Annotated in this window: 56 protein-coding genes and 1 tRNA gene (2 of these 57 cut by a window edge); 32 read left to right on the forward strand and 25 right to left on the reverse strand. The window is 61.4% G+C overall.

Annotated features, from left to right (window positions below):
* Positions 1-137 carry the end of a heavy metal translocating P-type ATPase gene (locus tag ABIE28_RS20305; RefSeq protein WP_354066160.1) on the forward strand. Its footprint begins 2,074 nt before the window's first position, so only the last 137 of its 2,211 coding nucleotides appear in the window; the start codon falls outside the window, past its left edge; its stop codon occupies positions 135-137.
* On the opposite strand, the gene ABIE28_RS20310 is transcribed toward ABIE28_RS20305, so the two are convergent.
* The 3 genes from ABIE28_RS20310 to ABIE28_RS20320 all read right to left on the reverse strand — a co-directional run bounded on the left by ABIE28_RS20310 (position 126) and on the right by ABIE28_RS20320 (position 2,335).
* Positions 126-201, reverse strand: a tRNA-Ala gene (locus ABIE28_RS20310). The two genes, ABIE28_RS20305 and ABIE28_RS20310, sit on opposite strands and share 12 nt — an antisense overlap.
* Positions 202-254: 53 nt before the next feature.
* Positions 255-1,268 carry an SDR family oxidoreductase gene (locus ABIE28_RS20315; RefSeq protein WP_354066162.1) on the reverse strand — a complete coding sequence of 338 codons (1,014 nt, stop codon included), beginning with the start codon at positions 1,266-1,268 and terminating at the stop codon, positions 255-257.
* A gap of 62 nt (positions 1,269-1,330) precedes the next feature.
* A complete protein-coding gene (locus ABIE28_RS20320) occupies positions 1,331-2,335 on the reverse strand; it encodes a Gfo/Idh/MocA family protein (RefSeq protein ID WP_354066164.1) in 1,005 nt (334 codons plus the stop codon).
* Positions 2,336-2,439: 104 nt separating this feature from the next.
* Here ABIE28_RS20320 and ABIE28_RS20325 point away from each other — a divergent pair, with 104 nt between their 5' ends.
* Positions 2,440-3,408: a zinc-binding dehydrogenase gene (locus ABIE28_RS20325; protein ID WP_354066165.1), complete on the forward strand. Its 969-nt coding sequence runs from the start codon at positions 2,440-2,442 to the stop codon at positions 3,406-3,408.
* Between the two features lie 136 nt (positions 3,409-3,544).
* Here ABIE28_RS20325 and ABIE28_RS20330 read toward each other — a convergent pair whose 3' ends face one another.
* From ABIE28_RS20330 to ABIE28_RS20340, 3 genes are all read right to left on the reverse strand, one after another.
* Positions 3,545-4,351: a siderophore-interacting protein gene (locus ABIE28_RS20330; RefSeq protein WP_354066167.1), complete on the reverse strand. Its 807-nt coding sequence runs from the start codon at positions 4,349-4,351 to the stop codon at positions 3,545-3,547.
* Between the two features lie 53 nt (positions 4,352-4,404).
* The gene (locus ABIE28_RS20335; protein ID WP_354066169.1) at positions 4,405-5,310 is read right to left on the reverse strand and encodes a hypothetical protein; all 906 of its coding nucleotides are present in this window, start codon (positions 5,308-5,310) and stop codon (positions 4,405-4,407) included.
* Positions 5,311-5,383: 73 nt separating this feature from the next.
* Complete coding sequence (locus ABIE28_RS20340) at positions 5,384-6,703, reverse strand: NAD(P)H-dependent oxidoreductase (RefSeq protein ID WP_354066171.1); 1,320 nt, start codon at positions 6,701-6,703, stop codon at positions 5,384-5,386.
* Positions 6,704-6,927: 224 nt separating this feature from the next.
* Between ABIE28_RS20340 and ABIE28_RS20345 the strand changes: the two genes are divergently transcribed.
* The 4 genes from ABIE28_RS20345 to ABIE28_RS20360 all read left to right on the forward strand — a co-directional run bounded on the left by ABIE28_RS20345 (position 6,928) and on the right by ABIE28_RS20360 (position 10,522).
* Complete coding sequence (locus tag ABIE28_RS20345) at positions 6,928-7,215, forward strand: STAS domain-containing protein (RefSeq protein ID WP_354066173.1); 288 nt, start codon at positions 6,928-6,930, stop codon at positions 7,213-7,215.
* Positions 7,212-7,580, forward strand: a complete 369-nt coding sequence (locus tag ABIE28_RS20350) for a response regulator (protein WP_354066176.1) — start codon at positions 7,212-7,214, stop codon at positions 7,578-7,580. The genes ABIE28_RS20345 and ABIE28_RS20350 overlap by 4 nt, the downstream gene beginning before the upstream one ends.
* Before the next feature lie 33 nt (positions 7,581-7,613).
* Positions 7,614-9,956: a chemotaxis protein CheA gene (locus ABIE28_RS20355; RefSeq protein WP_354066178.1), complete on the forward strand. Its 2,343-nt coding sequence runs from the start codon at positions 7,614-7,616 to the stop codon at positions 9,954-9,956.
* 71 nt (positions 9,957-10,027) lie between these two features.
* The gene (locus ABIE28_RS20360; RefSeq protein ID WP_354066180.1) at positions 10,028-10,522 is read left to right on the forward strand and encodes a chemotaxis protein CheW; all 495 of its coding nucleotides are present in this window, start codon (positions 10,028-10,030) and stop codon (positions 10,520-10,522) included.
* Between the two features lie 116 nt (positions 10,523-10,638).
* On the opposite strand, the gene ABIE28_RS20365 is transcribed toward ABIE28_RS20360, so the two are convergent.
* On the reverse strand, positions 10,639-10,992 hold the full coding sequence (locus ABIE28_RS20365; protein ID WP_354066182.1) for a hypothetical protein: 354 nt from the start codon (positions 10,990-10,992) through the stop codon (positions 10,639-10,641).
* Positions 10,993-11,155: 163 nt separating this feature from the next.
* Here ABIE28_RS20365 and ABIE28_RS20370 point away from each other — a divergent pair, with 163 nt between their 5' ends.
* The 14 genes from ABIE28_RS20370 to ABIE28_RS20435 all read left to right on the forward strand — a co-directional run bounded on the left by ABIE28_RS20370 (position 11,156) and on the right by ABIE28_RS20435 (position 27,738).
* Positions 11,156-11,746 (forward strand): hypothetical protein, encoded by a 591-nt coding sequence (locus ABIE28_RS20370; protein WP_354066184.1) that lies wholly within the window; start codon positions 11,156-11,158, stop codon positions 11,744-11,746.
* A gap of 154 nt (positions 11,747-11,900) precedes the next feature.
* Positions 11,901-13,421, forward strand: coding sequence for a methyl-accepting chemotaxis protein (locus tag ABIE28_RS20375; RefSeq protein WP_354066186.1), 1,521 nt, complete (start codon positions 11,901-11,903; stop codon positions 13,419-13,421).
* A gap of 36 nt (positions 13,422-13,457) precedes the next feature.
* Positions 13,458-14,303 carry a CheR family methyltransferase gene (locus ABIE28_RS20380; protein WP_354066188.1) on the forward strand — a complete coding sequence of 282 codons (846 nt, stop codon included), beginning with the start codon at positions 13,458-13,460 and terminating at the stop codon, positions 14,301-14,303.
* The gene (locus ABIE28_RS20385) at positions 14,300-15,349 is read left to right on the forward strand and encodes a protein-glutamate methylesterase/protein-glutamine glutaminase (protein WP_354066190.1); all 1,050 of its coding nucleotides are present in this window, start codon (positions 14,300-14,302) and stop codon (positions 15,347-15,349) included. Before ABIE28_RS20380 ends, ABIE28_RS20385 begins: the two co-directional genes overlap by 4 nt.
* 112 nt (positions 15,350-15,461) lie before the next feature.
* Positions 15,462-15,851, forward strand: a complete 390-nt coding sequence (locus ABIE28_RS20390) for a response regulator (protein ID WP_354066192.1) — start codon at positions 15,462-15,464, stop codon at positions 15,849-15,851.
* A gap of 226 nt (positions 15,852-16,077) precedes the next feature.
* Entirely contained in the window at positions 16,078-18,147 is a 2,070-nt protein-coding gene (locus ABIE28_RS20395; RefSeq protein ID WP_354066194.1) for a methyl-accepting chemotaxis protein, read from the forward strand.
* A 264-nt stretch (positions 18,148-18,411) separates the two neighbouring features.
* Positions 18,412-20,865 (forward strand): methyl-accepting chemotaxis protein, encoded by a 2,454-nt coding sequence (locus tag ABIE28_RS20400; protein WP_354066196.1) that lies wholly within the window; start codon positions 18,412-18,414, stop codon positions 20,863-20,865.
* A gap of 342 nt (positions 20,866-21,207) precedes the next feature.
* The gene (locus ABIE28_RS20405; protein WP_354066198.1) at positions 21,208-22,971 is read left to right on the forward strand and encodes a methyl-accepting chemotaxis protein; all 1,764 of its coding nucleotides are present in this window, start codon (positions 21,208-21,210) and stop codon (positions 22,969-22,971) included.
* Between the two features lie 71 nt (positions 22,972-23,042).
* Positions 23,043-23,423 carry a hypothetical protein gene (locus tag ABIE28_RS20410; RefSeq protein WP_354066200.1) on the forward strand — a complete coding sequence of 127 codons (381 nt, stop codon included), beginning with the start codon at positions 23,043-23,045 and terminating at the stop codon, positions 23,421-23,423.
* Positions 23,424-23,461: 38 nt separating this feature from the next.
* On the forward strand, positions 23,462-23,824 hold the full coding sequence (locus ABIE28_RS20415; RefSeq protein ID WP_354066202.1) for a methylglyoxal synthase: 363 nt from the start codon (positions 23,462-23,464) through the stop codon (positions 23,822-23,824).
* Between the two features lie 100 nt (positions 23,825-23,924).
* Entirely contained in the window at positions 23,925-24,707 is a 783-nt protein-coding gene (locus ABIE28_RS20420) for an ABC transporter ATP-binding protein (protein ID WP_354066204.1), read from the forward strand.
* Positions 24,708-25,412 carry an ABC transporter ATP-binding protein gene (locus tag ABIE28_RS20425; protein ID WP_354066206.1) on the forward strand — a complete coding sequence of 235 codons (705 nt, stop codon included), beginning with the start codon at positions 24,708-24,710 and terminating at the stop codon, positions 25,410-25,412. It begins immediately after the preceding gene.
* 5 nt (positions 25,413-25,417) lie between these two features.
* A complete protein-coding gene (locus tag ABIE28_RS20430) occupies positions 25,418-26,416 on the forward strand; it encodes a branched-chain amino acid ABC transporter permease (protein WP_354066208.1) in 999 nt (332 codons plus the stop codon).
* Positions 26,413-27,738: a branched-chain amino acid ABC transporter permease gene (locus ABIE28_RS20435; RefSeq protein ID WP_354066210.1), complete on the forward strand. Its 1,326-nt coding sequence runs from the start codon at positions 26,413-26,415 to the stop codon at positions 27,736-27,738. The genes ABIE28_RS20430 and ABIE28_RS20435 overlap by 4 nt, the downstream gene beginning before the upstream one ends.
* Positions 27,739-28,093: 355 nt before the next feature.
* On the opposite strand, the gene ABIE28_RS20440 is transcribed toward ABIE28_RS20435, so the two are convergent.
* Positions 28,094-29,302: an ABC transporter substrate-binding protein gene (locus ABIE28_RS20440; protein WP_354066212.1), complete on the reverse strand. Its 1,209-nt coding sequence runs from the start codon at positions 29,300-29,302 to the stop codon at positions 28,094-28,096.
* A 227-nt stretch (positions 29,303-29,529) separates the two neighbouring features.
* Here ABIE28_RS20440 and ABIE28_RS20445 point away from each other — a divergent pair, with 227 nt between their 5' ends.
* The gene (locus ABIE28_RS20445) at positions 29,530-30,564 is read left to right on the forward strand and encodes a glycine betaine ABC transporter substrate-binding protein (protein ID WP_354066214.1); all 1,035 of its coding nucleotides are present in this window, start codon (positions 29,530-29,532) and stop codon (positions 30,562-30,564) included.
* A 40-nt stretch (positions 30,565-30,604) separates the two neighbouring features.
* Here ABIE28_RS20445 and proX read toward each other — a convergent pair whose 3' ends face one another.
* The 4 genes from proX to ABIE28_RS20465 all read right to left on the reverse strand — a co-directional run bounded on the left by proX (position 30,605) and on the right by ABIE28_RS20465 (position 34,311).
* Entirely contained in the window at positions 30,605-31,621 is a 1,017-nt protein-coding gene (gene proX, locus ABIE28_RS20450) for a glycine betaine/L-proline ABC transporter substrate-binding protein ProX (protein WP_354066216.1), read from the reverse strand.
* Between the two features lie 89 nt (positions 31,622-31,710).
* Complete coding sequence (locus ABIE28_RS20455; RefSeq protein WP_354066218.1) at positions 31,711-32,640, reverse strand: ABC transporter permease; 930 nt, start codon at positions 32,638-32,640, stop codon at positions 31,711-31,713.
* Positions 32,641-32,679: 39 nt separating this feature from the next.
* Complete coding sequence (locus ABIE28_RS20460) at positions 32,680-33,912, reverse strand: quaternary amine ABC transporter ATP-binding protein (RefSeq protein ID WP_354066220.1); 1,233 nt, start codon at positions 33,910-33,912, stop codon at positions 32,680-32,682.
* Between the two features lie 183 nt (positions 33,913-34,095).
* On the reverse strand, positions 34,096-34,311 hold the full coding sequence (locus tag ABIE28_RS20465) for a hypothetical protein (protein WP_354066222.1): 216 nt from the start codon (positions 34,309-34,311) through the stop codon (positions 34,096-34,098).
* Positions 34,312-34,399: 88 nt separating this feature from the next.
* Between ABIE28_RS20465 and ABIE28_RS20470 the strand changes: the two genes are divergently transcribed.
* On the forward strand, positions 34,400-34,816 hold the full coding sequence (locus tag ABIE28_RS20470; RefSeq protein ID WP_354066224.1) for a protein tyrosine phosphatase family protein: 417 nt from the start codon (positions 34,400-34,402) through the stop codon (positions 34,814-34,816).
* 108 nt (positions 34,817-34,924) lie between these two features.
* Positions 34,925-38,365 (forward strand): pyruvate carboxylase, encoded by a 3,441-nt coding sequence (gene pyc, locus ABIE28_RS20475; RefSeq protein ID WP_354066226.1) that lies wholly within the window; start codon positions 34,925-34,927, stop codon positions 38,363-38,365.
* Positions 38,366-38,620: 255 nt separating this feature from the next.
* On the opposite strand, the gene ABIE28_RS20480 is transcribed toward pyc, so the two are convergent.
* Together ABIE28_RS20480 and ABIE28_RS20485 are read right to left on the reverse strand one after the other, a co-directional pair.
* The gene (locus ABIE28_RS20480; RefSeq protein WP_354066228.1) at positions 38,621-38,923 is read right to left on the reverse strand and encodes a YkvA family protein; all 303 of its coding nucleotides are present in this window, start codon (positions 38,921-38,923) and stop codon (positions 38,621-38,623) included.
* A gap of 330 nt (positions 38,924-39,253) precedes the next feature.
* Entirely contained in the window at positions 39,254-39,466 is a 213-nt protein-coding gene (locus tag ABIE28_RS20485) for a DUF4287 domain-containing protein (protein WP_354066230.1), read from the reverse strand.
* Between the two features lie 141 nt (positions 39,467-39,607).
* Here ABIE28_RS20485 and ispG point away from each other — a divergent pair, with 141 nt between their 5' ends.
* Positions 39,608-40,849 carry a flavodoxin-dependent (E)-4-hydroxy-3-methylbut-2-enyl-diphosphate synthase gene (ispG, locus tag ABIE28_RS20490; RefSeq protein WP_354066232.1) on the forward strand — a complete coding sequence of 414 codons (1,242 nt, stop codon included), beginning with the start codon at positions 39,608-39,610 and terminating at the stop codon, positions 40,847-40,849.
* 24 nt (positions 40,850-40,873) lie between these two features.
* On the opposite strand, the gene ABIE28_RS20495 is transcribed toward ispG, so the two are convergent.
* The 4 genes from ABIE28_RS20495 to ABIE28_RS20510 are packed head-to-tail and all read right to left on the reverse strand — an operon-like array spanning position 40,874 to position 43,332.
* Positions 40,874-41,233 (reverse strand): hypothetical protein, encoded by a 360-nt coding sequence (locus tag ABIE28_RS20495; RefSeq protein WP_354066234.1) that lies wholly within the window; start codon positions 41,231-41,233, stop codon positions 40,874-40,876.
* Positions 41,234-41,290: 57 nt separating this feature from the next.
* The gene (locus ABIE28_RS20500) at positions 41,291-41,785 is read right to left on the reverse strand and encodes a YbaK/EbsC family protein (RefSeq protein WP_354066236.1); all 495 of its coding nucleotides are present in this window, start codon (positions 41,783-41,785) and stop codon (positions 41,291-41,293) included.
* 9 nt (positions 41,786-41,794) lie between these two features.
* Positions 41,795-42,427 carry an MOSC domain-containing protein gene (locus ABIE28_RS20505; protein ID WP_354066238.1) on the reverse strand — a complete coding sequence of 211 codons (633 nt, stop codon included), beginning with the start codon at positions 42,425-42,427 and terminating at the stop codon, positions 41,795-41,797.
* Between the two features lie 2 nt (positions 42,428-42,429).
* Entirely contained in the window at positions 42,430-43,332 is a 903-nt protein-coding gene (locus ABIE28_RS20510) for a polyprenyl synthetase family protein (protein ID WP_354066240.1), read from the reverse strand.
* A gap of 240 nt (positions 43,333-43,572) precedes the next feature.
* On the opposite strand from ABIE28_RS20510, the gene ABIE28_RS20515 reads away from it, so the two are divergent.
* The 4 genes from ABIE28_RS20515 to ABIE28_RS20530 all read left to right on the forward strand — a co-directional run bounded on the left by ABIE28_RS20515 (position 43,573) and on the right by ABIE28_RS20530 (position 46,986).
* The gene (locus ABIE28_RS20515; protein WP_354066242.1) at positions 43,573-44,289 is read left to right on the forward strand and encodes a biosynthetic peptidoglycan transglycosylase; all 717 of its coding nucleotides are present in this window, start codon (positions 43,573-43,575) and stop codon (positions 44,287-44,289) included.
* A 162-nt stretch (positions 44,290-44,451) separates the two neighbouring features.
* On the forward strand, positions 44,452-44,631 hold the full coding sequence (gene rpmF / locus ABIE28_RS20520) for a 50S ribosomal protein L32 (RefSeq protein ID WP_354066244.1): 180 nt from the start codon (positions 44,452-44,454) through the stop codon (positions 44,629-44,631).
* A 121-nt stretch (positions 44,632-44,752) separates the two neighbouring features.
* Entirely contained in the window at positions 44,753-46,153 is a 1,401-nt protein-coding gene (gene fumC, locus ABIE28_RS20525; RefSeq protein WP_354066246.1) for a class II fumarate hydratase, read from the forward strand.
* 377 nt (positions 46,154-46,530) lie between these two features.
* Positions 46,531-46,986, forward strand: a complete 456-nt coding sequence (locus ABIE28_RS20530) for a hypothetical protein (protein ID WP_354066248.1) — start codon at positions 46,531-46,533, stop codon at positions 46,984-46,986.
* Positions 46,987-46,989: 3 nt separating this feature from the next.
* On the opposite strand, the gene ABIE28_RS20535 is transcribed toward ABIE28_RS20530, so the two are convergent.
* Complete coding sequence (locus ABIE28_RS20535) at positions 46,990-47,241, reverse strand: hypothetical protein (protein ID WP_354066250.1); 252 nt, start codon at positions 47,239-47,241, stop codon at positions 46,990-46,992.
* 208 nt (positions 47,242-47,449) lie between these two features.
* The gene (gene gloB / locus ABIE28_RS20540) at positions 47,450-48,217 is read right to left on the reverse strand and encodes a hydroxyacylglutathione hydrolase (protein WP_354066252.1); all 768 of its coding nucleotides are present in this window, start codon (positions 48,215-48,217) and stop codon (positions 47,450-47,452) included.
* A 106-nt stretch (positions 48,218-48,323) separates the two neighbouring features.
* Between gloB and ABIE28_RS20545 the strand changes: the two genes are divergently transcribed.
* Genes ABIE28_RS20545 through ABIE28_RS20555 form a run of 3 tightly spaced genes read left to right on the forward strand, consistent with a single transcriptional unit; the run spans position 48,324 to position 51,212 of the window.
* Positions 48,324-49,109, forward strand: coding sequence for a class I SAM-dependent methyltransferase (locus tag ABIE28_RS20545; RefSeq protein WP_354066254.1), 786 nt, complete (start codon positions 48,324-48,326; stop codon positions 49,107-49,109).
* A 37-nt stretch (positions 49,110-49,146) separates the two neighbouring features.
* Positions 49,147-50,244, forward strand: coding sequence for a histidinol-phosphate transaminase (gene hisC, locus ABIE28_RS20550; RefSeq protein WP_354066256.1), 1,098 nt, complete (start codon positions 49,147-49,149; stop codon positions 50,242-50,244).
* Positions 50,241-51,212, forward strand: coding sequence for a prephenate/arogenate dehydrogenase family protein (locus ABIE28_RS20555; RefSeq protein ID WP_354066258.1), 972 nt, complete (start codon positions 50,241-50,243; stop codon positions 51,210-51,212). The genes hisC and ABIE28_RS20555 overlap by 4 nt, the downstream gene beginning before the upstream one ends.
* Positions 51,213-51,362: 150 nt before the next feature.
* Here the strand turns inward: ABIE28_RS20555 and ABIE28_RS20560 are convergent, their stop codons facing one another.
* Positions 51,363-52,334, reverse strand: a complete 972-nt coding sequence (locus ABIE28_RS20560) for a DUF2125 domain-containing protein (RefSeq protein ID WP_354066260.1) — start codon at positions 52,332-52,334, stop codon at positions 51,363-51,365.
* Positions 52,335-52,478: 144 nt separating this feature from the next.
* Here ABIE28_RS20560 and ABIE28_RS20565 point away from each other — a divergent pair, with 144 nt between their 5' ends.
* On the forward strand, positions 52,479-53,036 hold the full coding sequence (locus ABIE28_RS20565) for a gamma-glutamylcyclotransferase (protein ID WP_354066262.1): 558 nt from the start codon (positions 52,479-52,481) through the stop codon (positions 53,034-53,036).
* Positions 53,037-53,093: 57 nt separating this feature from the next.
* Here the strand turns inward: ABIE28_RS20565 and ABIE28_RS20570 are convergent, their stop codons facing one another.
* The 4 genes from ABIE28_RS20570 to ABIE28_RS20585 all read right to left on the reverse strand — a co-directional run.
* Complete coding sequence (locus ABIE28_RS20570; protein WP_354066264.1) at positions 53,094-53,438, reverse strand: hypothetical protein; 345 nt, start codon at positions 53,436-53,438, stop codon at positions 53,094-53,096.
* Between the two features lie 131 nt (positions 53,439-53,569).
* Positions 53,570-54,376: a lysophospholipid acyltransferase family protein gene (locus ABIE28_RS20575; protein WP_354066266.1), complete on the reverse strand. Its 807-nt coding sequence runs from the start codon at positions 54,374-54,376 to the stop codon at positions 53,570-53,572.
* A 35-nt stretch (positions 54,377-54,411) separates the two neighbouring features.
* Positions 54,412-54,921 (reverse strand): YcxB family protein, encoded by a 510-nt coding sequence (locus ABIE28_RS20580; protein WP_354066268.1) that lies wholly within the window; start codon positions 54,919-54,921, stop codon positions 54,412-54,414.
* 1 nt (position 54,922) lies between these two features.
* Positions 54,923-55,749 carry the 3' portion of a cell division protein FtsX gene (locus tag ABIE28_RS20585; protein ID WP_354066270.1) on the reverse strand. Its footprint extends 91 nt past the window's final position, so only the last 827 of its 918 coding nucleotides appear in the window; its start codon lies off the right edge, out of view — the gene reads right to left on this strand; its stop codon occupies positions 54,923-54,925.

Here is a 55,749-nt window from a genome sequence, read left to right on the forward strand (position 1 = left end):
TCTGGCCCGCCATCCTCGCCGACACCGGCGCGACCGTCATCGTAACGCTCAACGCCCTGCGACTGCTAAACGTAAAGTTCCCGTCGGAGGGGCGAAGCAGGCGTGAAATCGGGGAAGCATCGGAATGGTGGAGCTGAGCGGGATCGAACCGCTGACCTCGTCATTGCGAACGACGCGCTCTCCCAACTGAGCTACAGCCCCATTCCGATGGGGCTGATATGGGCACTCAATCGGGGTTTCCGCAAGGGGCGGATTTAGAGCAGGTTGTGGTCGATCAGACTGTGGCCGGTTGCGATGATGGCGTCGGCGGCGGGGATGAGTGGGCGGCCGAGGCGCTGGGCGGCGCGGAGGGTGTCGAGGCGCTTGGGCGTGCCCAGTTCCTGGAGGTTATCGCGGATGTCGCTGTCGAACAGAGCGACAAGGCGCACCAGGAAATCGGGGATTTGCGCGGTCGGTATGCGGCGGTCCGGGAAGGCCGGTTTGAGCATGCGGCCAAAGTCGGCCATGGAATAGGCGCCGACCGAAGCAATGCAGCGATGGCCGCCGGCCATGGAGTTGGTCATGGCATCGAGATGGAGCGCCGCGACGTCGCGCACATCGACTGCCGAGAGGGTGAGCCGCGGCACGGCGGGCAGTTTGCCATCGAGCAGGCGTCCGGCCACCGTTGCCGAGGTGCCGGGGTCGTCGTCGAGCAGCGGCCCAAAGATGCCGGCTGGGTTGATGACGGCGAGATCCTTGTGCCGGTTGGCGCCGTCCATCAGGCGCCACGCTTCGCGTTCTGCCATGGTCTTGGAGCGGGGATAGGCAGTGGTCGCGGGATTGTCGAGATTGGTCCAGTCGGCTTCGGTCAGTTCCCGGTCATAGTTGGTGTGGCCATATTGGATGGCGGCAATCGATGAGGTGAGGACCACGCGTTCGACATCGGCGGCGAGAGCGGCGCTGATGGCGCGGTGGGTGCCATCGACGGCAGGGCGGATGAGTTCTTCGGGGTCTTTTGGGATGCGCAGCACGAAGGGCGAGGCGGTATGCTGCAGGTAACGCACGCCGTCCATCGCCTCTGCCCAGCCCCCGTCCTTCATCAGGTCGAGCGCGACAAATTCGAGGTGGCTGGTATCGGCGCCGGCCTTGGCCAACGTGGCGCGGACCTTGTCCGCCTTGGCAAGATCACGGACGCTGCCGCGTACCGTGTAGCCGGCATTGAGCAGTTGCAGCGCGATGTGGCCGCCGAGGAAACCGGAAATGCCGGTGAGCAGAACGCGATCGGTCATTGGGTTTCCTTGAGTGGGGCTCATGGGCTGATATCAAACCGCACCATGAGCCCCGATAGCGTCTAGACGGTGGCCCAGCCGCCCGATTTCTCGCTGGCAAATACGGCATCAATCACGCGCATCGATGCAATGGCGTCGTCGATGCCCCAAGGGAGCGGCTTCTCGCCGAGTACGGCCAGCGCAAAGGCTTCTGCCTGCTCGGTATATTGATCGGACGCGGGCAGCACTTCGCGGCGGGCGAGCGAGCCATCGAAGGGCGCGCCGGTATCCACGGTGATGGCGGTGCGTTCATTCTGCGGAGCATTGAACGGAATGATGATTTCGAGCTTGGCCTTGCTGCCGAGCACCTGCACCCGCTGGTGACCCGCGGCCTGGGTCGAGCAGACGAAGTTAAGCTGGCGGCCAGCGCCAAAATCGGCGAGCACGCTGGCGAGGCGATCGGTACCGAAGGTTTCGTCGCGTTCGACCAGAGAGACGACACGCTTGGGTTCGGCTTCAAACAGGAAGCGCGCTGCGGTGATCGGATAGCAGCCGATATCCATAATGCCGCCGCCGCCGATATCGGCCTGGTTTCGCACATTGGCCGGGTCATCGTTGAAATAGGTGAAGACCGCATTGATTGCGCGCACCTCGCCCAGTTCGCCCGAGCGGATGATTTCGCGGGCGCGCAGCCATTGCGGGTGGAAGCGCACCATGAAGGCTTCCAGCACGATGCGATCAGGCGGGCATTCGCGCAGCAGTTCGGCTTCGGCGGCATTGAGCGCGATGGGCTTTTCGCACAGCACATGCTTGCCGGCCTTGGCGGCGGCCACGGTCATCGGCACATGCAAATGGTTGGGCAGGGGATTGTAGATGGCGTCGATATCGGGATCGGCGAAGAGTTCTTCGTAGGAGCCGTACGCTTTGGGAATGCCGAGCTGATCTGCGGCGGCGCGGGCCTTGCCGAGGTCGCGCGAAGCGATTGCGACCACCTCGGAGTGGGGCGAGGCCATAATGCCGGGCGTCACCTTCTGCATGCCGATATTGGCGGTGGACAGAATGCCCCAGCGGATTTTCTTGGTGCTCATTTGCATCTCCCTTTGTTGCAGGAAGGTGTAGCGAGGCCGGTGGCGGTTGCAAAGGGCGCCGTGGCGACCCACATGCAAAACCTCAACACCAGAAAGCTATTAACATGCGCAGTGTCAGCTATGCCGAGTTCGGCGATCCCACCAAGGTCCTCCAGCTTGTGGAGCGCGCGGTGCCGCAGCCGGGCAAGGGGCAGGTGCGGATCAAGCTGCTGCTGTCGCCGATCCACAATCATGACCTCGCAACCATTCAGGGCACCTATGGCATCAAGCCGGCGCTGCCAGCCGTGCCGGGCACGGAAGCGGTCGGCGTGGTCGATGCGCTGGGCGAGGGTGTTACTAATCTCAGCGTTGGCCAGCGCGTGATGGGTGGGGCCACCGAGGCCTGGGCTGAGTACTATCTGGGTGACGCGGCGCGGCTCATTCCGGTGCCCGATAGCGTCGATGATGCGACGGCGTCGCAGCTGATTTCGATGCCGCTCAGCGCAAAAATGCTGCTGGCCGATCTCGATGTCAAAGCTGGCGACTGGATCATCCAGAACGCGGCCAATGGCGCGGTGGGCAAGCTGCTCAACCAGTTTGCCGCCGAGGCCGGCGTGCATGTGGTCAATCTGGTGCGGCGCGATGCCGGCATTGCTGAAATGGCGGCGCTGGGCATTGGCAATACGGTTTCGACCGAAGCCGCCGACTGGCGCGACAAGGTCAAGGCGATCACTGGCGGTGCGCCGATTGTGCGCGGGCTGGATTCGGTGGGTGGCGAAGGCCCCGAAGCCCTGCTGAGCGTTGCGGCCGACCGCGCCGAGATCATTTCGTTCGGCAATCTGTCCGGGCAAAAGATCACATTGTCGTCGGACAATCTGCTGTTCAAGCAGGCCAGCGTGCGCGGCTTCTGGGGCGCGCGGCCACGCGCCACTCCCGAGGCCATCGGCAAGATGATTGGCGAGCTGGTGTCGGCGGCGGCAAAGGGCACCCTGAAATTGCCGGTCGAGGCGATCTACGGGCTCGATGAAGCGCGTGATGCCGCCAGGGCCAGTGGCGAGCCGGGCCGCAAGGGCAAGGTCGCTATTCGCGGGTAATTGTTAGCGGATACCCCCACCTCGCCTCCCCCTGATAGGGGGAGGAAACTGGCCAATGGTGGGCGTAGATTTTGTCTCAGCCTCGATCTGTTCCTCCCCCTTTTCAGGGGGAGGTTAGGTGGGGGTACTCTTCCCGTCAGTGCGGTTCGTGCGCGTCTGCGGTGCCCAGCAGCCAGTAGCCGGCGGCTTTGACATATTCTGGGTTGAACCCGCGCTCGTCAGTCAGATGCGCGCGGACCGCTTTGCTCATCGCGCTTTCGCCGGCGACATAGGCGTAAGCGACGCCGTCCGGGAAGCTGGCGGCTTTGATGGCGTCGAGGATCAGGCTGGTGCTGCCGGCGGGCTGGCCGTCGCGATAGACGTAGGTCAGCGAAACGTCGGCACTGGTTTCAAAAGTCTGCTCTTCGGCGGCGTCGGCGACCTCGATCACGGCGACAATCTTGCTTCCGGCAGGCAGTTCCTCGATACGGCGGCCAAGGGCGGGCAGGGCGGTTTCGTCGCCGGCCAGCAGATACCAGTCGAACGCGGCCGGGATGACGAGCGAGCCGCGCGGCCCGCCGATGACGAGCTTTTGGCCGACAGCGGCTTGCGCGGCCCAGCTTGATGCAGGGCCATCGCCATGCAGCACGAAATCGAGTTCGATCCAGCCTTCGGCGACATTCCAGTAGCGCGGTGTGTAGTCGCGCATTTCGGGGCGTTCGCCGGGGGCAAATTCGGCGCCGCGCTCACCGATGGGGGCCAGTTTTGGCTCGATGCCGTCGGGGAAAAAGAATGCCTTGATGTGATCGGCGTGGCCGGCTGAGGCAAAGCCGGTCAGATCGCCGGTGGCGCGAATGCGGCGCATCAGGGGCGTAATGTGCGTGACCGAGGTAACGTCGAGCAGGCGCATGCGCGCTTCCTGGCGAACGCGAATGGGGGCGCGTGGATCGGTGATCTCGGACATGACTTTAATTCCTGAATTGTTTAGTCAGCATTTAGGCTGCCGACCGACAATGTTCAAGGCAGTTTGGGCGGCGTGTGGTCGGCGGCAATCTGTAGACGCGACAGCAGCGCCGGGATGTCGGCAGGTCCGTCTATGGCGAGGGCGCTGAATTCCAGCGGCGGGTCGGCCCGTACGGTCAATGTGTAGTCGCCCACCATTTTGGGGAACGCCTCGACAAAACTGGTGAGTGCAGCCTTGGCGTCGCCGGGAACATTGTCGTCTGGCAATGCAGCGATGAAAGCCACGGCGGACTTTTTGTAGCCGTCAATCAGGGGGCGTGGATCTTCATCATAAGGCAAGGAGTTGAGGATGAACGGCACGGTCATGGATGACAGGAAACGGGCATCGATCACTTCTACGATCAGTTCCTCCATGGCGCCGGGCAATCGCGTCAGGTCGAAAAACTGGTCTGGATCCATCTCGGCGTCCGAAAAACGCCCCGACACCCGGAACGACGCGTCATAGTCAGAGGCCGCAACGCTGAAATCGGCTAGGTCGACCGTCCGCTTCTGCTTGTCCCAGCGATAGGCCAGGTGGACGTCCAGTTGCTGTGCCTGAACCTCGATCATGTAGTCGGTCATCAAGCTCCCGGTGTCGGGAGCAAGGCGGAGACCCTTCACGGAGAGGTCGATCTCCGTTGGCAGGGAGTCATTGTTGTAACTGGTGAATAGTTCCGGGGCGATCAGTGTCGCCTCGCCGATGCGATAGCGGGTCATGCTGCCGGCGCCAATGAACACATTGGTGAGCTTGCAGCCAGTTTCGAGGTCTTCAACAGTGCTGTCTGCCTCGACTGCGAACAGGCCAATGCTTTTGACCAGCGCAGCGCAGGTGGTCGGCGCCACCGCTTTCTTGTCGGCCTGCGCATGGGCTGTGGCGGGCGTGAGAACGGCGACAGCGGCCAGGACAGCGAGAAAACGCATGTGAGCTCCGGGGTTTAGGTCTGAGCAGTCCGCCGGACAAGCACGGCAGGAATGTGGCGATCAACCGTACCTGTTAGGGGATGAGTCCAAGCATTTTGTCCTGCTCGCGGCGCAGCGCATAGAGGCGTGTGGAAGTGTCGGGCTGGCTATTGGCGGTGGTCAGCAACTCGCCTTTTTTGATCGCAGCCGTGACCTTGCCGCCTTCGAGCAGCCCCACGGGAACGGCGCCGGCGGCGCGGCTGTCGGTGACGGTCATGGTATAGCTGCGATAGCAGGTTTCCCCGATGGCATCGAAGGTCTCGCCGGGTTTGAGGTCGCGCTTGGCGACGGCGCAGACTTCGGCGACCGGCTGGGCCAGTGGCACCATGTCTGGCTTGCCGTGCAGCATGATGCGGGCACAGGTCAGCGGCACTTCAAGGCTGGTCAGGTGATAGGGGCGGAAGAAGCTGTAATAGGGGCCGTGGCCGATATGGAGGTCGTCCATGCGCTCGATAATGCGCGGATGCTCGGCCTTGACGATGACGAAAACGCCGGGCGCGACGCCCTTGCCGACCGTGTAATCGACGACGCCCATCTTGTTGAGCAGGCCGCCATCTTCCTTGGGGATCAGCACCTTGGCCATGACGTCGCGGTCAGCCTTGGGGCCGTGCATGCCGGGCACATCGGGCACCAGGCCAGTCGCATTGGCGATGGCGCACATCTCGACCATGGTTTTGCTGCCATCGACGAACTCGACCAGCATGCGCGGGTTCATGTTGCGGCGGATCGCTTCGGCTCGATAGTCGTCTGGCACGGCGTCATAGTTGAGCGGGTTGTTCTTGCCCTTGCCGGCGGCGACGATGGGTAGGCCCAGCGCCGAGACGAACTCGATCAGCTCCATACAGGAGCTTGGTTCATCGCCCGCGCCAACCGAATAGACCACGCCCAGCCTGTCGGCCTGGGCCTTGAGATAGGGGCCGATGGTGACGTCGGCTTCGACATTCATCATCACCAGATGCTTGCCGTGTTCCATGGCCGAGAGACAATAGTCGGCGGCAACGCCGGGCTTGCCGGTAGCGTCGATGACGACATCGATATTGGGTGTGGCAACCAGGGTTTCGGCCGAGGTTATGGCGATCTTGCCGGCCTCGATGGCGGCGGTCGCCTTGGCGACGGTGTCGGCTTCGCGGCCGTGGCTGTCATCGCCATAGGCGATGGTCATGGCGTCGAGCGCGGTATGGGGGCGGCGCGTCGCAATGGCGGCCATTTCGATGCCGGTCATCAGCGACATCTGCGTCACCAGATCGGTGCCCATTTCGCCCGACCCGATAACGCCGACCCGGATCGGCTTGCCGCTTTCGGCGCGGGCTGCGAGGTCGCGGGCGAGGCCGGTCAGGGCAATTTTGGAGGTCATGACGTATCCGATCGAGGTTATGGGATTGGGTTAACCCCCTCCCAAGCTGCACCGCAAGAGGGCAGATGATCCCAGATGGATGCGCGCGCGCCGGTGTTTGGCCGCAGATGGCCAGCACAGCAAGAGTTTTGACCCGCTTCGGCCTGCGTTAGGGTTAGCACTTCTTAAACCGTTCGAGTGGAAAATGGGGGTTGGAGAAACCTCCGAGGGGCACGCATCCGCATATGGTCAGCCAGGCCAAGAAAACCATCGCATTGCCAGCGGTCATGGACCTCGATTCACTCGATGGGATTCGTGATGGGCTGATCGATGCGATCGAGGAAAGTTCGATCTGCGTCACCGCCGCTGGCGTCGAGCGCGTGTCGACCAATGCCTTGTTCATGCTGATCAGTGCTGCGCAGACCGCCCGAAGCAATCAGTTTGAATTCACTATCGAGCAGCCGAGCGCGGCGATGATGACCGCGATCGAACGACTGGGCCTGGGTGCCCAGTTTTCAGGGATGATTAAATGACGACTTTGCGGGTTCTCACGGTAGACGATTCGAGAACGATCCTGGCCATGCTGCACCATACGCTGAGCAATGCCGGATTTGAGGTGCTGCAGGCCGAAGACGGCAAGCAGGGGCTCGATCTGCTCAAGACTGAGACGGTTGATGTGGTAATCACCGACATCAACATGCCCGTCATGGATGGCATCGAGTTCATCAAGCATGTGCGGGCCAGCGGCCAGCATCAGAGCTTGCCGATCCTGATCCTGACTACCGAAACCAGCCAGGACAAGCGCGATCAGGGCAAGGCCGCGGGCGGCACCGGCTGGATCGTCAAGCCGTTCGACCCCGAAAAACTGATCTCGGTTATTCACCGGGTCGTCCACTAAGGCTTGATACCCAGAAGGGTTGGACGTGTTTGCATGAGCGATCTCGACGAGTTCAAAGCAACCTATTTCGATGAATGCTCTGAGCTTCTGACCGAGCTTGAAGAGCAGTTTGCGGCCATCGAAGCCGGCGAACGCGATGCGGATCGTCTCAATGCCGTGTTCCGGGCCATCCACTCGATCAAGGGTGGCGCCGGGGCGTTCGGCTTTTCGGCGCTGGTGGGCTTTGCCCATGCCTATGAAACGCTGCTCGATTATGTGCGTGATGGCCGTATCGAGATGAGCGATGACGTGGTGACGCTATGCATCCGCGCCAACGACATTGTCGCCGATCATGTGAGCGCCGCCCGGACTGGTGAAGTGCTGCCGGCTGAATATGGGCTCGATGAAAAAGCGCGGTTCGATGCGCTGGCCCGTGGCGAGAGCATCGAAGACGAGGACGAGAACGGCGAACCGCTCGAAGAGTTCGATTTCGAATTCACGCCGGTGATGGTCAATCTCGACGCGGTCGGTCCATCCGATGCCTTCGAGATGGGCGACGCATTCGATCTCGACGACGCGTTCGACAGCGCGCCGCTGCAGGCCGAAGTCGGCCATTGGGAAATCAATTTCACGCCGCATCGCGCGCTCTATGCGCGGGCCAATGATCCGCTGCTGCTGTTCCGCGAGCTGGCTGCGCTCGGCGATATGCATGTGCGCGCTGTACTTCGCGATATTCCGCCACTGGCTGAGTTCGAGCCGTTCGACGTTTATTGCTCGTGGGAAATCAGTCTGGTTTCCGCCAGCGTCACCGAGGCGCTGATCCGGGAGGTCTTTGAGTTTGTCGAAGGCGATTGCGACATCGTCATCGCACAAGTTGGCGATGTGCCGATGGCGCAGCCAAAGCCGGTCTTTGTCGAACCAGAGGTCGAGGCCGTCGTCGAGATTGAGGAGCCGCCAGCCGATCTGCTGGCGCTGGCCGATGACGAAGTGGCCGACCTGCTGAGCCTTGTGTCAGAACTCACCACGACGCCAACCGCTGAGCCGCTGCCGGACGTTCTGGCTGATCCCGTGCAGGACATTTTCGACGAAGCGCCGGTGATGAGCTTTGCCGAGCTTGCCGCCAGCATTCCGCCGCCACCACCCAAACCCGCCCCGGTTGCTCCGGTACGCGCCATGGCGCCCGCGAGCGACAGTGAAGAGTCCACTGGCCGCAGCGTTGGCGTTCAGTCGATCCGGGTCGATCTCGATAAGGTCGACCGCGTCGTCAACATGGTCAGCGAGCTGGTTATCACCCAGTCGATGCTGACCCAGCAGATGGATGAGGCTCTGCGCGCCAAATATACCGAGCTGGTGCGTGGGCTCGAAGTTCTGGCTCAGACCACGCGCGGCCTGCAGGATTCCGTGATGGCGATCCGCGCGCAGCCGGTCAAATCGGTGTTCAGCCGCATGCCGCGCCTTGTGCGCGAGCTGTCGTCGCAGACCGGCAAGAAAATTCGGCTGGAAACGGTCGGCGAAAATACCGAAATCGACAAGACGGTGATCGAACAGCTGTCCGATCCGTTGACGCACATGATCCGCAATTCGGCTGATCACGGCATCGAGTCGCCGGAAAAACGCGTGGCCATGGGCAAGTCCGAAACCGGCACCGTGCGGCTGTCGGCCGAGCAGTCGGGTGGCAATATCCTGATTGCGGTCGAGGACGATGGCGCCGGCATCAACCGCGAGCGCGTGCTGCAACTGGCGCGCGACAAGGGCATCGTGGCGCCAGATGTGCAGCCCACCGACGAGCAGATCGACCAGCTGATTTTCGCACCCGGGTTTTCGACGGCCGAGGCGCTGAGCGATATTTCGGGCCGCGGCGTCGGCATGGATGTCGTTTTGTCCAATATCAAGAAAATCGGCGGCTCGGTGCATGTCCGCTCCTGGACCGGCAAGGGCACGCGCATGACCCTTCGGCTGCCACTGACGCTGGCGGTGCTCGATGTCATGCTGGTCAAGGTTGGCCCGTCGCCCTACGTGGTACCCCTGTCCTCGATTGTTGAAACCATTCAATGTTCGCGCGCTAGCTTTGAGCGAGTGCCGAGCGGTGGCCAGGTGCTGCAGGTGCGCGGCGAATATGTGCAGGTCATCGATCTGGCGACGCGCTTTGGCATGGCCAGCGAGCACGCCTCGGAAAGCCGGTTCGTGGTGCTGTGCGAGGCCGAAGGCAACAGCAAGGTCGCGCTGATCGTCGATGACATCATCGGCCAGCAGCAGGTGGTGATCAAATCGCTGGAAGAGAATTTTGAACGGGTCGATGGTATTGCTGGTGGCACGATCCTGGGCGACGGCAATGTCGCGCTGATCGTGGACGTGCAGGGCCTCAAGACCAATGTCGTGCATAAAAGTGCGGCTTAGGCCGCGATTGACCGAACAGCCTGCCGGCTGAGTAACAAGCGTAGCCGCCCAGAACAGGCGGCAGAAAGGCAATGATGATGGAAGCGCTGAGTTTGCGTGACGATATGGCCGACAATTCCGCCGCCTCGGCCCAGAATTCCCTGCAGCTGATTGCCTTCTCGATCGGCGAGCAGACTTATGGCGTCGAAATCACCACAGTGCGCGAAATCCGCGCCTGGAACGGCGCAACGCCACTGCCGAATACACGCGAGTTCGTGCGCGGCGTAATTAACCTGCGCGGCACTATTGTGCCGATTTTTGATTTGCGCGCACGCTTTGGTGATGGTCAGACCTCGCCGACCAAAAACCACGTTGTTGTGGTGATGAGTGTGGGTGACAAGTGGGTCGGGCTTCTGGTTGATGCGGTGAGCGATATTCTCACCGTCTCCAAGGACGACATCCACAATGTGCCAGAAGGCAATTCGATCGATACCGAACTGCTCAACGGCATCGTCACTCATGACAACCGGATGGTCGGGTTGATCGACCTACATGCCGTGATCAGCGGTGTGCGGGCCGAGAGCTAGATCTTGCTCAATTAAGGCTATCGCGAGGGGCGCTACAGCGCCCTTTTTGCTTTCCCGATCTAAGAAATGAAAAAGGCGCCGCATGGCGCCTGCTCAATTCTACATTTGCACAAGTGCTAAAACAGTTCGGCGTCGCCCGTGCTCCGTTGCGCGGCAATACCGGACAGAGAAGGAACCCTTAATTCATCAAGGGTCAAACTAGCCCAGATTTCATCGTAGACGCTGTCAGGTGCGGTCGGAGGCAGGAGTGCAAACTGGCGAACCGCCAGCGCCATGTTGTGGCAACGCTGTTCGATACGATCCTGGCCCTGGAGGGCGGTCACAATCATCTGTATCGCCTGGCGAACAGATGGCTCAACGCTCAGTGGGCGTTCGGAAAGCAGTTCGATAGCCTCGGTGATGCCTTCGAGCATTGATGCCGTCTGGCGCGCCGTCTCATCGAGTTCCCTCGCGAGTTTCTGCAGTGACATTAGACGTATCCCATCCCATTGCTGGCACCTTAGCCTGCTATTTCTAAACCGCTTCTTGCCACAGGTCTTGGTTTGCTCTGGCTTTAACGACATGGTTATCAATTGGCTAACGACTTGGCGCCTACCCTAAGCCCGATTGGGCGCAGGACCTACCAGAGCACACATGAGTCGGCTGACATCGCTACCTATGGAATTTGATCGGGGTGTCGCCACCACCGTGCATCAGGGTGACTGTCTTGTTACTCGAGATCAGGATGTCACCTATTCGACAGTGCTGGGATCATGTATTTCTGCCTGCGTGCGCGACCGGGTCGCCAATGTGGGCGGCATGAACCACTTCCTTCTGGCCGAGCAAAGCGGCCCGGCGCGGGATCGCTCGGCGGCATCGGCCCGCTATGGTGCCTTTGCCATGGAGCAGTTGATCAACAAGGTGCTGAGCGAAGGCACCGGCCGCAAGTCCAATCTTGAGATCAAGGTGTTTGGCGGCGGCAAGATCAACGCCATTCTCAACGATGTCGGCGCCAAGAATATCGACTTCGTACGTCAGTTTCTGGCCGATGAAGGCTATGTCGCCCTCAGCGAAGACCTTGGCGGCACCTATGCCCGCCGGGTCTTGTTCCGGCCCTATTCCGGGCGCGCCTTCGTCAAGCGCCTCGACAGCAATGCGGCCGAGACGGTGGCCCGCGAAGAAGTTGCCATCGCCCGCAGCAAGATCCTTGCCCCGTCCCGCACAGACGATGTCGAACTGTTCTAGCGCTTCCCAGAACGGGACACTGGTTCACATTCAGGCAAGCTGGCTTAGCAAAGTCTTACGCGCTAGGCGCCCTTTATAGACTTGGTTAACCATTCCGCGGCTATTATCGCCCGATGTTGGACCCTTCACCGCCGATTTGCCAATCAGGCCCGCCATGCCCAATCTGCGCCTAGCGCTGATCGTTACTGGTTTATGGCTCAGCGCCATTGCGCTGAGTGGCGGCTTGCTGACTTTTTTCGGACCTGGTTTGCCAACAATGGCGGGTATTGCCGGGGTTCTGATCGTGGCGCTGGGCGCTGCACTTATCGTCTCGATCCGGCAGGATTGGCACAATAGCCGGATGCTGGCCTCGGTCGCGCTGGCGGCTGGTCTGGCCGACCGCGCCGGCGAACCCCTCGATATTGCCAGCATTGTCGCGCGCATGGGCAAGCGGCTTGAACGCGCCCATCACTTCAAGGCAGCCATTGCGGCGATGCATCAGCCTGCGCTCGTCGTCGACGACAAGGGTCTGATCCTGGCGGCTAGCGCCGGTGTTGGCGCGCTGGCCAAGGAAGCCGCCGAAGGCGCATCGCTCGATACGCTGTTTGGCGAAGGCTATCTGCAGGCTGGCGGCGGCGCGCCTGAAGAAGCGATGGTGATGTTCGGCAATGGCCGCTTCACCGTCAAGCGCCACACCCTGGCCGTCGGGCGCTACATGCTCGAACTGGTGCCGGCCGGCAGCTATATCGAGGACGATGATCTCGACGCTTTCGCCAGCGCTTTGGCTGGCGGCCAGACCGGTTTCCGCTTTGAAGCCAATGTGGCTGCAACCAATCCCGCTCTGGCGGCGCTGAATGCAGGCCTCACCGCGCTCGATACCGAACTGCATCAGCTTGAAGGCGTCGTTGCCGGCACCTGTGAATTGCCCGACGCGCTGCATGGCCCGCTGGGCTCGCTTGCTATCCGCCTCGATGATTTTACCCGCGCCATCACCGACCAGCTTGATGAAGAACGCAATCTGCGCACCGCGCTCGAGGATCGTCTCGCCAGCGTAGCGCGGTTGATTGACGGGTTTGAGCAACGCGCGGCCCATTACGGCTCGCTGACGTCTGACTCGCGCGATGATGCGGGCGCAACGAGCAAGGCTTTGGCCGATGGCGGGGGACGTCTGAAGCAGGCCCGCGTGATCGGTCGTCAGGCGCAGGATCTGGTCGGCGAGGTCGATATGGCCGTGCGCCGCGCGCAGGTGCTGGTGGGCGAACTCGACAAGATGACCACCGAGGTCGACAAGATGGTGCAGGCCATCGAAGACGTTTCCTTCCGCACCAACCTTCTGGCGCTCAACGCTGCGGTGGAAGCCGCTCGGGCTGGGGATCGTGGCGCCGGCTTTGCCGTGGTGGCAGATGAAGTGCGCCAATTGGCCCAGATCACCAACCGTTCGGCCAAGGACATTCGCGCGGTGGTGCAGCGCGGTCGCGCTCACTCGGAAACCGGCGTCATCGAGACCAATTCGCTGCATGGCATGATTGCCGGGCTGGAAGAGCATTTACGCAATCTCAGCACTGAGAACGATACGATTGCCTCGACGCTTGACGAGGGCGAAGTGGCGCTGCGGCGTCTGACCGGACGCATGGCCTCGTTTGGCGAAGCGACAACGACAACCGCCGATACAACACCGCGGCGAGCAAGCGCCTAAACGCGCAATACGGCTGGGGCATTTGGGGAAAGCCGCATGGAATACGGGGAAATTTCTCTTAGCGACCGCGAGTTCACCCGCATCAAGGATCGGGTCTATTCGGTGGCCGGCATTGCGCTCAGCGATGCCAAGCGCACGTTGGTCGTGTCGCGCCTGTCCAAGATCGTGCGGGCGCTGGGGCTGCCAAGCTTTAACGACTATCTCGATTTCCTCGAGCGCGGTGGCAGCGTTGGCGACGGCCAGGATTTCATCAACGCACTGACCACCAATCTCACCCGGTTTTACCGGGAAGATCACCATTTCGAACATCTGCGGACCTATGTCGGCACGCTGGTCGCGCAAAAGCCGCGCGGCAGCCGCCTGCGCATCTGGTCGGCCGGCTGCTCGACAGGGCAGGAGCCCTATACGATCGGCATGCACCTGCTGGCCGCCTATCCCGAGCTCAAGCGCTGGGATTTCAAAATCCTGGCCACCGACATCGACACCAATGTCATCGCCAAGGCAGCGCGCGGCATCTATCCAGAGAACGAGCTGAACGGGCTCAATCCCGAGCGCGCCCGGCAGCTGGAAAATGTCGGTGACGGCACCATCCGTGTCCCTGCGGAGGTTCAGGCTCTGATATCGTTCAAGCCGCTGAACCTGATTGGCCCCTGGCCGATGAAGGGGCCGTTTGACGCCATCTTTTGCCGCAACGTCGCGATCTATTTTGACAAGCAGACGCAGGGCGAGATGTTCGGCCGCTTCGGCAAGTTGCTGCCGTCCGACGCCTTCTTGTATATCGGTCATTCGGAAAATCTGGGGACAGGGGGCGATGGCTTTACCCTTGTCGGCAAGACCATCTACCAAGCCCGCGCCAAAGTGCAAAAACGAGACGCAGCATGAGCATCAAGGTCCTGGTTGTTGATGACTCGGCACTGATCCGAGAAGTGCTGACCCGCATGCTGATGCGCGACAACGATATCGACGTTGTCGGCACGGCGACCGACCCCATTGAGGCGCGCGAAAAGATCAAAGCGCTCAATCCCGATGTGGTAACGCTCGATATCGAAATGCCCAATATGAACGGGCTGCAGTTTCTCGATCGGCTGATGCGCCTGCGGCCGACACCAGTGGTGATGGTCTCGACGCTGACCACGCGCGGCGCCAGCGAAACCCTTCTGGCGCTCGAACTGGGCGCGGTCGATTTCGTCGCCAAGCCAAGCGCCGATTTCTCCGGTGGCATCGAGGCGTTCGGGGCCAATCTGCGCGACAAGATCCGCGCTGCGGCCAAGTCCGACGTCCGCGGGCGTTCGGCCAGTCGTGCCGACGCACCCAAGGTTGCGGTCAAAACCGCCGCTGCCCCTGTCGGGTCGGTCATTGCCATCGGCGCATCGACGGGTGGCGTTGAAGCCATCCGCATGGTGCTCAGCACCATGCCGGTCGATTGCCCGCCAATCGTTATTGCACAGCACATGCCGGCCGGCTTCACCAGCCGGTTTGCCGCACGGCTCAATGAACTCTCGATCATCACCGTGGTCGAGGCCGAAGATCGGATGCCGCTGCTGCCGGGCCACGCCTATGTTGCCCCCGGTGACTATCACCTGCGGGTCGAGCGTAGTCTTGGTCAGCTCAAGACCCGGCTTGGACAGGAAGACCCGATGAGCGGGCACCGCCCGAGCGTTGACGTGCTGTTCGGCTCCGTCGCCAAAACAGTCGGGCCGCTGGCGGTGGGGGCGATCCTCACCGGCATGGGGCGTGACGGCGCGCGCGGGCTCAAGCTGATGCGCGATGCTGGCGCTTATACGGTAGGCCAGAGCCAGGCGTCGTCGTTGGTTTATGGCATGCCCCGGGTGGCCTTCGAGGAGGGCGCAGTGGTCGAGCAGGCGCCCATCGAAGCCGTCGCTTCACGACTGGCCATGGCACTGGGACGGCTCAAATCGGCAGCGTAAACCGCTCCGGCACAATGCCAAGGTCTGGATTGATAGATTTGTAACGCTTGTTGCCTAGTGTTTTGCTCGTGCAGGGCACACGTCCCCTGGCGCATAGAAGGTGCAATACAACATGCCGAAAGCCAGCGCTGTCAGCGTCCTGATCGTCGATGACCAGCAGTCCATGCGCGGCATTTGTAAGTATATCCTGACCCAGTTGGGATTCAAGGATATCATCGAAGCCAAAAGCGGTCGCGATGCTTTGGGTAAGCTTGAAAAATCCAATGTCGACCTGATCATTTCCGACTGGAACATGGAAGACATCGACGGTCTTACTTTGCTCAAGGTCGTCCGCAAGCATCCGCGCACGCAGGCCATGCCATTCATCATGGCGACCGGCCGTTCCGACAAGGAACAGGTCAAGGAAGCAATTTCTTTCGGTGTGAACAACTATATCATTAAGCCGTTCGATGCTTCGACCATGAAAAAGCGCATCGAAGCCGTTATCGGCGCGCTGAGCTGAGGCGACCGCCCCCGCGCGGTTTCTCCTGAATTTTCCTGCGTGACAATCTCTTAGATAATACTTGTACTCGATTAGATTTATTGTTCAAAAATACTGTTGTTCGAGTTGGGGTTTATTTTCCTAGGCTGGATGATGAACCGCAGTTTAACCAATCTATACCATAGTTGTACGTAGCAGATCTGCAGGCGTCACGCCGTGCATGGACTGCCGTTGGAGTAGTGCATCTATGCGCAGGTTTTTTGCGGTCTTCGGCAATATCAAAATGACGACCGCGATTTCGGCGCTGGTCCTTGTCTGCATTATCAGCTCGATCGCCGCCATGTCCGGCGCGATCTATTTCACGCTCTACCCCCAATCGATTGCCGATAGCCGCGCGCAGCAGGAATCAAACCTTGCTGCCGCATCGACCATCCTGGAGCGCAATATATCTGGCTCGGTGTTGGGTTGGACCGATGGCACGATCCGGGCCTATCTCAGCTGGTCGCCGCCGCAGTTTTACGACAACAAGATCATCGACTCGGTGACCCGCGTCACCAAGCAGGATGCTTCGGTCTATGTGCTGGATGCCGAAACCAAGGTTCTCGCAGTCAAGACGACCAGCCTGCTCAACGAAGACGGTGAGCGCGCCATGGACTTAACGCTCCAGGCGGCCAACCCAGCCTATGTGTCGATCATGGCGGGCGAGCCGTTCTACGACCAGTTGCCGATGAATGGCACCAAATACTTCGGCGCCTTCCTGCCGATGAAGGACATGGATGGCGCGGTTACCGGCGCGATCTTTGTCGGCACACCCATGGCCAATGTGGAGGCGACGGCGCATGGCGTGCTCGGGCTGATCCTGCTCGTTGGCGGCGTCGTGACTGTGGTGCTGGGCCTGATCGGCTTCCTGTTATCGCGGGTTATCACCGCGCCCATTCCGCGCCTCGCCAAATCGATGCAGGCGATTGCCAGCAATGACTACGAGACCGTGGTGCCCTATATTGGCCTCGGCAATGAAGTGGGTGGCATGGCGCGTGCCGTGGAAGTGTTCCGCGAAAACGGTCTGCGCGTCAGCCATATGACCGAAGCCGAAGCCGCACGGATCATTGCCGACGCAGAAAAGCGCAAGCAGATGATGGGCGAGTTGCGCGCAGCCTTTGGCGAGGTGGTCGATGCGGCCATTGCCGGCGATTTCACCGGGCAGGTTGCGGCAACATTTCCCGACGATGAACTCAATGGCCTTGCCAGCAGCATCAACAATCTCGTTTCGAACTTCCATCGCGGCATGACGGAAGTTGGCGAGGTGCTGTGCAATATCGCCAGCACCAATCTGACGGTGCGCGTCGAGGGCGATTATGAGGGTGCGTTTGCCATCCTCAAGCGGGATGTCAACGCGGTGGCCGACAAGCTGACCGAAGTGGTCGGCCAGCTGCGTCACGCCTCGGGGTCGCTCAAATCGGCCACCAGCGAAATGCTGACCGGCGCCAATGACCTCAGCGAACGCACCAATCGGCAGGCCGCGACTATCGAGGAAACGGCCGCCGCCATGGAGCAGCTGTCTGCGACGGTGCAGAAAAACGCACAGAGCGCCCGCCAGGCCAGCGTCAATGCAGGCGATGTGACGCGCACCGCCGAAGAGGGCGGGCAGGTGATGGATGAAGCGACCGCCGCCATGGAGCGGATCACGCAATCCTCGTCCAAGATTTCCAACATTATCGGCATGATCGATGACATCGCCTTCCAGACCAATCTTTTGGCCCTGAACGCCTCGGTCGAAGCGGCCCGGGCCGGTGAAGCTGGCCGGGGCTTTGCCGTCGTCGCCGTCGAAGTGCGGCGGCTGGCGCAATCTGCGGCCAAGGCGTCGAGCGAAGTCAAAGAGCTGATCGAACAATCGAGCGATGAGGTCAAGTCGGGCTCAAAGCTGGTCGGTCAGGCTGGCGGCAAGCTCAAGGTGATGCTCGATGCGGCGCGCGGCAATCTGGGGCTGCTCGAATCCATCGCTGTCGAAAGCCGCGAGCAAGTGTCGGCCATTGACGAGGTTTCGGCTGCCGTACGCCTGATGGATGAGATGACACAGCACAATTCGGCCTTGGTCGAGGAAACCAATGCCGCGATCGAGCAGACTGAGGCGCAGGCTGTGGAGCTGGATCGGATCGTTGAAGTGTTCCAGATCGCGGGCGCGCGATATACTGTAGCGCAAGCCGCGCCTACTGCTTTGACCGGCGCGCGTGGCCTTCAGGATCGACTGGCCCATGCCTCGTCGCGCATAGTCAATCGCGGTTCCAGCGCACTGGCGCCCGACTGGAGCGAATTCTAGCTCTTCCCCAAGCCCATTATCGATCTTCCTGCTGCCGGTGTTCTCGCAAAAGAGGCGCCGGCAGCGCCGTTTTTCGGGCAACATCGCCAAGTTTGCGCGCAGGACTTTGAGCCTATGATCTGGTCTTTTGCGACGCCTGAATGACGATCTAGGAAGCAATTCCTTAACCAGAGCCTTCTTATTATCTGGTTAGGCATGACTGCGGAAAATCGAGCTGTGGGCGTGCCTCTATACGGCTCTACGCCACAACTGCGGATTCCCTGCATGCTCAGAGATCTAAAACTTGCATCCAAGCTCCCGACCCTGGTGGTCGCGATTGCGCTTGTGACCGGCGCCAGCCTGGCTTTCGTCGCCTATTATGCCAGCAATGTCATCGTCACCGAGCAGGCCGAGCAGCGCCTTAAGGCCGCCGCCGCCAATGCAAAAACCTCGCTTGAGGCCTATCTCGATGAGACGGCGGAAGACCTGACGCTATTTGCCGGTCGCTCGGAAATCGCCTCGAGTATTGATCTGTTTGCCGGTGCGCGGCGCTCGCTGAACGGGCAGGGTGATCCAGTCGAACTGCTGCAGAACGCCTATATCACCCAGAGCAGCCTGCCGGCTGGCGAACGCCTCAGCATCGATAGCTCGGACCAGGTGCCGATCTACGACCTGCATCACCGCAACCTGCACCCCGATTTCCGCGAGCTTCTCGTCAAACGCGAATATTCGGACGTGCTGCTGTTCGATACCTATTTCAACAATGTTTATTCGGTGCAGAAAGGGGCCGATTTCGGCACCAATTTCGCCGAGGGTGGCGGCCCCTGGGCGTCGAGCGATCTCGGTCGTGTTGTCCGCGCGGCCATGGCTGGCGCGGAAGGCGAGGTTTTCCTCTCCGACTTCGCGCCTTATGGTCCCAATGGCGGTGCACCGGCCAGCTTCATAGCAGCGCCAGTATTCGAGCAGAACTTCCTGATCGGCGTCATCGCCTTTCACATTCCGGCCGAAAAGATTGGCACCGTGCTGCAGCGTACGCAGGGCCTTGGGGATAGCGGCGAAGTCTATCTGATCGGCAATGATGGTCTGGCGCGCAATGACTCTGCCGGGACAGTTGAGAACGATGTTCTGACGTTGTCGCTGACCGGTGCTGCCGTCAGCACTGCTTTGGCGGGTGCGCCGGGCCTCGGCCCGCTCGCGCATCACGATGGTTCGACCTATATCGCTGCCACAGAGCCGCTGATGTTTGGCGGCGTCAACTGGGCTGTCGTGGCGCAGGAGAGCGAAACCGAGATCTCGGCGCCTTCGATTGGCCTGCGCAACACCATGCTGATGATCGGCGCGCTGCTGCTGGCGCTTGCGGCCATCACCAGTGTCTTGATTGCCCGCACCATTACCCGGCCGATTTCGCGCCTCACCGATGCCATGGCCGATATCGCGGCCGACAAGCTCGATGTTGTCGTGCCCGGCCTAGACCGTGGCGACGAGCTTGGCGACATGGCCGATGCGGTGGAAGTGTTCCGCAGCAATGGCCTCAGCATGCGCGATCTGCGCGCGGCCGAGCTTGATATGAGCGAAGAACGCGCCGAGCAAGTCAGCGTCATTCGCGGGCTGCAGCAGGATATCGGCGCGGTTGTCGCTTCGGCCATCGACGGCGATTTCTCCGGTCGCGTCGGCACCGATCTCAATGATCCCGAACTGCGTCAGCTGGCGCAGAACGTCAATGATCTGGTCGAAACGGTCGATCGTGGCCTGACCGAAACCGGCAGCGTCCTGGCGTCTCTGGCCCGTGCCGATCTCAGCCAGCGCATGGTGGGCAACTACAAGGGCGCCTTCAGTCGCCTCAAGGCCGATACTAATGGCGTTGCCGAGCATCTGGGACAGATCGTCAGCCAGCTGCGCGACACATCGGGTGCGCTCAAGCAAGCCACCGGCGAAATCCTGTCAGGCGCCAATGATTTGTCCGAGCGCACGACGCGGCAGGCGGCGACCATCGAAGAAACCAGCGCGGCCATCGAGCAGCTCAGCCACACAGTGGTCGACAATGCCGCCCAGGCCGAAAAGGCCAGCGTCAAGGCGCGTGCCGTGTCGACCGAAGCTGAAGCCAGTGGCGCGGTGATGGGGCAGGCCACGCAGGCCATGCAGCGCATTACCCAGTCGTCGGCCAAGATTTCCGACATCATCCGCCTGATCGACGATATCGCCTTCCAGACCAACCTTTTGGCGCTGAACGCGTCGGTCGAAGCCGCGCGGGCCGGCGATGCCGGCAAGGGCTTTGCGGTTGTGGCGGTTGAAGTGCGGCGTCTGGCGCAGTCGGCGGCAAATGCGTCGTCCGACATCAAGGTGCTGATCGAACAGAGCGCCACCGAAGTGCGCGGCGGCACCGAACTGGTCGCCAATGCTGCCGAGCGCCTGGTTGGCGTGCAGGATGCCATCCGCACCAATGCGTCGCTGCTGGACGGTATTGCCCGCGCCAGCCGCGAACAGGCGGCCTCGATTGATGCCGTCAACCTTGCGGTGCGCCAGCTCGATGAGATGACGCAGCACAATGCGGCGCTGGTCGAAGAAACCAATGCCGCCATCGCCCAGACAGAGGCACAGGCCAGCGATCTGGATCGGGTGATCGGCAGTTTCACCTTAGCCGAGCATGAACAGGTCGCGCCAGAAACCGGCGCGCGGGGAGTGCTCGACAGCCTCAAAGCGGTCGCCGGAAGCTACTTCGGTAGGGCTCGGGCCGGATAGAGATCAACGAACCGGGCGCCAAGTATGGCGCCCCTTTTACGCCGTTTAGCATTGGAGAGGAAGCGAAGCCAATCGGTGTCAAAAATTTGAGCAGGCGCAGATTTGCAGCAGTCGTTGGTGGGGGCCGGCGGAGGCATATGGCAACGCTGGCGTCACTTATCGGACCACAGCAAGAACGAGAGCAGCAGCCAGATGGCGGGAGCGTCTCGATCTACCGATGAGGGCCTTTGCGTAGGCCAATACGCAGATGTCGTAGGCCGTGACGAACCCCCGTTTATTTAATGTTCTCTATCCTGAGGCGTGAGCGCCGAAAGGTGGAGCAGAAGCTGGAGGGCACTCTCGATGGGTATGTTCGGACGGACCAATAATGATGACAGGGCCAAGGTCGAGGCCATCATGCGAAGCCAGGCGGTGATCGAGTTCAAGCTCGATGGTACGATCATCACGGCCAACGAGAATTTCCTTGGCACGCTCGGCTATGAGCTCAGCGAAATCGCAGGCCAGCACCACAGGATGTTCGTCGATCCGGCCTATGTGCAGTCGGACGAGTACAAGCAGTTCTGGGATGATCTTGCGGCGGGTAAGTTCCAGGCCGCAGCCTATCGGCGCATCGCCAAGGGCGGACGCGAAGTCTGGATCCAAGCCACCTACAATCCCGTGTTCGACAAAGCAGGAAAGGTGGTCAAGGTCATCAAATTTGCCACCGACATCACCGCGCAGAAAAACCATGCTGCCGATCACGAGGCCCAGATCGCGGCGATTTCGCGCGTGCAGGCCGTCATCGAGTTCGACCTCGATGGCACGGTGCGCGACGCCAACGAGAATTTCCTTGCTACAGTCGGCTATCGGTTCGACGAGATTGCCGGCAAGCACCACAGCATGTTCTGCGAACCGGCCTATGCCGCCAGCGCCGACTACGCGGCGTTCTGGGCCCGACTGCGCAATGGCGAATATGTCGCCGCTGAATTCCACCGCTTGGGTAAGGGTGGTCGCGAAGTCTGGATTCAGGCTTCCTACAACCCGATCCTTGATGCGCAGGGCAAGCCGGTCAAGGTCGTCAAATTCGCCACCGACATTACCGAGCGCAAGCGCGCCGAAGGCATTATCAGCCACCTGACTAATAGTCTGGCGCTGATGGCGGAAGGCGATCTGAGCGGCCGCATCGAGACCGAATTTACCGGGCAATACGAGCAGTTGCGCGTGGCATTCAACCAGTCGCTGAGCCGCCTGCTCGATATCGTCACAAGCCTCCAAAAGACCTCGCGCTCGCTCAAGACTGCAACCGGCGAAATCCTTGCTGGCGCCAATGACCTTTCCGAGCGCACCACAAAGCAGGCGGCGACCATCGAGGAAACCTCGGCAGCGGTCGAACAGCTTTCGGTCGCCGTGCAGGAGAACGCCGTGCGGGCGGCGACGGCCAGCCAGAAGGCGCAGACCGTCAGCACCAGCGCCACCGAAGGCGGCACGGTGATGACCGAGGCCAATGCGGCCATGGTCGCCATCGAGGCCAGCTCGGGCAAGATTTCCAACATCATCGGGCTGATCGACGACATCGCCTTCCAGACCAATCTTCTGGCGCTCAACGCGTCGGTCGAAGCCGCGCGGGCCGGCGATGCGGGCAAGGGCTTTGCCGTGGTGGCGGTGGAAGTCCGCCGTCTGGCGCAGTCGGCAGCTCAGGCCTCGAGCGACGTGAAGGTGTTGATCGAAGCCAGCGCCAAAGAGGTCAACAATGGCTCGCGTCTGGTCGGGCAGGCATCCGAAAAGCTGCTGGCCATTCTGGCCGGAGCGCAGGAAAGCTCGGTGCTGATCGATTCCATCGCGCAGGCCAATCGCGAACAGTCCTCGGCGCTCGAAGAGGTGACGGTTGCCGTCCGGCTGATGGACGAAATGACCCAGCACAATGCGGCGCTGGTCGAAGAAACCAATGCCGCCATCGAGCAAACCGAGTCCCAGGCCAGTGAGCTCGATGGCATCGTCGATATCTTCCGCATCGAAGTTGGCGCCGCCGAAGTAGCACCAGCCTTTGCGCCACGCCGCCGCACGATGCCAATCCCGACCCGAACATTGGGTAATACTGCCATCTCGCCCGACTGGAGTGAGTTCTAGGCTTTGGCGTGCTGACACAGGCTGTCAGCACCACGTGACATGACTGCCGGGTGTAACAACCCGGCGCTGTCATGCTCAATTCAGTCATTGATCCCGTCTATTCGCGCGCCTTTGCCGATCTGGTCGAGCCGCTGCCCACGCCCATTGCCGAGTTGACGGCGCGGCTGGTGGCCATGGTCGCTGCGCATCCCGGTCTATCGGGCAAGGTTGCCACGGGCTGGAAAGCGGTCAATTTCCGCCACTCGGCCGCTGGGCAGATCTGTTCAGTCTTCCCGCAAGCCGAAAGCGTGTCGCTCTATTTCCAGCATGGTCGCCTGCTCGGGCACGGCGAAGGCCTGTTACTCGGCGATGGGCTCAAGCAGGGACGATACTTGCGCCTTGGCAGCGAGGACGACATTCCCGTCGACCAGATTGGGTTCTTGCTGGCCGAAGCCATTGCCCTTGTCGCTTGAAGCATGCTTGAAAGCTGGCACACAGCTTGGAGAGCAGCATGGCGCATATCGGCCTCGTGGCACATGACGAAAAGAAAGACGATCTGTGCGTCTGGGCGGCTCACCACAAGGAAAAGTTGAGCCAGCACGAGCTTTGGGCCACTGGCACGACGGGCGGGCGCCTCATGGCGGCGACGGGCCTGCCGGTAACGCTCCTCAAGAGCGGTCCCTTGGGCGGCGATCAGCAACTTGGCGCGATGATTGCCGAGGGCAAGCTCGACATGCTGATTTTCTTTATTGATCCATTGTCGGCGCAGCCCCATGACGTAGACGTAAAGGCGTTGACGCGGCTCGCTACATTGTACGATGTGCCCCTCGCCAACAATAAATCCACAGCAGATGCAGTGCTCGCCTATCTCTGAGCGGCTTGCCTAGGTTGACCCATTGCCCGCTCTATGAGCAGATGCCACAAAATAGCCCGGAACTAACCGGGGATGGCTCTTGGGAAACGGGACGGTTTTAGTGTCCTACGACTTGGTTATTGACGTTCGCAACGTCAGCAAACGCTTTGGCGGCCTGACGGCCGTAAACAACTGCTCGCTTTCGGTTCGCCGTGGCTCCATTACAGGGCTGATCGGCCCGAACGGGGCTGGAAAGTCGACACTGTTCAATATCGTCGCCGGCAATATTGTGCCCGACGAGGGTGCAGTGATTTTCGACGGCGCCGATGTGACGGGGCTCAAACCGCACGAACTGTTCCGCACCGGCATGTTGCGGACCTTCCAGATCGCGCATGAGTTCTCCCACATGACGGCTCTGGAGAACCTGATGATGGTTCCCGGCGACCAGCCCGGCGAGTCCTTGATGAGCACCTGGTTCAGACCGGGGCTGGTGAAGTCGCGAGAGACGGAAGTGCGCAAGAAAGCGCTCGACGTCATTGACTTCCTCAAGCTCGGCCACGTGCGCAACGAACTGGCCGGCAATCTCAGCGGTGGGCAGAAAAAACTGCTCGAGCTGGGCCGCACCATGATGGTGGACGCCAAGATCGTGCTGCTCGACGAGGTGGCGGCGGGCGTCAACAAGACCCTGCTCAATGACCTTGCCGCCAATATCGAGCGGATGAACAAGGAACTCGGCTACACCTTCTTTGTCATCGAGCACGACATGGACCTGATCGGGCGCCTGTGCGATCCGGTCATCGTGATGGCGCAGGGCGAAAAGATCGCCGAAGGCCCGATGGAAGAAATCCGCGCCAACCCGCAAATCGTCGAAGCCTATTTCGGCACGCCAGTCGAGGTAGCATAGATGTCCCTGATTGAACTGAAACACGTCGTCGGCGGATATGGCGGCGCGCCTATCCTTAACGGCGTCAACATGGCCATCGACCAGTCCGATATCGGGGTGATCGTGGGGCCCAATGGCGCTGGCAAGTCGACCACGCTCAAGGCCATCTTCGGCCTGCTCAAGGTCACTGGCGGCACGATCGAATTTGGCGGCGAAGACATTGCCAATTCGCTGCCCGACAAGCTGGTGCCCAAGGGGCTGAGCTTTGTGCCGCAGGAAAAGAACGTCTTCACCTCGCTGACGGTGGAAGAGAACCTCGAAATGGGCGCGTTCACCCGCAAGGATGATTTCCGCGACACCATCAGCTGGGTTTACAAGATGTTCCCGGTGCTGGCGGAAAAGCGTCGCCAGCCAGCCGGCGAACTCTCCGGCGGTCAACGCCAGATGGTGGCCATGGGCCGCGCTTTGATGAGCAAGCCCAAGCTTTTGATGCTGGACGAGCCCTCTGCGGGCCTGTCGCCACGCTATGTCATCGAGATTTTCGAGACCATCGTGCGGGTCAACCAGGAAGGCGTTGGCATCCTGATGGTTGAGCAGAATGCACGCCAGGCATTGGCTTTTGCATCCAAGGGGTTCGTCCTCGCCAGCGGTCAAAACCGTTTCACCGGCACCGGGCCTGAGCTCATTGCCGATCCTGAAGTCGCCAAAAGCTTTCTGGGGGGCTGAGGGTCATGGACGAACTCATTTTCTTTATCAACCGCGTGTTGATTTCGGGCACCGTGCTCGGTTCGATTTATGCACTGGGCGCCATCGGCATTACCTTGGTGTTCGGCATCCTGCGTTTCGCGCACTTCGCGCATGGCGACATGATGACCATGGGTGCCTTTATCGGCTTCGTCATCGCCAGCATTCTGGCCGGCATGGGCATCGCAACACCGATCCCGATGGCCTTCGTGGTCATGCCGCTGGCCATGGTGGTGACCGCGGTCATCGCCCTTGGCATCGATAAGGGCTTTTACGCGCCGCTGAGGCGACGTGGTGTGCCTTCGGTGACGCTGCTGATCGCCTCGATCGGCGTCACCCTGATGCTGCAGGGCCTGATCCGGCTGCTGTTCGGTTCGGGGACGCGCTCGCTCTATATCAACGAGAGCAAGGAAATCTTCCGTATCGACATGACTGCCTTTGGCGGTTCGCGGCCGATCTCGATCACCGAGCCTCAGGTTCTGATGATGGTGGTCACCGTCATTCTGGTACTGGCGCTACACTTCTTCCTAACCCGCTCGCGGTTGGGCAAGGCCATGCGCGCCATGGCTGACAATGCCGCTCTGGCGCAGGTCTCGGGGATCAACACGGCGCTGGTCGTGCGGGTCACCTGGATCATTGCCGGATCGTTGGCTTGCGTTGCCGGCACCATGCTGGCGCTCGACGTGGCGCTGATGCCAGACCTTGCCTTCAACATCGTGCTGCCGATCTTTGCCGCCGCAATCGTGGGTGGTCTTGGCCATGTCTATGGCGCCATCGTTGGTGGATTCCTCATCGCCTTTGCCGAAACGCTGGCGGTGTTTAACTGGACCAGCATCTTGCGGCCGATGACGACGTGGCTGCCGTTTGACCTGCCCGCCAATCTGGCGCTGGTGCCAACCGAGTATAAACTCACCGTCGCCTTCGTCATTCTGGTGATCACGTTGCTCGCCCGTCCGACCGGAATCTTCAAGGGAGTGTCGTCATGAGCGATACCACTGTGCGCAAGGGTCTGGACCTGAGCGATCCCAAGATGCGCTCGATCGTGCTGTTCGCCGCGATGTTCGTCATCATCTTGATCGTCGGCTATGTGCAGGGCGCGGCCAACACCACCCTGCTGCTGACCCAGGCAATTGCCTATGCGCTGATCGCGCTCGGGCTCAATATCCAGTGGGGCTATGGCGGGTTGTTCAACTTCGCCGTCATGGGCTTCATGATGTTGGGTGGCGCGGCCACCGTCACCCTCTCGGCGCCGGTCAATCCGCTGTTCTGGGACAGCGAAGGCCCGATCCTGCTCGGCAAGGCCCTCGCCATGTTCCTCGTTGGCGCGCTGGTCGTGATGGCCGCGCGGCAGTCCCATCGCATCGGCATCAAGGGCGGCTGGAAGGTCGCTCTGATCGTTCTGGCGTGGTTCATCGCCTATGTCGCCTATCGCAGCCAGATCGACCCGGCTGCGGCCTATATCGAGTCTACCGCTGGCTATATCGGTGGCCTCGGACTCAACCCGGTGCTCGGCTGGTTGATTGGCGGCGTGTTGGCGGCGATCATGGCCTTTATCATTGGCCGGATCAGCCTTGGTCTGCGCAGCGATTATCTGGCAATTGCCACCATCGGCATTTCGGAAATCCTGCGTGCCTTCATCAAGAACATGGACTGGTGGACGCGCGGCACCCAGACGGTGTCGCCCATGCCTTGGCCCGTGCCGCTGCCGCAGCAATACCAGGCCGATGGCGTTTCGATCTCGGACTCGTTCGTCTTCGCCCGCCTCGGCTTCCTGGCACTTGCGCTGACCATTCTGGTCGTCGTGTTCTTCTTTATCCAGCGCGCCTATGGCGGTCCGTGGGGCCGCATGATGCGCTCCATCCGCGACAACCACATTGCCGCCGGTTCCATGGGCAAGGACATCAAGGGCCGTCAGCTCGAACTGTTCGTCATGGGCTCGGTGCTGATCGGCATCGGTGGCGCCATGCTCACCAGCTTCAACCAGATTTTCGACCCCTCCAGCTATCAACCGATCAACCACACCTTCATGGTCTGGGTGATGGTTATCGTTGGCGGCGCCGGCAATAATCTGGGCGTGCTGCTCGGCACCTTCCTGATCTACATCGCCTGGGTCGTGTCCGATCCGCTCGCGCAGGCGATCTTTAAGAACCTGTCGGCCTGGAGCCAGTCCGTTGGCTGGGGCGCAATTCCCGAGATCGACTCGCGTGCGCTACAGATGCGTGTGTTCGTGCTCGGCGTGATCATCACCATCGCCCTGCGCTACGCCCCCAGGGGCCTGCTCCCCGAAGTGGTGCAGAAGCAGAAGTAAGCGCGGCTAGAGACCAAAAGGCCCGGGAGCGATCCCGGGCTTTTTTTGTTCGTGCAGGCAGGGCCGAAGGCCCTCCCGCCGTCTGCGAGCGCACTGCTGATCCCCCCATCCAGCGTGTTAGCCCGGCCTTGAGCCGGGCCCATCTCGAGATCGTCAAACGGCCGCAAGGTGGTTCATCCGACCACCTCAGGATGGATCCCGGCTCAAGGCCGGGATGACATCTAGCTTGGGACACGGACAGTGACACCCGCAGCCAGGGCAAACGGAATGTGGCCCGCACCAGCGCGCCCACCTCCACAAACAAAAAGGCCCAGGATCGCTCCCGGGCCTTTCCGCATAATGGTAAAAGCTCTGATTAGTTGATCAGGCCCTTGTTGACGATCTTGCCGCCTTCGATGACGAAATAGTCGATGCCGCCGGCGATGTCGCCTGCTGCGTCGAAGTCGAGGTTGCTTGAAGCGCCTTCATAGTCGATGTCGGTGCCGGCCTTGATAAGCTCGACAGCCTTCTTCCATTCGCCGGGCAGGATCTTCTCGCCGGGAGCGGAGGTCACGTCGCGCAGAGCGGTCGACAGGTTGGCACGGTCGGCATTGCCGTTCTTTTCGATGGCGAGAGCCAGCGCAAAGACCGCGTCATAGGACTGTGGGCCATAGGTGGTGTCTGGAACCAGACCCGCATCGGTCGCGAGCTTGGCATAGATGTCATAGGCTTCGCCCGAAGCAGCAGCTGCCTGGGTTAGGATCAGGCCTTCCAGCGTTGCCGCGTCGCGGCTTGCCAGCAGGGCTTCACCGGCCATACCGTCGCCGCCGAGGAACTGGTCAAAGCTGCCAGCTTCGAGAGCCTGGTTCAGGATCGCGCCGCCGCCGGCATTTTCGTAGCCGTAGATCACCAGCGTGGTTGCGCCCGAGGATTCGATCTGGCCGATTTCCGGACGGTAGTCAGCCTTGCCATCTTCGTGTGCGACGTTGGACAGGATCTTGCCGCCACCAGCGGTGAAGGTCGAAGCGAACTGGTCAGCCAGGCCCTTGCCGTAGTCGTTGTTCACATAGGTGACGCCGACTTCCTTGATGCCCTTGGAGAGCAGCAGCTCAGCGCCCTTGGCGCCCTGGAAGGCGTCCGACACAACGGTGCGGTACAGCAGGTCGTTGTCTTCGGTGGTGGTCAGCACTGGTGCGGAAGCCGATGGCGAGATGAACACGACATTGCCGGGAAGGCCAGCAGTGTTGAAGGCGGCCAGCGTTGCGCCGGTGCAATAGGCGCCGAACACAGCAGTCACGTTCTCGGTGTTGACGAGACGGTCAGCGGCTGGGCCAGCGGTATCGGCCGAGCAGGCGCCGTCAGCAACGATCGACACGAGCTTTTCGCCGTTCAAAATGCCGCCCTGATCGTTGACGTTGGCGACAGCCAGGTTGCCGGCCGAAACCATGCCGCCAGCAAAGCCGGCGATCGGGCCCGTCACGTCAGCCAAAAAGCCGAGCTTGACGTCCGCAGCCATCGCTGGCGCTGCAACGGCAAGCGCCGTGGCGGCAACGGCCAGGGTCAGAGATTTCTTGAAATTGAGCATGTACGTCCCTCTGATGGGTCGATCCGGGGGGCGGTTCTTGAGTGAACCAGTCTTTCCGGTCGGATCGACGCGATAAAGGGGGCGCAACCCACGCCCCGCTGAGCAGACTGTTGCACATTTGTTTGGGGCGAGTCACCGGGTATTGATTGGGAAATCAGGCTGGTGCTGCTGTTGCTTAACGAGGACGGTTTTTGCATAGAGTGGGGCCAAGAACAGGAGTGGCGGCAATGCAGGCACGGCTAGGCTTGGCGACCATGATCGCGGTGGCCACATTGAGCGTGATGCCGGCCCACGCCCAGTTCACCGTGCTCGATCAGGCACAGGACGGCGCACAGAGCCAGCCCACGCCCGCTGGTGGCCCGACAGCCCCGCCGCCGGTCTGTGGCACCCAGCCGATCACCATTGCCAGCATGAGCTGGCCCTCGGCGCAATTGCTGGCCGAAATCCATGCCCGGATCCTCTCCGAAGAATATGGCTGCGAGACGCGCGTGATCCCCGGCGATCTGGCGGCGACCGGCTCGTCGATGGGCTCCACCGGGCAACCTGCGGTGGCGCCCGAAATGTGGATCACCCGCATTGCCGAAGTGTGGAATGCCGGGGTCGAAGCACAAATGCTGCGCCCGGCGGCGCCGACCTATGTCGAAACCCAGTTCGAGGGCTGGTTCATCCCGGCTTTTCTTGCGACCGCGCAGCCACAATTGCGCAGCGTCGCTGGGCTTGCGGCGATGATCCCGACGCTCAATGGCGGCGCGCCGGTGCGGCTGATTTCCTGCCCGGTCGACTGGGCCTGTGCCGTCATCAACCGTAATCTGGTGACCGCACTCGGCCTCACTAATCTGGTCGAGATCGTCGAGCCAGCCAATCGGTTCGAAATGGATACGCTGATCGCCGAGGCGGTCAGCAAGCGTGAGCCGGTGCTGTTTTATTATTGGCAGCCAAATGCCGTGCTGGCGCAGTTCGATTTCGTGCCGCTCGATATGGGGCCCTATGATGAGGAAGCCGCCAAGTGTCTGGCGCGGGTGGCTTGCGAAGCGCCCAAGGCCAGCGCCTTTGTCAGCGAAAACGTTGTTGTGGCGCTCGCCGAATGGGTCTTTACCGAGACCCCAACCATTGCCGCCTATTTCCAGCGCACCAGCCTGCCGCTGGCCGAGATGAATACGCTGCTGGCCGAACTCAACGAGCCGGGCGCGACGGCGCAAGGCGTGGCCGAGCGGTTCGTCTCGGAGCGCGAAGAAGTTTGGCGCGAATGGGTCGGACAGTAAGCGAAAAGAAAAACGGGCCCCGTGGGGCCCGTTGGTATTTTTAGCTCGCGCTGCGGGCGGTTTCGAGCCAGCCGTCGACGGTGGCGCGGTTGTTTTCGATCCACTCAGCGGCCTGCGCGGCAACGTCGTCATTGCCTTCGTTCATCTCGGCGTTCTGGGCGAACACATCGCCGAGCGGCACTTCGACCGCTTCGAGCAGCTTGCCGACAGCCGGATTGGCTCCAAGGAAGGCTGAGTTGATCACCGGCACGATGTCATTGGCCGGGAAGCCGAGCTTGCACGGATCGTTCACGCAGCCTTCAACCCCAGCAATGGTTGCGGCATCGGCCAGATCCATGTCGGGCAGATTGACCTCAGGCACTTCGATCCAGACCACGTCTTCGCCGGGAACCAGCTGATTGACGGTCCAGTTCGGGGTCCAGGTGTAGAACAGGATGTTCTCGCCGGCATTGTAGGCGGCAACAGCATCGGCCATCGAAGCGGCATAACCAGCCTTGATGGTGTTGATGTTGCCGCGCAGGTCATAGGCATCCATGTGATGCTCGATATTGATCTCGCAGCCCCAGCCCGGAGGGCAGGCAACCATATCGGCCAGGCCATCGCCATTGCGGTCAAACGCAGCCTGCACTTCAGGGCGCTTGAAGTCTTCGAGCGAGGTGATGCCAAACTCTTCGGCCGCTGACTTGTTGATCAGATAGCCTTCCAGAGCACCGCCCTTGGCAACGGCACCGACGATTTCGGCGCTGCCTTCAAAGGTTGGGCGATAGGTGTTGTGCAGCGGGAACCAGCCATCAACCCACAGGTCCATGTCGCCCTGGGCGACCGACTGGTAGAAGGGCGGGTTATCAAGCGTGGTTGGGCCTTCGACAGTATAGCCGAGTTCTTCGATGAGCTGCTTGTAGATCTGGGCGGTAAACCAGCCGGTGTCCCAGGTGGCCTGCGCCATGCGGACGGTGGTGCCCTCGCCGGGCTGGTCCTGCGCGATGGCAGGCAGGGCTACGGTTGTGCTCATCAGGGCGACGGCCAGTACAGTCAGTGAAGTCTTGAGACGGAACATTGTGTGTTTGTCTCCTTTTTCTTGTCAGTTCGAAGGCCCGGCAAAACCGGGAGCGAAGACGGGACCAGAAAGCCCCGTGCTTGAGCGGCCTAGGCCGCTTTCTCTGTCACCCCGACCGGCTGAACCGGGCGGAGGCGAAACAGGGAAACGAAAGTCTGGCGCAGCGAGGGCATGGTGGCGTTGTTGCGCTCGGCCAACCCCTGCGTGATGCGGTCGAGAATGATGGCGAGGATGACGATGCCCACGCCGCCTGCGGTGGCGCCACCGACATCAAGACGACCAAGGCCGGTATTGACCACAAGGCCAAGCCCGCCAGCGCCGATCAGCGCGGTGATCACCACCATCGACAGCGCCAGCATCAGGGTCTGGTTGAGACCAGCCATGATGGTGCGCATGGCGAGCGGCAATTGCACTTCGGTCAGCATCTGCCATGAGGTCGAGCCAAAGGCGTGCGCCGCCTCGATCAGATCGCCGCGCACATTGCGGATGCCCAGATTGGTCAGGCGCACAATCGGGGGCAGGGCGAAGATGATCGTCGCGATAATGCCGGGGGCCATGCCAACGCCAAACAGCATGACGATGGGCACCAGATACACAAAGCTGGGAATGGTCTGCATGATGTCGAGCACCGGCCGGGTGATCTTCCAGGCGAGGTCGGAGCGCGCCGCCAGAATACCGGCGGGAATACCGATCAGCGTGCAGAAAAACACCGAGGTCACGATCATGGCGAGCGTCGTCATGGTCTGCGACCACAGCCCGATCATGTCGATAAAGACCAGCCCGAGAATGGCAAAGATCGCCATGCCGCGACCGGCGGTCTTATAGGCGGTCAGCGCCAGCACCAGCGCCGTCACCAGCATGGGCACGAAGTTGAAGAACCGGTCGAGCCCGCTCAGCACCAGGGTGATGGGCACCTGCATGGCGCGGAAGAAGGGACGGAAATTGGGAATGAGCCAGTCCTTGACCAGCAGATTGACCCAATCGTCGAACGGAATGATGAGAAAGTCGGACGGGCTCACGCACGCCTCCTTGCATTGGTGGGTTTCAGACGGTCGCGATCAGCGCGTAACAGGCGCGGCGGCATCGTCGGGGGAAGATTCGAGATAGGCTTCGGGCGTCAGCTGCGCGAAGACGGCGTCGGGTTCGACGACGCCGACTAGCTTGTTGTCGGCGTCGGTCACCGCGATCGGCAGACCGGCGCTGGCGGAGCCATAGAGATCGACCAGTTGGTCATCCGAATTGGCCGTGGGGAAATCGGTGATCATCACATCGGCCAGTTCGGGCGACGGGGTGGAGGTGTCCCGCTCGGCTGCGGTCAGGTCCTTGTAGGTCACGACGCCGGCAATCTCTTCGCCGTCCATCAGGTAGATGGCGTTGCGATTGGTCGCTTCCATGTCGGCAATGGCGCTTTCGGCCGTGCCGGTGCTGAGCTGCATGGCGTCGGCATCGGTGGCGACATTGGCAGCGGTAAAGACGCGGCCCCGGTCAATGTCAGCCACGAAAGCGGCGACATAATCATCGGCGGGCTGGGAGACGATTTCGCGGGCCGTGCCGGTCTGGACCACCTGGCCATCCTTCATGATGGCAATGCGGTCGCCCAGGATCAGCGCTTCGTTGAGATCGTGGGTGATAAAGACGATGGTTTTCTTCAGCGTCTTTTGCAGGTTCAGCAGCTCGTCCTGCATTTCCTTGCGGATCAGCGGGTCGAGCGCGCCGAAAGGTTCATCCATCAGCAGCACTTCGGGCTCGGTGGCGAGCGCCCGGGCAAGGCCGACGCGCTGCTGCATGCCGCCCGACAATGCCGATGGTGGGCTATCGGCCCAGGGCGCCAGACCAACCTGATCGAGCGCGGCCATGGCCTTGGTGCGGCGCTCTGCGGCGGGCACGCCTTTGACCTTGAGCCCATAGGCGGCATTTTCGGCGATGGTGCGATGCGGGAACAGCGCAAAGTGCTGGAACACCATGGCGATCTTGTCGCGCCGGATGCGGCGCAAGGCCGATGGCGAACAGGTGGCGACGTCTTCGCCGTCGATGGTGATGCTGCCCGCGCTCGGCTTGATCAGCCCGTTGAGCATGCGCACGAGGGTGGATTTGCCGGAGCCCGAAAGCCCCATGACGACAAAGATCTGGCCTTCATCCACATCGAAGCTGGCGTCCTGTACGCCAACGGTCTGGCCAGTGTCGCGCAGGATGTCTTGCTTGCTCTCGCCTGCCTTGAGGCGTTGCAGGGCTGCCTTGGGCGCTTTGCCGAAGATTTTATAGACGTCAGTGACGCGTAACTTGGGTGCCATGTGGCCTCTTTTTGGTGCGGAAGAATAGAGCGGAATGATCTTCGCAGTATTCTTGCCGATTTCTTGCAGCACAAAAATAGACAGCCCAATATGCTCTCAGCATATAGGTCTGAATGTGCGAGTTGAATTTTGTTTGGACCGTAACAATATGGCCTCGGATGTCACTTTTCAACCACAAATTGACTATTGGACAATTGCCATCGCTTGATTTTTGTGCTGTCTGATCCGCTGTAACAACCGGAAAACTAGGAAATATCGTCCGAATTTACTGCCGAGATTCAGGCGTGATTTTTCTTGCGCACGGCGGTCGATTTGGCCCGATTTTGCCGTGCTGGGCGCGCTGGCTGACGGCGAAGGCGTCGATTTTGGTGCCGCGACCGAGCCGCGCGACAGCTTCAAGACAGCTATCCTTCTGTCGTAGTTGCGTCATGGGCAGCCGAATGGATATAAAGGCGTACCAGCAGGTTCGGTATTTGGGAGCAAACAGTTGGATTTGAAGCGGATCAACGATCACGTCAGTGTCTCCGGGCAGATTCAGCCGGAGGACGTCGCAGCGCTCAAAGCCGCCGGTTTCGTCGCCATTATCAATAATCGTCCCGATGGCGAATCGCCCGACCAGCCAGCCAGTGCCGAAATCGGCGCTGCAGCCGTCGCTGCGGGTCTCGACTATTACGAAATTCCACTCGGCCGCGAAGGGGTCTCTCCTGAAATGGTCGAACAGACCAGGTCCGTGCTCGAGGGGAGCAAGGGTCCGGTTTTCTGCTTCTGCCGTTCGGGAACGCGCTCGACCACGCTATGGGCGCTGAGCCAGGCAGGAGAAGTCGATGCCGGGGAGATCATCTCGCAGGCCGCGGAAGCGGGCTATGACATGAGCCATCTCGCGGGCCACTTGAGCCGCAACTAGATCTGATATTTTCGACGGTTGGACGGGCAACCGTCCTGCCGTTGCTAATTCGCTGAGCCGGACCCAAACGCTCGGGTCCTAAGCCCCTCCTGCTCGGATATGCAATCGATGCCAATCAAGAAAATCCTCGTCGCCAATCGCAGCGAAATCGCCATTCGCGTGTTCCGTGCCGCCAATGAGCTGGGGCTCAAGACCGTCGCGGTCTATGCCGAAGAAGACAAGCTGGCGCTGCATCGCTTCAAGGCGGACGAGGCCTATCTGATCGGTAAGGGCAAGGGCCCGGTCGAAGCATATCTGCAGATCGACGAATATATCCGCATCGCCAAGCTCTCGGGCGCCGATGCGATCCATCCCGGCTATGGCCTGCTCTCGGAAAGCCCCGAATTTGTTGACGCCTGCGAGGCCGCCGGCATCATCTTTATCGGCCCGCGCGCCCAGACCATGCGCGACCTTGGCAACAAGGTTGCCGCGCGCAACATGGCGATCGCGTCCAATGTGCCGGTCGTTCCTGCCACCGATGCGCTGCCCGATGATCCGGCGCTGATCAAGCAGATGGCGGCGGAAATCGGTTACCCGCTGATGCTCAAGGCATCGTGGGGCGGTGGCGGTCGCGGCATGCGCCGCATCATGGACGAAAGCACCCTGCTGTCGGAAGTCTCCGAAGGCAAGCGCGAGGCCAAGGCCGCGTTCGGCAAGGACGAGATGTATCTCGAAAAGCTGGTCGAGCGCGCCCGGCACGTTGAAGTGCAACTGATCGGCGACGATCACGGCAATCTGGTGCATCTGTTCGAGCGCGACTGCTCGGTGCAGCGCCGTAACCAGAAGGTCGTCGAGCGCGCCCCTGCGCCATACCTCAATGACGATGTGCGCAAGGAACTGACCGACGCCGCCGTGCGTCTGGGCAATGCTGCCAGCTATCGTGGCGCCGGCACCGTCGAATTCCTGATGGATGCCGATACCGACAAGTTCTACTTCATCGAAGTGAACCCGCGCATTCAGGTGGAACACACCGTCACTGAAGAAGTGACCGGCATCGACATCGTCAAGGCGCAGATTCATCTGCTCGATGGCGCGGTGATCGGTACCCCGGAATCGGGCGTGCCGCGGCAGCAGGACATTCACCTCAACGGCAATGCCATCCAGTGCCGCGTGACGACCGAAGATCCCGAGCACAACTTCATTCCCGACTATGGTCGCATCACCGCCTATCGCGGCGCCACCGGCTTTGGCGTGCGTCTCGATGGCGGCACGGCCTATGCCGGCGCGATCATCACGCGGTTCTACGATCCGCTGCTCGAAAAGGTCACCTGCTGGGCCCCGACCGCCGAGGAGGCCATTGCCCGCATGCACCGCGCCCTGCGCGAGTTCCGTATTCGCGGCGTCTCGACCAATCTGGCGTTCCTTGAAAACATCATCACGCATCCAGATTTCATCGAGAACCACTATACGACGCGGTTTATCGATACGACGCCGGAGCTGTTCAACTTCAAGCCGCGCAAGGATCGCGCGACCAAGCTCCTGAGCTACATCGCCGACGTCACCGTCAACGGCCATCCAGAAGTGCGCGACCGGCCAAAGCCACCGGCTGAAGCTGCCGCGCCCGTCGTGCCGGAATTCCCGGCGCTGGCCGAGATCAATGGCAGTCGCCAGATTCTCGACCGGAATGGTCCCAAGGCGCTGGCCGAGTGGATGAAGGCGCAATCGCGCGTGCTGTTCACCGACACGACGATGCGCGATGCGCACCAGTCGTTGCTGGCGACGCGTATGCGCAGCTTCGACATCACCCGCATTGCCGAGGCTTACTCGCGCGGCCTGCCAAACCTCTTTTCGCTCGAATGCTGGGGCGGCGCGACGTTTGACGTCTCGATGCGCTTCCTCAATGAAGATCCGTGGGAGCGTCTGGCCAAGGTGCGCGAAGGCGCGCCAAACATCCTGACCCAAATGCTGCTGCGCGGCAGCAATGGCGTCGGCTACACCAACTACCCCGACAATGTGGTCAAGTATTTCGTCCGCCAGGCCGCGGTCGGCGGCGTCGATATTTTCCGCGTTTTCGATTGCCTCAACTGGGTCGAAAACATGCGCGTCTCGATCGACGCGGTGATCGAAGAGGGCAAGGTTGCCGAGGGCGTCGTCTGCTATACCGGCGACATGCTGGACCCTGACCGGGCCAAGTATGACCTCAAATACTATGTGGCTCTGGCCAAGGAACTCGAAGCGGCCGGCGCGCATGTGCTGGGCCTCAAGGACATGGCGGGGCTGCTCAAGCCTGCGGCGGCCAAAAAGCTGATCGCAACGCTTAAAGAAGAGATCAGCCTGCCGATCCACCTCCACACCCACGACACCTCGGGCGCAGCAGCGGCCACGGTGCTGGCAGCGGTTGAAGCTGGCGTCGACGCTATTGATGCGGCCATGGATGCTCTGAGCGGCACGACGAGCCAGCCAACGCTGGGCTCCATCGTTGCGGCGCTCCATGGTGGCGAACGCGATCCACAGCTCGATGCCAAGGCGATCCGTCAGATTTCGTTCTATTGGGAGGCCGTGCGCACCCAGTACCGGGCCTTCGAAAGCGATCTCAAGGGCGGCGCTTCGGAAGTCTATCTGCACGAAATGCCGGGCGGCCAGTTCACCAATCTCAAGGAGCAAGCCCGTTCGCTGGGTCTTGAAACCCGCTGGCACGAAGTCGCCCAGACCTATGCTGACGTCAACCAGATGTTTGGCGATATCGTCAAGGTGACGCCAAGCTCCAAGGTGGTCGGCGATATGGCTTTGGCCATGGTGTCGGCTGGCCTCACTCGCGCTGATGTCGAAGACCCCAAGCGCGATATCGCCTTCCCCGATTCCGTCGTCGGCTTCTTTGCCGGAGATCTGGGCCAGCCCCCCGGTGGTTTCCCCCAGGCGCTGCAAAAGAAGGTGCTCAAGGGCAAGGAAGCGCTGACCGAACGGCCTGGCTCCTATCTCAAGGATGTGGACCTTGAAGCCGAGCGCAAGAAGATTGCCGATGAAGTCGGCCACGAGATCGACGATCTGCGGCTGGCGTCCTACCTGATGTATCCCAAGGTCTATTCGGATTTCGAAAAGACCCAGGATCGTTACGGCCCGACCGAAGTGCTGCCGACACCGGTCTATTTCTACGGCCTCAATGAGGGCGACGAGCTGTTCGTCGACATCGAAAAGGGCAAGACGCTGGTGCTGCAATATCTTGGTCGCGCGCCGACCAATGATAAGGGCGAAGTGCGGGTGTTCTTCGACCTCAACGGTCAGCCGCGCACCATCGTCGTGCCGGATCGCCTCAAGGCCGGTGAAGTAACGGTCCGCGCCAAGGCAACGCCGGGCGACGTCAAGCAGGTCGGCGCCCCGATGCCGGGCGTCATCTCGACGCTCAACGTCAAGGCCGGCCAGAAGGTCACCGCCGGCGACGTGCTGTGCTCGATTGAAGCCATGAAGATGGAAACCGCGCTGCACGCCGAAGTCGATGGCGTCGTCGCTGAACTCTTCATCAAACCCGGCGACCAGATCGACGCCAAGGACCTGCTGGTCCGGTTTGAATAAAACAAAGGCCCGGAGCGATCCGGGCCTTTTTGTTTGAGGTGGGAAATATGCTTCCCCAACCATCGCGCTGTCCTAGGATCAAGTCCTGAACCCAGTAGAGTTTAAGCTATTCTCCCAGTAAGACCTCATGGTGAGCCTGTCGAACCACGAGGTCGTGGCACGGCAAGCTTCACTCGCTCGACCTCGTCCTTCGACAAGCTCAGGATGAGGTCTCTTCACCATGTGCATGCGGCCAATCAGACTCGATGCACAGCCTTAAACCCGGCGCGCGGTGCCGTCGATGGTCTGGCCATTGCGTTCGCGCATGTCGGCTTTGACCGGGATCGGCAGGCGGCTGACGATCCAGCCGACCATCATCGGGATCAGAATGATATCGTCGACCCAACCCAGCACGGGGATGAAGTCGGGGATAATATCGATCGGATTGATCAGGTAAAACGCGACGAACAGCGTCGCGGCCTTGAGATAAAAGGGAGTCTCAGGCGCGAAGAGAGCCTTCCAAAGCTGGACGACTTCCTTGCGGAAGAGGACGAGGCGGGGGAGGAGCATGTTCATCATGGAGTATAAATGGTCCCAAGCTGACCGCGTTCAAGAGCGGGGTGATGATATTCCGCGATTGGGGCAACCACCTTGCTCTGCTCCACCGTCATCACCCGGCTTGTCCGGGTGATCCATTGCACGGGCACGGGACGTTGGATTGCCCGGACAAGCCGGGCAATGACGGTTGGGCGATCGTTTGAAACATACACGCCGTCCTGCAATCCACTGCGCTGCCCTCGGGTTTGATCCGAGGGCCTCTACCAACACCCACCGCGCTACGAGTGACCCTCGGGTCAAGCCCGAGGGCAGCGACTGTGGTGTTTGCACAATGGCGGCCAACAACGGCCCCTACGGCGTCAGCCCCGCCTGCTCGCGTAGCAATTTCACGATCGCCATGGCGTGCCCATGTCCCAGCCCATAATCGGCCTTGAGCCATTCGGTGATCGGGGTCGCTTTGGTGCCGGGCTTGGTGAAGCCCTTTTCGGTCGCGAGGCGGATAAATTCGTCCGGGGTGACGCCGGTCTGGTTCTGGATATTGTCGAGATAGGCTTTGAAGGTCATGGCTGTGCTCCTCGATGATGTTTCATAGCATCGACGCTCGGGGCGCGGCCAGATCGACACAGTTGCGCTATCATCAATCAGAAACATTGCGCCGTTACGCTAGCGGGCCTATTTCTCCCTCAGATATTCAGAGGTGTCGTGATGGCTGGCCCGGCAATGCGCAGGCAATCGGTGGGTGTTGATGTTGGCGGGGTGCTCGTCGGTGGCGGTGCGCCTGTCGTTGTCCAATCGATGACCAATACCGATACCGCCGATATCGATGCGACGGTAAAGCAGGTGATGCAACTGGCGCGCGCCGGTTCGGAAATCGTCCGCATCACCGTGGACCGCGACGAATCGGCGGCTGCTGTCCCGATCATTCGCGATCGCCTCGCCTTCATGGGCTATGACGTGCCGCTGGTCGGCGACTTCCACTATATCGGCCACAAGCTTTTGACAGATCACCCGGCCTGCGCCGAGGCCTTGGCGAAGTACCGCATCAATCCGGGCAATGTGGGCTTTAAGGCCAAGCGCGACACGCAGTTTTCGACGCTGATCGACATTGCCAACAAATATGACAAGCCGGTCCGCATCGGGGTGAACTGGGGTTCGCTTGATGAGGAATTGCTGACCAAACTGATGGACGAAAACGCCGCCTCCGAGACGCCGATTTCGGCGTCCGCCGTGCAGCGCGAAGCCATCATCCAGTCGGCTTTGCTCAGTGCGCAGCGCGCCGAAGAGCTCGGCATGGGACGCGACAAGATCATCCTCTCGACCAAGGTGAGCGACGTTCAGCATCTGATCGCGGTCTATCAGGACCTGGCGGCGCGCTGCGATTATGCGCTCCATCTGGGCCTCACCGAGGCCGGCATGGGCACCAAGGGCGTCGTCGCCTCGTCCGCCGCTTTGGGCATCCTGCTGCAGCAGGGCATTGGTGATACGATCCGCATTTCGCTGACGCCCGAGCCGGGCGGCGCGCGCACCACCGAGGTCAAGGTGGCGCAGGAATTGCTGCAGACCATGGGCTTCCGCCAGTTCCTGCCGGTCGTCGCTGCGTGCCCCGGTTGCGGCCGCACCACCTCGACCACGTTTCAGACGCTGGCCAAGGACATTCAGGATCACCTCAGCGATTCCATGCCTGAGTGGAAAGAGCGCTATCCGGGCGTCGAGGCGCTGTCGGTTGCGGTCATGGGCTGCATCGTCAACGGCCCCGGCGAAAGCAAGCACGCCAATATCGGCATCTCGCTGCCCGGCACCGGCGAAACGCCGGCCGCGCCAGTCTTTGTCGACGGCGAAAAAGTCGCCACCCTGCGCGGCGCCGATGTGGCCGATCAGTTCAAGGTGATGGTCGCCGACTATATCGAAAAGAAATACGGCACCGGCGACAAGGTCGCGGCGGAGTAGGCGCGCCGTCGTTTTAAATGGGGGTCAGACCCCAAACAGAAACGCCAGCAGCACCACGGCCAGTTGCACGACGCCCAGCCCCAGTGGCCCCCAGATCTTGAGGTGATCGCCGGTCTGGGTGCCGATGCCGGCGTCGGCCAGCTGGATCAGGCCGGCGAGGCTGCCGAGCCAGAGCAGGGCGGTGGTGTCGGCGCGGAAGGCGGCCCAGAGGACGATCAGCAACAGCGAGACGGAGCGGGCAAGGCCATAATAGGCAAAGACCCGCGCAGTGTGCGACCGCTCACCGCCCCGCACGATGAAGGCCGGGAAAAACACCCCGGCCAGCGAAAAGCCCGTCGCGACGAGCGCGTTGATGGCGGTAACGACGATCAGCACTGCGAGCATTGTTGGTCTCCGGGTGGTCGCCACCCAATATCAATTCCACCCGAAGCCGGGCTGCCGTCAAACGGTTTCGGCGTCGGCGTCGGCGTCGACGGGCGGCTGGCAGGCATCGACCCATTTGTTGCCGCACAGTTCGGCCAGCCGCTCAACGCTGACCCGCACCGAGGCGTGGGTATCGCCGCCCGCCGGGATCACCAGATCGTAGACCTTGAGCGAAGTGTCGAGATAGATCGGCAGCGGCGCGGGCAGGCCGAACGGGCAGACGCCGCCAACCTGATGGCTGGTCAGCCGCAACACGTCTTCGGCGCCCAGCATGCGTGGGCGGCCGCCAAGGGCGGACTTTGACTTCTGGTTGTCGAGCCGGGCATCGCCGCGCGTCACCAGCAGGAACTCCTCATCCTTGACGCGGATGCACAGCGTCTTGGCGATCTGGCCGGGCTCGACGCCATGCACTTGGGCGGCAAGCTGGACGGTCGCGGTTGAGGCGTCGGTGACTTCAACGACAAGGTCTGGGGCACGGGCGGCGAGATCGGCTTGGACGGATGCAAGGGACATGGCTGGCTTTCAGAACAGGCTGGCGAGTTTGTTTTGGTAGTCGTCGCGCATCTTGTAGTGGATGGGCACATTCAAGGCCTTGCGCATGAAATCGGGATCGAGCTGCCGCTGGCCGTCGAGCGCCATCAGTTCTGCCACGGTCACGCGGTCGCCCTCATAGGGTTGGTACGTGACGGTCGTTACCCGTTCCACCTTGCCCGGTTCGAGCACCCGGCAATAGGCGCCCGGCCGTCCGGCGCGGTGAAAGCGTTTGACGAAACCGCGGTCGCCCATGCGCGCGGCAAAGGTCATGCAGGGCGTGCGATGCGAAGTGACTTCGAGCAGGACCGGCCCGATGGCAAAGCGATCGCCCACGGCGACCAGGCGCCCTTCGACGCCATCAATGGTCAGGTTGTCGCCGAACAGTCCCGGCTCGATGCGCATGCCCAGCTCTGTGGCCCAGAACCGGTAATCGTCGGCGAAATAGATATAGACCGCCTGATCGGGGCCGCCATGATGCTTGCGGTCGCAAATGGCGTCGCCTGCAATGCCCAGCTTACCGATCTCGGCGCTTTGCACGGGAGTCTTGATGATCCCGGTCAGCGGCTTGTAGCCATCGATATGTTGTGCCGCGCCGACATTGATACTGACTAGGCGGGCCATGATCAGTTTTCCCGGCTGGCAAAGTAGCGGGCGGTGGCGCGCAGGCCGTCGGCTTTGGGGCCAAAGGTGCGCAGGCACGACAGCGCTTCGGCAACGATCTGGTCGAGCCGGGTGCGGGCGCCCTCAAGGCCAAGCTGTGCCACCAAAGTCTGCTTGCCGAGCGCGGCATCCTTGCCGGTGGCCTTGCCCATGACTTCGGGCGTGGCCGTCACGTCCAGAATGTCGTCGGCCAATTGGAAGGCGCGGCCGGCCGCTTCGGCATAGGCGGTGAGCACGGCAAGGGCACGCGGATCGGCACCACCGAGAATCGCGCCTATGCGCACGCTGGCGCGGATCAGCGCGCCGGTCTTCATCGCCTGCATGGTCGAGATTTCGTCGGGCGAGAGGCCTGCCTTTTCGCCTTCGATATCGCGCATCTGCCCGCCGACCATGCCGCCGGCGCCCGAGCCCCGGACGAGTTCGGTGACCAGCGCAATCCGCACCGCCGGATCGGGATGACAGGCAGTGTCCGAGAGCAGGCCAAAGGCGTGGGTCAGCAGCGCATCACCGGCCAGGATGGCGGTCGCATCGTCATAGGCCTTGTGCACGGTCGGGCGGCCACGGCGCAGGTCATCATTGTCCATCGCCGGCAGGTCGTCGTGGATCAGCGAATAGCAATGCACCATCTCGACCGCGAGGCCAGCCGTCAGCACCTGTGGTGCGGGGACATTAAAGATCGCAGCAGCCTGACGCACCAACAGCGGACGCAGGCGCTTGCCGCCTTCCAGCGCACCGTGGCGCATCGCGGCAACGAGGCGGTCGGCCGTGGGGCCGGGGCCCGACAGATGACCGGCATCGAGCTGGCCATCGAGAGCGGTTTCAACGGCTTGGGCGCAATCGGCGATGTCGGCAGCGAAATCATACATGAGATTGTTGCTAGCCGGTTGGCTGGCTTGCGGCAAGGTGGTGGTGGGGACCTGGTGCCACGCCCTCGTGGTTCGAGGGTCGCTGCGCTCCCACCTCACCATGAGGGCTACTTAACCGCTGCAGCCAGAACAGCCCTCATGGTGAGGTGCGCGTTCTTACCAGCCTCGAACCACGAGGGCGTGGCACACAGCGAGTGTCGCCCACTAGCTTCCCGATGCTCGCCCCGCTAATGGGGTGGCATGGCATTACGACGTAATCTCAAGGGTATGTGGCGCGTGCTGCGCTGGCCGATCAGCGTGCTGGCGGTGCTGGTGGCGATTCCGCTGGTGCTGACGCCGCTCTATCTGGTGATCAACCCGATTTCGGTGCCGATGATCGAGCGTTACGTCACCGGCCGCCCCGTCGTGCGGGAGTGGCGCAACATCGGCGATATTTCGGACCGCCTCAAGGCCTCGGTGATCTTGTCGGAAGACGGGCAGTTCTGCCGCCATTGGGGCGTCGATATGGGCGCGCTGCGCGAAGAGGTCGAGCGCTATATGGCGGGCCAGAACGCGCGCGGCGCCTCGACCCTGACCATGCAGGTGGCGCGCAATCTTTTCCTCTGGAACAGCCCCAGCGTTGTCCGTAAGGCGCTCGAAGTGCCGCTGGCGCTTTATATCGATCTGGTGCTGCCCAAGCGGCGCATCATGGAGATCTATCTCAATATCGCCGAATGGGGCCCCGAAGGGCAGTTCGGTATTGCCGCCGGCGCGCAGCGGGCCTTTGGCATTGCCCCGCAAAACCTCGATTGGCGCACGGCGACGCTCCTGGTCACGGCGCTGCCCAACCCGATGCTGCGCCAGCCAGGGCGGCCATCTTCGGGGATGGTGCGGATTGCCGGCATCATCGAAGGGCGGGTGCGCGAGTTTGGCAGCCGGGCGACTTGCGTGGCTGAGAATGGGCAGTTGGCGCTCTGAGGGCGCGGATTGGGCGCCGTGGCGACAAATGGACTATCCACACCGCAACAAATCCCCTAGCCAAGGGCGCGATCTTGATCTATAGACCCCACCAATCCCTTCAGAGATGCAGTCTCTGGGCCGCTTCGGCGGCGCAACGATATTGAATTCGGAGTACCGACCATGGCAGTGCCAAAACGAAAGACCTCGCCGATGAAGCGCGGCTTCCGCCGCTCGGCCGACGCTCTTGCAGCTGGATCCTATGTTGAAGACAAGGATTCCGGCGAGCTGCGCCGCCCACATCACGTTGACCTCAAGACCGGCATGTATGCTGGTCGTCAGGTTCTGAACGTTAAGAAGTAAACGAAAGACGAGGCGCGCCTTGCGCTCGTTTCTGATATTCCGACGGCCGATCCCTAACGGGGTCGGCCTTTTTGCTTTGTCTGCCGCCAAAAAGAGCGGCCTATTTCTCGGGAGTTAAGCCATGAGCACACGCGTTGAATCGGACACGATGGGCACCATCGAGGTTCCAAACGACAAGTACTATGGCGCTCAGACGGCCCGCAGCCTCGCCAATTTCGATATTGGCGGCGAGAAAATGCCCAAGGAAATCATCACCGCTTTCGGCGTGCTGAAAAAAGCTGCCGCTTTGGCCAACCACAAGCTGGGCCTGCTCGATGAAACCACCCGCGACCTGATCGTCGCCGCCGCCGACGAAGTGATTTCGGGCAAGCTCGATGACCACTTCCCGCTCGTGGTCTGGCAGACCGGTTCGGGCACGCAGTCCAACATGAACGTCAACGAAGTCATTTCCAACCGCGGCATCGAAATGGCAGGCGGCACCATGGGCTCCAAAAAGCCCGTGCATCCCAATGACCATGTGAACATGAGCCAGTCGTCCAACGACACCTATCCAACGGCCATGCATATCGCTGCCGTCGAGGCGATCGAGAATTACCTGTTCGAGCGCGTGGCGCTGCTGCGCAATACGCTCAATACCAAGGCAGAAGCCTATATGGATGTCGTCAAGATCGGCCGCACCCATCTGCAGGATGCGACGCCGCTGACGCTGGGCCAGGAAATCTCCGGCTGGGTGGCGCAGATCGACTATGCCGTTTCGGCCATCAAGGCGACCCTGCCGCAGCTCAAGGAACTGGCGCTGGGCGGCACCGCCGTCGGCACGGGCCTTAATGCTCATCCCGATTACGCCGTGGCCGTGGCCAAGGAAATCGCGACCCTGACCGGCCATGACTTTGTCACCGGCCCAAACAAGTTTGCGCTACTGGCCGGCCATGACGCTTTTGTCGGTAGCTCGGGTGCGCTCAAGCAACTATCGGTTGCCTTCATGAAGATCGCCAATGACGTGCGTTGGCTCGCCTCCGGTCCCCGTTCGGGCCTCGGCGAAATCATCATTCCCGAGAACGAACCCGGCTCCTCGATCATGCCAGGCAAGGTCAACCCGACCCAGTCCGAAGCCATGACCATGGTCGTGGCGCAGGTGATGGGCAATGACGCGGCGATCGGTTTTGCCGCCAGCCAGGGCAATTTCGAGCTCAACGTATTCAAGCCCGTCATCGCCTATAATTTCCTCCAGACCGTGCGCCTGCTCGCCGATGCGGCCAAGTCGTTCAACGACAACTGCGCCGTCGGCATCGAGCCAGACCGCGCCCGCATCAAGGAGCTGGTCGACAAGTCGCTGATGCTGGTGACCGCGCTCAACCGCAAGATCGGCTACGACAACGCCGCCAAGATCGCCAAGACCGCCCACAAGAACGGCACGACCCTGCGCGAAGAAGCCATCGCGCTGGGCCTCCTCACCGGCGAAGAATTCGACGCCGAGGTGAAGCCAGAGCAGATGGTCGGGCCGCTCAAGCTGAAGAAGTAAGGACAAGGCCCCAACCACGACGTCATTCCCGCGAAAGCGGGAATCTCCTTATCGCGCATAGCCAAAGTGAGATTCCCGCCTGCGCGGGAACGACATGGTGGAACACTGAAAGTTCAGTCGGCAGGGAGCGAGGGTAGGGGCAGATTGCTCGAATATCTGGGCTGTCGTACGACGGAGTTTCCCCATCCTCCGTCATTGCCCGGCTTGTCCGGGCAATCCAATTCGGGCCACGGTGCAAAATGGATCACCCGGACAATCCGGGCGATGACGTTGGGACAGAGTGCCCAAATCAAACCTGGGCTCGAGCGGCGCATCCCACCTTCCCGCCCCTCCGCCAATCTGGCATCATCACCTCACCCAAAACTCGGAGAGCTGCTTTGGTCGACCATATCTATGTGCCGCCGGCTGGAGCGCGTCCGAAGCGGGGGCCGTTTATTCCGCCGCTGCTTGTCATTCCATTCATCATCTACAATGTGGTGGCGTTCCTGTTCCTGGGCGGCAATCCGGCCGGGTGGAACAATACGATCTTCACCATCGCCATGGTGTCGGGCACGCCCTGGGTCGTGTCGCTGGGCGATCTGATGATTTTGGGATCGCTGGTGCTACTGTTTCTCGAACTGCTGAAATCCACCCGCATCGGCACAGTCTCGATTGTCGAGCACATGCTCTCGATGGGGCTGTTCGTGCTGCTGCTGGTCGAGTTCCTGCTGGTGGGCGCGGCCTCCAGCACGGTGTTCTTCATTCTGCTGATCATGGCGCTGATCGACGTCGTGGCGGGCTTCACCATGTCCATCACCAGCGCGACGCGCGATATGTCGATGGGTGGGCATTAGCCCCTAGACGACAACACTGGTCCGATAGCCAACCGGCATGCGGCGGACGGCAATCTGTCCGCCCGCGGCATAGGCACCGACCGCACCCTGTGGCGTGGCGCGTTGGCGCGCCCGCTGGGCCGGCACGCGATTGCGCTCGGCCAGCAGTTGGCTGACGAAAGCGGCGGTAGTTTCGCTGCGTTTCAGCGATGGGCGTGGACTTTGCGGATCGAGTGCCATGGGCAGCCCCGGGCGGTTCGTTTCATAATCGGCCATTTTCAGCCTCGCCTGTCTCAGAACGGGCCAGCTGTCTCAAAATGAAACGCATAAGTGGCCGCTTTGCTCCATTAGGGGCAAACGGCGTGCCAAATGCTAACGATTTGTTAACGATTTCCGCAGGTAAAGCGGGGATGGTTAAACAAACGGCGACGCAAATTGCGCCGCCGTTGTGTGTTTTGTCGGAACGTTTTGGTGTGCCAGACGGCTAGAAGGTGTCCTTGCTCTTGCGGATCGCGGCAAAGACTTCAGCGGGCGCAGCACCTTCAAGACCGAAGTGTTTGGCCAGTTCCGGCGCGTCGGCGCGCAGGAATGGGTTGGCCGCCTTGTCTTCGCCGAGCAGGAACGGAATGGTAAAACGCCCAGATGCCTGCAGTTCACGAATTTCGGCAGCGCGCTTTTGCAGCGCCGCATTGTCGGGATCGACCGACAGCGCAAACTTGGCATTGCTGGCGGTATATTCGTGGCCGCAATAGACCAGCGTGTCGTCAGGCAGTTCGCGCAGCGCTTTGACGCCTTCCCACATCGGGCCAGGCGTGCCTTCAAACATGCGGCCAACGCCCAGCGAGAACAGCGCATCGGCGGTGAACAGGTGCTTGCCCGCCTTGTCGTGGAACACGATGTGACCCAGCGTATGGCCGGGGGCGTCGTAGACGTCGAACACGGTTTCGCCCAGCGTTACCGTCTCGCCACCCGCAACCAGTTCGTCGAGATCAGCGATCTTGTCGGCTTCCCCGCGTGGACCAACCACGCGCACATTGAACTCGGCCTTGAGTTCAGGGATGGCCTCGACGTGATCGATATGGTGGTGGGTGATGAAAATATCGGTGAGGGTCCAGCCACGGTGCAGTAGCGCCGTCTTGATCGCGGCCGCTTCCGGCGCGTCGATGGCAGCGGTGCGGCCGGTCGCCGTGTCGTGCACCAGGTAGCCGAAATTGTCGCTCCGGGCCGCGAACACATCGACGATCAAACTCATGGCAACGCTCCTTGATGAATAGATTAACCCGAGAGCTAGGGGTTCCGGCCGCACATGACAACCGGCCAAATGGACAAGTTCTCGCGAAACCGGCAGAGTTGTCGCCATGACCGCCGATGTGACCCGCCTGATCGACTATTACAAATCCCCCCTGGGCCGCATTTCGCGTGCGCTGGTACGCGAACAGGTGATTGGCCTGTCCAATGGCGTTGCCGGCAAGCGCGTGCTGGGCCTGGGCTTTGCCACGCCCTATCTGCGCTTTACGCTGGAGAAGGCGGAGCGTGTGCTGGCCTTCATGCCGGCGCGGCAGGGGGCGTCCGCCTGGCCGCGCGAGGGTCCGTCGCATACCGTGCTGTGCGATCCACTCGAAATGCCGCTGAACGACGCTGCAATCGATTTGACCATTGCCATCCATGCGCTGGAACACGTTGCCGACGCCGAGGAACTGATGCGCGAGCTGTGGCGCATCACGGCGCCCAATGGCCATTTGGTGCTGGTGGTGCCGCGCCGTCGCGGCATGTGGGCGCAGCGCGACAACACTCCGTTCGGGCAGGGCAATCCTTATTCAGGCGGCCAGCTCGACAAGCTGCTGCGTGACCATAGCTTCGTGCCCGAAGCCTGGCGCGACGGACTGTTCCTGCCACCGTTTCAAAGTTCGCTGGTGCTGAAATCGACGCGGCTGTTCGAGCGGGTTGGGCGCATGTTCTGGCCTGCGGTCAGTGGCGTCATCTGCGTCCGCGCCCGCAAGGAAGCCTTCCCGGCCGTGCCACGCCGCAAGCGCGCGGAGCGGTTTGTCCGCGTCCCCGGCATGAGCCCGGCAACGGCGCGGAATGGGCGTGGCAGATCAATCGACTTGCCCCCAATCCGCCTTTGCCTTCCAGCCCCACTTTGACTATGGTCCGCGCGATTTTTCCGCCCGGATTGGCATCATGTCCGACGACCGTCTTCGCCCCGTTCCGCAGCCCGGCATTCTTGATATTGCCCCCTATGTTCCCGGTAAATCGGGCGCGCCGGGGAGCAAGTCCATCAAGCTGTCGTCCAATGAATCGCCGCTTGGGGCCAGCCCCAAGGCGATAGAGGCGTTCCGTTCGGTGGCCGATCATCTGGAAATCTATCCGGAAGGCTCGTCCAAGATCCTGCGCGAAGCGCTGGCCGAAGTGCATGGGCTCGATGCCGCGCGCATCGTCTGCGGCAATGGCTCCGACGATCTGCTGCACCTGATCGCCCAGTGCTATCTCGGCGATGGCGATGAGGCGCTGATGAACCAGTATGGTTTTTCGGTCTATCCGATCATCACCAGGGCGGCCGGCGCCAGCATCGTTCTGGTCGATGAAACCGACTATACGGCCGATGTCGATGCGCTGCTGGCAGCCGTCACCGACAAGACCAAGATCATCTGGTTGGCCAATCCGAACAATCCGACCGGCACTTATTTGAGCGATGCCGAAGTGCGGCGGCTGCATGCTGGCCTTCGCCCCGATATCCTTCTGGTCATCGACAGCGCCTATGCCGAATATGTGACGGCGGCGGACTATACGGTCGGCTCCGATCTTGTGGCGGAGGCCGAAAACGTCGTGATGGTGCGCACCTTCTCCAAGATGGGGCTGGCAGCGGCCCGCATCGGCTGGATGGTGGGCCCGCCACATGTTGTGGATGCGATCAACCGCATCCGTGGCCCGTTCAACGTCAACCTGCCGGCACAGCTGGCGGGCGCGGCGGCAACGCGCGATGTGGAGTTTACCGCGCGCCTCAAGGAATTTAACGCCGAGTGGCGCGACTGGATCACCACCGAACTGACCTCCAACCACATCTATGTGGTGCCCAGCCAGGCCAATTTCGTGCTGGTGCTGTTCCCCGATGCCGAACACGCCGCACTGGCGTTCGAGACGCTGATGGAGCGCGGGTTGATCGTGCGCGAAGTTGGCAAGTCCTACGGTATCCCGCATGGGCTGCGCATTTCCATTGGTTCCGAGCAGGCGATGCGCGGCGTTGTCGGCATTCTCAAGGCACTGGTTCAAATCTCATGAGTGTTCATTTTCGCAAGATCGCCCTGATCGGTATCGGGCTCATCGGGTCGTCCATCGCGCTGGCGGCGCGGCGGCAGGGGCTGGTCGAGGTCATCTCGATTACGACCCGCCGGCAGGAAACGCTCGAGGAAGCGCGCGAACTCGAACTGGGCGATATCTATACGCTGGACGCCGCCGAGGCGGTGCGCGGCGCCGATCTCATCATCATCTGCACGCCTGTCGGCACTTATGAAAGCGTGATGAAGACCATTGCGCCGGCTCTTGAGCCGGGCGCGATCCTGTCCGACGTCGGGTCGGTCAAGGGCCATGTGGTCAAAACCCTGTCGCCGCTGGTCCCGGCTGGCGTCAGCCTTATTCCTGGCCATCCGCTGGCAGGCACAGAACATTCTGGGCCATCGGCGGGCTTCGCCGAACTGTTCGCCGGGCGCTGGTGTGTTTTGACGCCGGGGCCTGATGTCGATCCGGCGCAGACCGAAAAGCTGGCTGCCTTCTGGCGTGCCATGGGCAGCCAGGTCGAGGCCATGGATGCGGCGCACCACGATATGGTGTTGGCCATCACCAGCCATATTCCCCATCTCGTTGCCTACAATATCGTGGGCACGGTGGCCGATCTTGAAGCGGCGACGCAGTCCGAAGTCATCAAGTTCTCGGCCTCGGGCTTCCGCGATTTTACCCGTATCGCGGCATCGGACCCGGTGATGTGGCGCGATATTTTCCTCACCAACCGCGATGCAGTGCTGGAAATGCTTGGTCGCTTTTCTGAGGATCTGTCGGTGCTGCAGCGTCTGGTGCGCACCGGCGATGGTCCGGCGCTCGAGGCAATGTTCACCCGCACGCGCGCTATTCGTCGCTCGATCATTTCGGCCGGTCAGGAAACTGCCGCCGCCGATTTCGGTCGCCCGCACGAAGCCCCACCCACCCCCGAAGTCACCTTTGTGCGCGAACATGGCGGCGGCGACGACGCTTAGTGCCACACCCTCGTGGTTCGAGGCTCGCGAAGAGTTCGCACCTCACCATGAGGGTTACTGGACCCCCGTGTATCAAAAGCCCTCATGGTGAGGTGCGCTTCTTCAGCGCCTCGAACCACGAGGGTATGGCAAGATGCTGCCCCTTATTCCTCAAAAAAGTGGATGCACGGTCGCGATTGGCACGAGACCGGACGAAATCGCCCCGCCATGGAAGTTCAGCTGATTGGCGTAGGAGCCATCCGGGGCCGGGGTGCCAAACACCAGCGTGCGCCATGGCTCGGCAATCATCGGACCGACACGTTCGGCGACACCGGTCGATTTGATGCTGATCTGGCCTTCCGGGAAACCCTGCGCGTCGAGCGTCAGTTCGCCCGACGCGTCCAGGGTTGCGGCGGCGTCGGTGGCGTGGATGGCGACGATCTTGAGTGCACCACCGGCCTGCTGCATGGACTGCAGCAGCAGCGGATTGTCCCAGTTGCGTACGTCGTCGGGCAGGCCAGATAGTTCGACCTGCACTTCGGCGCTGGCATCGGTCAGCGTTAGGCCGGGCCAGGCGGCGTTCTGGGCGCGGACATAGCCGGCCAGCGCTGCGGTTTTGGCCTCGGCATTGTGCTGCTCGGGAATGTCGAACAGATGAACTTCGACCAGCGGGCTCTGGGCGATAACACTGTTGCCAAACAGCGTGTCGGTCCAGACCACATCGGCGCCAGACACCGAGGCGCGGGCGATGCGCCAGTTGTCGAGGCGGATGCTGGCTTCAAGCGTCGACCAATCGACGCCATTGCGGGTGCCGGTGAAATTGTCGGTCAAATGCAGCGGACCTTTGGCCGACGCCAGCAGATGGGTCGGGGCATAGACGCGAATGCTGGCGCGGATGCCCGGCGTCGTGACGGTGAAGTCACCGCTGACGATCTCGGCATTGACGCAGTCGGCGTCAAAACGGAACGGGAAGCCCGAAATATTGAGGGTTTCGCACGCGATGCGCGGCGTCGTAACGCCATCGGCATTGGCCAGCTGTTCGATATTGTCTTTGACCAGACCCGACAGCACGACCCAGGCGGCGCTCCAGGCGATGACGACGGCCAGCACGACGCAGCCGAGAATAATGATTCGCTTCTTCATGAGCGGAAGTCTTACCTTTCCGGGGCTGCGGACTAAAGTGCGATTGCGCCGATGGGGCCCGGTGCCGCACATCTGGCGCATGGCAAGTATCGCCCAGATGCAATTGCCTCGCTCCGCATGTTTGCCTAGATTTGGGTTCAGGTCATGGCAATGCACACAACAGATACGACACTTACCCATTGGGTCTTCGGCTATGGTTCCCTGATCTGGAACCCCGGTTTTGTGCATATTTCAGCCCAGCAAGGCCTGCTCAAGGGCGCCCATCGCAGCCTTTCCATCGTCTCGCATCACCATCGGGGTACGCTTGAGCGGCCGGGGCTGGTGTTCGGGCTGGCGCGGGGTGGGTCATGCCGGGGCATGGTGTTTGAGGTTGCCGACAGCGAGTGGGCCGCCGTGCGGGCCTATCTTGAGGAGCGCGAGCAGGTCACGGCGGTCTATCGTGATGTGATGCGGCCGGTGCATCTGGCTGACGGGCGGACTGTCAGCGCACTGGCTTTTCTGGTCGATGAGCGGCACGAGCAATTTGCCGGACGGCTGAGCATCGAGGAACAGCTTGTCATGGTGCAGGCTGGCGTTGGCCTATCCGGCCGCAATGTCGACTACGTACTCAATACCGCCAAGCATCTCGGGGATCTGGGGATCCGCGATCGGCAGTTGATGGCGCTGGCCAAGTTGCTGGCCAAGGACGATGTGGCTGCTTGAGGCCATGGTTCGCGATGGCATCGTCGGGATAATATCGCGTGGTAAGGCAGCCGGTTTTTAAGCCGCCTGCGCGCCCGCCAAAGGTTCTGCTCCTTCGAGGTCCCAGATGGTGCTGAGGCGTTCGGCAGCGGCGCCGGGGGTGGTGAGGCGGAAGACGCGGTCGGCGCAATCGAGCGCCAGACGGAAGCGCGAGCGGCTCATCGGATCGCCAACCAGTTCACCGGTGGAGCCAACCCAGAGCACATGGCTACCCTTGGCGATCATGTACAGATCGCTGTCGCCCATGGCAAAATGTTCAAGGTTTTCGCTGATCACATCATAGGCGCGACCTGAGCGGCCCTGCCAATTGCTGTGGCGACCGAAGCCGTGGACCAAAACCTTGCTCTCGACAATGCCAGCCATTCACGCCATCTCCACAGCGTTCAACGAACAAGAACAAAAATAGAACAAAATGCAATACATGTCAAGCGCCCTACAGCGCTCTAACTAGATGTATGGCTTCGTTCGCTGGCGCCGTCAACATGTGGTGGCTATCAGGCGTTTTGATACGACTGCCTGAGGGCATCAAGCTTGCGGCGCATTTCTGGGTCGACGGGACGGGAAAGACCATTTTCATCAGCCTCTAGAATCAGCTGATCCGAATCGGTTTCGATGGCTTTTTTGAGTCGCTCCATAAACACATTGGAGGCGAGGCCCGGTTCGATGGCCGGCAGGAACTTGGCTTCGGCCGTTCCGGGCCAGATCACAGCGCTGTTGCGACCCCAGAACAGGCCCGAATTGAGCGCTACCGGCACGACAGGGACGCCCAGTTCCATATAGAGGCGGACGATGCCCTGGCGGTAGTCGGCGGGCGACAGCGGCGCCTTGCGGGTGCCTTCGGGGAAAATCACAATGCGGCAGCCGCGTTCGACGGCGGCATGGGCCTGGGCCATCATCAGCGGGATGGCCTCGGCGCCCTTGCGGCGGTCGACTTCGATGCAATCGAGCGAGCGCGCGGCCCAACCGAAGAAGGGGATGCGCATCAGCTCCTTCTTGACGATATAGGCGGGGCGGCCAGTGTGCGGGAAAATGGCAAAAACGTCCCAGTCGCTCTGGTGCTTCGCTGCAATGATACAACCGCCTTCTGGGATATTTTCAAGGCCACTGACCTTGGTCTTAACGCCCGTCAGCGCCCGCAGATAGGCGAGCGTCGAGCGACACCAGAACTTGGCTAGCGCCCAGCTGGCCGGGGTGCGGCCACCGATCAGCGCGATCGTGCCGATAACGATGGCGACGATCACGGTCTGGCCGATGAAGATGAAGTAGAACAGCGCGGTGCGAAGCGCCTGTATGACGGCCATAATCGTAACTCCGCTGCATTGATGTTCGGTTCGGCTTAGTGGCCGACCTGGGTTAAATAAGTGCGCAGCCCATTTTGCTGGTCGGTGTCCAGAAGGCGCTTTGGGATGAGCCTATAAAGCCGGTTTGATTCCAATAAAAGGAAACACTTGCCGTCTTCGGTCCAGGCCATGAAGTGGCTCCACGGTATGGTGAAGGTACCATATTCCGAGACGGCGCGCAGTCCGGCATCTGACCATGAGAGGGTGAGCGTCACCTGTAGCGAGCGTTGCTGCTTGAAATTGCTGCGCGCCCGGATCGGAACCAGCAGCACGGTCAGCCCGACGACGATGACGAAGGGCAAAAGTGAGAGGCCGAGAACGACGAAGGGCATTTGAAGTGCCTGCTCCACGCCGCCCCAGACAAAGGTCAGAAAAGCCAGCGTAGCCAGCCACAGCACGAACCAGCTGAACAGCACGCGGGGACGGGTGAGGCCTCTTTTGGTATAGAGCCAGCCGGCCGCCGCGACGTCATCGGCAGTCAGGGTGAATTCCCCTGTCGTCTCCAAATCAGGATGTCTCGCTGAGGAAGCGGCGCACGGTGACGCGCGAGGTGATGGCGGTCAGCGCCGCAATTACCGGCACCACGGCGACGATGCCGATAATGCCGTCAACGCCCAAGGCAAAGCGGCCAAACAGCACGCCGGCCTCGCTCGACAGCATATTGCCGGCGGCCGCGCCGATCAGGGTGAAAAACAGTAGCGCCGCGACGGTGCCGAGCAATCCGCCCTGCAAGCCAAAGGACAGGAAACGCCCCTGGAACTCGCCTGCGATGAACTTGTTGGAAGCGCCGATATAGTGCAGCACGTCGACGATTTCGCGGTTGGTCGACATGGCGCCGCGCGTCGCAAAAACGATGGCGAGCACGGTGGCTGCGCCGATCAGGATCAGCACCAGCAGACCCGAAAACACGATGGTGCCGGCCATGGTGTTGAGCTGCTGGCGCCAGGCGGCATGGGTATCAAGGCTTGCGCCCTTCACCGCCGCCAGATTGCGCTGGAGGCCCTCAATATCGGCGTCAGCCGGATCGCCGAGTTGGACGACGACAAGGCGCGGAATGTCGATGGCGGTGAGGTCGAGCCCCGCGCCGAGCCATGGCTCAAGCAGCTTTTGGCTTTCCTCGATGGTCAGCGCGCGTGCGCCGGCAACGCCAGGGGTCGACTGGGCCAACGACACGGCGGTGCGCAGGTTGGATTCCATCACCTCGCCCTCGACGGGGCGGATCTGGATGGTGACTTCGCGACCGACATCGGCAGACCAGGCTATGGCCGATTTTTGCACCAGCACCACGCCACCAAGCGTGACGGCCGAAAGGAAGCTCATGATGGTGATCAGCA

Source organism: Devosia sp. 2618, from assembly GCF_040546815.1.
Lineage (GTDB): Bacteria > Pseudomonadota > Alphaproteobacteria > Rhizobiales > Devosiaceae > Devosia.

Bases quoted from the DNA above. Each gene is read 5' to 3' on its own strand.
- ABIE28_RS20315 (WP_354066162.1), bottom strand. From the start codon at position 1,268: ATGACCGATCGCGTTCTGCTCACCGGCATTTCCGGTTTCCTCGGCGGC.
- ABIE28_RS20320 (WP_354066164.1), bottom strand. From the start codon at position 2,335: ATGAGCACCAAGAAAATCCGCTGGGGCATTCTGTCCACCGCCAATATC.
- ABIE28_RS20325 (WP_354066165.1), top strand. From the start codon at position 2,440: ATGCGCAGTGTCAGCTATGCCGAGTTCGGCGATCCCACCAAGGTCCTC.
- ABIE28_RS20330 (WP_354066167.1), bottom strand. From the start codon at position 4,351: ATGTCCGAGATCACCGATCCACGCGCCCCCATTCGCGTTCGCCAGGAA.
- ABIE28_RS20335 (WP_354066169.1), bottom strand. From the start codon at position 5,310: ATGCGTTTTCTCGCTGTCCTGGCCGCTGTCGCCGTTCTCACGCCCGCC.
- ABIE28_RS20340 (WP_354066171.1), bottom strand. From the start codon at position 6,703: ATGACCTCCAAAATTGCCCTGACCGGCCTCGCCCGCGACCTCGCAGCC.
- ABIE28_RS20345 (WP_354066173.1), top strand. From the start codon at position 6,928: ATGGTCAGCCAGGCCAAGAAAACCATCGCATTGCCAGCGGTCATGGAC.
- ABIE28_RS20350 (WP_354066176.1), top strand. From the start codon at position 7,212: ATGACGACTTTGCGGGTTCTCACGGTAGACGATTCGAGAACGATCCTG.
- ABIE28_RS20355 (WP_354066178.1), top strand. From the start codon at position 7,614: ATGAGCGATCTCGACGAGTTCAAAGCAACCTATTTCGATGAATGCTCT.
- ABIE28_RS20360 (WP_354066180.1), top strand. From the start codon at position 10,028: ATGATGATGGAAGCGCTGAGTTTGCGTGACGATATGGCCGACAATTCC.
- ABIE28_RS20365 (WP_354066182.1), bottom strand. From the start codon at position 10,992: ATGTCACTGCAGAAACTCGCGAGGGAACTCGATGAGACGGCGCGCCAG.
- ABIE28_RS20370 (WP_354066184.1), top strand. From the start codon at position 11,156: ATGAGTCGGCTGACATCGCTACCTATGGAATTTGATCGGGGTGTCGCC.
- ABIE28_RS20375 (WP_354066186.1), top strand. From the start codon at position 11,901: ATGCCCAATCTGCGCCTAGCGCTGATCGTTACTGGTTTATGGCTCAGC.
- ABIE28_RS20380 (WP_354066188.1), top strand. From the start codon at position 13,458: ATGGAATACGGGGAAATTTCTCTTAGCGACCGCGAGTTCACCCGCATC.
- ABIE28_RS20385 (WP_354066190.1), top strand. From the start codon at position 14,300: ATGAGCATCAAGGTCCTGGTTGTTGATGACTCGGCACTGATCCGAGAA.
- ABIE28_RS20390 (WP_354066192.1), top strand. From the start codon at position 15,462: ATGCCGAAAGCCAGCGCTGTCAGCGTCCTGATCGTCGATGACCAGCAG.
- ABIE28_RS20395 (WP_354066194.1), top strand. From the start codon at position 16,078: ATGCGCAGGTTTTTTGCGGTCTTCGGCAATATCAAAATGACGACCGCG.
- ABIE28_RS20400 (WP_354066196.1), top strand. From the start codon at position 18,412: ATGCTCAGAGATCTAAAACTTGCATCCAAGCTCCCGACCCTGGTGGTC.
- ABIE28_RS20405 (WP_354066198.1), top strand. From the start codon at position 21,208: ATGGGTATGTTCGGACGGACCAATAATGATGACAGGGCCAAGGTCGAG.
- ABIE28_RS20410 (WP_354066200.1), top strand. From the start codon at position 23,043: ATGCTCAATTCAGTCATTGATCCCGTCTATTCGCGCGCCTTTGCCGAT.
- ABIE28_RS20415 (WP_354066202.1), top strand. From the start codon at position 23,462: ATGGCGCATATCGGCCTCGTGGCACATGACGAAAAGAAAGACGATCTG.
- ABIE28_RS20425 (WP_354066206.1), top strand. From the start codon at position 24,708: ATGTCCCTGATTGAACTGAAACACGTCGTCGGCGGATATGGCGGCGCG.
- ABIE28_RS20430 (WP_354066208.1), top strand. From the start codon at position 25,418: ATGGACGAACTCATTTTCTTTATCAACCGCGTGTTGATTTCGGGCACC.
- ABIE28_RS20435 (WP_354066210.1), top strand. From the start codon at position 26,413: ATGAGCGATACCACTGTGCGCAAGGGTCTGGACCTGAGCGATCCCAAG.
- ABIE28_RS20440 (WP_354066212.1), bottom strand. From the start codon at position 29,302: ATGCTCAATTTCAAGAAATCTCTGACCCTGGCCGTTGCCGCCACGGCG.
- ABIE28_RS20445 (WP_354066214.1), top strand. From the start codon at position 29,530: ATGCAGGCACGGCTAGGCTTGGCGACCATGATCGCGGTGGCCACATTG.
- proX (WP_354066216.1), bottom strand. From the start codon at position 31,621: ATGTTCCGTCTCAAGACTTCACTGACTGTACTGGCCGTCGCCCTGATG.
- ABIE28_RS20460 (WP_354066220.1), bottom strand. From the start codon at position 33,912: ATGGCACCCAAGTTACGCGTCACTGACGTCTATAAAATCTTCGGCAAA.
- pyc (WP_354066226.1), top strand. From the start codon at position 34,925: ATGCCAATCAAGAAAATCCTCGTCGCCAATCGCAGCGAAATCGCCATT.
- ABIE28_RS20480 (WP_354066228.1), bottom strand. From the start codon at position 38,923: ATGATGAACATGCTCCTCCCCCGCCTCGTCCTCTTCCGCAAGGAAGTC.
- ABIE28_RS20485 (WP_354066230.1), bottom strand. From the start codon at position 39,466: ATGACCTTCAAAGCCTATCTCGACAATATCCAGAACCAGACCGGCGTC.
- ispG (WP_354066232.1), top strand. From the start codon at position 39,608: ATGGCTGGCCCGGCAATGCGCAGGCAATCGGTGGGTGTTGATGTTGGC.
- ABIE28_RS20495 (WP_354066234.1), bottom strand. From the start codon at position 41,233: ATGCTCGCAGTGCTGATCGTCGTTACCGCCATCAACGCGCTCGTCGCG.
- ABIE28_RS20500 (WP_354066236.1), bottom strand. From the start codon at position 41,785: ATGTCCCTTGCATCCGTCCAAGCCGATCTCGCCGCCCGTGCCCCAGAC.
- ABIE28_RS20505 (WP_354066238.1), bottom strand. From the start codon at position 42,427: ATGGCCCGCCTAGTCAGTATCAATGTCGGCGCGGCACAACATATCGAT.
- ABIE28_RS20510 (WP_354066240.1), bottom strand. From the start codon at position 43,332: ATGTATGATTTCGCTGCCGACATCGCCGATTGCGCCCAAGCCGTTGAA.
- ABIE28_RS20515 (WP_354066242.1), top strand. From the start codon at position 43,573: ATGGCATTACGACGTAATCTCAAGGGTATGTGGCGCGTGCTGCGCTGG.
- rpmF (WP_354066244.1), top strand. From the start codon at position 44,452: ATGGCAGTGCCAAAACGAAAGACCTCGCCGATGAAGCGCGGCTTCCGC.
- fumC (WP_354066246.1), top strand. From the start codon at position 44,753: ATGAGCACACGCGTTGAATCGGACACGATGGGCACCATCGAGGTTCCA.
- ABIE28_RS20535 (WP_354066250.1), bottom strand. From the start codon at position 47,241: ATGGCCGATTATGAAACGAACCGCCCGGGGCTGCCCATGGCACTCGAT.
- gloB (WP_354066252.1), bottom strand. From the start codon at position 48,217: ATGAGTTTGATCGTCGATGTGTTCGCGGCCCGGAGCGACAATTTCGGC.
- ABIE28_RS20545 (WP_354066254.1), top strand. From the start codon at position 48,324: ATGACCGCCGATGTGACCCGCCTGATCGACTATTACAAATCCCCCCTG.
- hisC (WP_354066256.1), top strand. From the start codon at position 49,147: ATGTCCGACGACCGTCTTCGCCCCGTTCCGCAGCCCGGCATTCTTGAT.
- ABIE28_RS20555 (WP_354066258.1), top strand. From the start codon at position 50,241: ATGAGTGTTCATTTTCGCAAGATCGCCCTGATCGGTATCGGGCTCATC.
- ABIE28_RS20560 (WP_354066260.1), bottom strand. From the start codon at position 52,334: ATGAAGAAGCGAATCATTATTCTCGGCTGCGTCGTGCTGGCCGTCGTC.
- ABIE28_RS20565 (WP_354066262.1), top strand. From the start codon at position 52,479: ATGGCAATGCACACAACAGATACGACACTTACCCATTGGGTCTTCGGC.
- ABIE28_RS20570 (WP_354066264.1), bottom strand. From the start codon at position 53,438: ATGGCTGGCATTGTCGAGAGCAAGGTTTTGGTCCACGGCTTCGGTCGC.
- ABIE28_RS20575 (WP_354066266.1), bottom strand. From the start codon at position 54,376: ATGGCCGTCATACAGGCGCTTCGCACCGCGCTGTTCTACTTCATCTTC.